We start from the raw sequence: 57,671 nt of genomic DNA, 5'->3' as shown, positions 1-57,671 counted from the left end.
ACTACAAGGGCACCCGCGACTTCCGCGGTCTGGAGGTCTACTACTTCGAGCAGACCATCCCCTGGACCAAGGTGCCGCTGCCCAAGACCATGCCGGTCAGCGGCGTCACCCCCGAGACCGTCCGCAAGGCCGGCACCTCCCGCTGGTACAGCACCAAGCGGATGTTCTGGGTCGAGCCCACCACGGGCGCCCCGGTCAACGGGCAGGAGATCCACAAGGAGGAGCTGCGCGGCGGCACCCTGCTGGGCGACCGCGACCGGGTGACCGTCTTCTCCGGCCATGTGAAGATGCGCGAGGACTACATCCGGCACACGGTGGACATGGTCAAGTCCCAGCGCCAGCTGGTCCTGCTGCTCACGGCCTATCTGCCGTGGGGCTTCCTGATCCTGGGGCTCGCCCTGCTCGCGCTCGCGCTGCTGCTGGAGGCGCGCGCCCGCGGGGCGCGCCCGCCGGCGGCCCCGGCGGCGCCGACCGCGTTGTCAGTGGCGGGCCGTAGCGTATGACCATGCCAGTGAACAGCTGCGTCCCCGGTCCCGAGCTCATCGGCCACATCGCCGACTTGGCGCGCCTGGAGTGGACCCCGGGCGCCACGGCGGCCGCCGCGAAGCGCTTCGGCTGGGTGCCCGACGGCTCCCGCACGTCCTCGTACGCCACCAACACCGGGCACTATGTCCTCCCGGAGTGGTTCGGCGGGCCCGACGACGCGGACACCGAATGCATGATCCCGTTCTGTTACTACTACGAACCGGACGACTTCGACGCGGAGTTGCAGGCCGACGGGCTCAGCGGCAATGTCGACTGGCTCGCCGGATACCACTCCGGCGACCCCGGCTGGGTCTTCGACCGCGAGGCCGACCGCTCCGGCTTCGACGACCGGTGGCGCGCCGCGGTGGACGGCTTCAGCGAGCGCCTGGGCGAGCCGGAGACCGTGGTGCGGGACGAGAAGGGCGACCACCCGTGGAACTACGCGGCATGGCGCTGCGGCGGCAATGCGGTGGTGGTCGGCCAGTGCGTCGACAACGGCTCGTACATGACCTTTGAGCAGGCGCTCATATGGGTCGGGCCGCACCCCGTGGACGAGCCGTTTCCGACGGGGGAGCAGTTCGCCTTGAGGCTGGAGTGCTGACTGGGTGCTGGGCCCGTGCGGCCGTCGCGTCAACTTCCGTCCTCGCGGTTCGCTCGTGGTGGCCAAGCCGGTAGTGATCAGGGTGAGGGCGTGGCTAGCATGCCGCCCATGCCTGGCATCACGATTGAGTTCACCGAGCAGGAGCTGGCCGAGCTGCGTGCCGAGGCGAGGGAGAAGGGCGTCGAGATCAAGCGGCTGGCGCACGACATACTGACCGAGGACGTGGTGCGGCGGCGTCAGAAGCAGCGCTTCGTCGAGGGCGCCGTGAAGTTCGCCCTGGCCTACAAGGCCGAGTTCGAGCGGGAGTTCCCGCACGGCATGCGGTGATCCTGTACGTCGACGCCGGTTGGGTGCTGAACGTCCAGGTCGAGGTCTCCCCGGTGAACACCCCGGTCCGGGACTGGGGTGCGCTGCACTGCATGACCGAGCGCCACCGCTACGAGCGGTTCGCGGGCGAGCCCTACTACGAGGAGGCCGCCGCCCGCGCCGCGACCTTTCTGCACACCTCACTGATTCTCGAACCGTTCTCCGACTACAACGCCACGATCGGCGCGGCCTGCGCGCAGATGTACATGGAGGAGTCCGGAGAGCCGATCGCGCCCCCGCCGGGCGCCATGGTCCAACTGGTCCGCGACATACGGGAGATCAGCGGCTTCCGCCTCGGCGAAACCGCCCGCCGCCTGCGTGCGTGGGCCGACTGATCCCCGCGCCCCTCCGGGGCGCACCCGACGACGCAGCCGCGGATGAACGACCGCACCTCGCGGCACTTCCCGCGGAGCGCTGAGCGGTCGTGCGGCCTCTTGGCCGCATCGCTCAGCGGCGGGTGTTGGTGCGGCGGTTTGGTTGGGCCGTGGTCGGGTCCTCGGGCCAGGGATGCTTGGGGTATCGGCCGCGGAGTTCGGCGCGGACCGAGCGGTAGCCGTCCTTCCAGAAGGACGCCAGATCGGCGGTGACCGCGGCCGGGCGTCCCGCCGGGGACAGCAGGTGGATCAGCAGCGGCACCCGGCCGCCCGCGATCCGGGGGGCCTCCTGCCAGCCGAACAGCTCCTGGAGCTTCACCGCCAGCACGGGCCGCTCCGCGCCGTAGTCCACCCGCACCCGCGAGCCGCTCGGCACCTCGATCCGCTCCGGCGCCAGCTCCTCGAACCGCGCCGCCTCGCCCGTGGCCCACGGCATCAGCCGGGCCAGCGCCTGTCCGGCGTCCACCCGCCCCAGATCGGCGCGCCCGCGGGCCCGGGCCAACTCCGTCCCGAGCCAGTCGTCCGCGCGGTCCAGCAGCGCCTCGTCGGAGACATCCGGCCAGGCCCCGCCCAGCTCCCGGTGGAGGAACGCCATCCGCTGCCGGACCGTCGTGGCCTGGGCCGACCAGCGCAGCAGCCCCGTGCCCTCGCGGCGCAGTCCCTCCAGCAGAGCCCGCCGCACCAGCTCCGGATCGGGGTCGGCCAGCGGCCGGGACACCAGCTCGATGGCGCCGAGCCGGGCCACCCGCCGGGCCAGGACGTTCCCGTCTGCCCAGCGCACCTCCTCGCCCTCCGAGGCCAGCGCCGCGGCCGCCGCCCGGGCGCTGTCCTCGTCGGTCACCGCCGCGAGCCGTACCCGCGCCGACGCGGAGGCCACCGGCCGGTCCGCGACGGCCACCGCGAGCCACGGCGCCCCGCCCAGCCGTGAGCCGTCGCCCAGCTCCGCGCCCGTCCCGGCGGCCATGAGGTACGCCCGCTCGCCGCGCCGCCGGGCCACCCGCTCCGGGAACGCCAGCGCGGCCATCAGCCCCGCCACGGCGTCATCGCCGCGCGGACCGGCTCCGCCACGGGCCGGGCCGCCGTCGTCGCCGCGCGGGCCACCGCCACGTGCCGGACCGCCACTGCGGTGCGCCGGGCCGCCATCGCCGCCGCGCGTCCTGTCGCCATCGCGCACGCGACCGCCATCGCCGTGCGCCGGACCGTCCCCGCCCGGCGCCGGACCGGCACCGCCCCGCCCGCCGTCCGGACCGAAGGTCCCCGCGGCGGTCAGGGCCCGTTCGAGCCGCCGGGCCTCCTGGCGCCAGCGGGCGGCGTAGGGGTCGCCGCCGTGGCGGGCGGTGCGCCAGGCGGCCGCGAGGTCGTCGCCGTACTCCCTCGGGGGCTCCTCGCTCAGCAGGGCCACCACCTCGGCCGCCCGGCGCGCGCCGACCTCCTTCGCGCCGTCGATGAGCGCCCGCGCGAGGCGGGGGTGGAGGCCGAGACGGGCCATCCGGGTGCCGCGTTCGGTGGCCCGTCCGGTGGCGTCCACGGCACCGATCGCGGTCAGCGTCTCGCGCGCGGCCGCCATCGCCCCGGTGGGCGGCGGATCCAGCAGGGCCAGCCCGGATGCGTCCGGATCGCCCCAGCACGCCGTCTGGAGCGCGAAGGCCGTAAGGTCCGCACCGGCGATCTCGGGGGACGGGAAACGCGGCAGCCGGGCGTCCTCCGCCTCCGGCCAGCAGCGGTAGACCACCCCGGGCGCCTCGCGCCCCGCACGGCCCGCGCGCTGCCGGGCGGCGGCCCGTGACGCCCTTACGGTCGTCAGCGCGCTCAGCCCGCGTGCGTGGTCCATCCGGGGTTCACGCGCCAGCCCGCAGTCCACGACGATCCGCACGCCCGGCACGGTCAGGCTCGACTCGGCGACCGAGGTGGCCAGCACCACCCGCCGCCGTCCGCCGTCCGCCCCCGCGAGCACCGCCTCCTGTACGGCGGCCGGCGCCCGCCCGTGCACCTGGAGGACCTCCGCGCCGGCGAGCCCGCCCAGCTTCCCGGCCACCCGGGCGATCTCCCCGACGCCCGGCAGGAAGCAGAGCACATCGCCCTCCCGTTCGCGCAGCGCCCGCCGCACCACGGCCGCGACATGGTCCAGCAGGGCGGGGTCCACCCGCATCCCGTGCGGCGGCCTTACGGGGCGCTCGGGCGGCGCCCACACCACCTCCACCGGATGGGAGACCCCCGGTGCCGAGATGACCGGCGCGGGCTCCCCAGGGCCCTCACCGCCGTCCGCCCCGCCGTCGCAGCCACTCCCGCCGTCGCCTCCACCGCCGCCGTCGCCAGACCCGCCGTCGCCGAGCAGCCGTGCCCAGCCCTCCGCGTCCGTGGTCGCCGAGGCGGCGATCAGCCGGAGGTCGGGGCGCAGGGCGGCCCGGACGTCCAGCAGGAAGGCGGCGGCCGTGTCCGCGTCCAGATGGCGCTCATGGCATTCGTCGAGCACGACCGCGTCGACGCCGGCCAGCTCCTGATCGCGTTGCAGTCTTTGCAACAGCACCCCGGTCGTGACCACCTCGACCACGGTCCCGGGCCCGGCCTGCCGCTCCCCGCGCACGGTGAAGCCGACCCGGCCGCCCGGCCGCTCGCCCAACAGCCACGCCATCCGACGCGCGGCGGCCCGCGCCGCGATCCGCCGCGGCTCGGCCACCAGCACCCGCCGCACCGGTCCGCCGCCCACCAGCCCGGCGAGCACCAGCGGCACCAGCGTCGTCTTACCGGTCCCCGGGGGCGCGCACAGCACGGCGACCCCTCGGTCGTCGAGCGCGCGCAGCAGCTCGGGTACGGCTTCGCGTACGGGAAGGCGGTCCAGGGCTTCGGCGCGCGCGTCCACGGGGTCGGTCAACGCGGGCCTCAGTCCCGCTCGCACACGAAGATCGCCGTGCCCGGGATGAGGTTCCCCCGCAGGGGGGACCAGCCGCCCCACTCCTGGTGGTTCCACGCGGGCCACTCCGGCTCGATCAGGTCGACCAGCCGGAAGCCCCCGGCCACCACGTCCCGCACCCGGTCGCCCAGCGTCCGGTGGTGCTCCACATAGACGGCCCGGCCCGACTCGTCCTGCTCCACATAGGGCGTGCGGTCGAAGTAGGAGGAGGCGATGGACAGCCCCTCGGGCCCCGGCTCGTCCGGGAAGGCCCAGCGCACCGGATGCGTCACCGAGAAGACCCACCGCCCGCCCGGCCGCAGCACCCGGCGCACCTCGCGCATCACCCGGACCGGCTCGGCCACGAACGGCACCGCCCCGTACGCCGAGCACGCCAGGTCGAACGAGCCGTCCCGGAAGGGCAGGGCCGTGGCGTCGGCCTGCACCAGCGCGACCCTGGCCGCGTCGCCGCCCCGGGCCCCGGATTCCCCAGCGGCCCCTGACCCCCCGGAGACCGCCGCCTCGGCGTCGATCCGCCGCGCGTGCCGCAGTTGCCGGTGGGAGAGGTCCAGCGCCACCGGCCGCGCCCCCTGGGCGGCCAGCCAGCGGGCGCACTGCGCGGCGCCCGCGCCCACCTCCAGCACATCGCGCCCCTTGAGTGCCTCAACGGGACCCAGCAGCCCGGCCTCCGCCTCGTCCAGCCCCTCGGGGCCCCAGACGAACCGGTCGTCGCCCAGGAAGGCGCCGTGCTCCTCCTGGTACTCGTCCGCGTTGCGGTCCCACCACCCCCGGTTGGCCCGGCTGCTCTCCGCCGTGTCGGCGATCCGGCGGGTGGCCGTCGGCTCGGCGGCCTCCTCAGGGGTGCTGGGCTCGTGTTCTTGGACCATCGCGCGCGTCGTCGTACTCTCTGTATCGACCTGTGGCTGCGGGGCACGGTGAGAACCGCGTCGCAGTACGGACCATGCAATTTGCCGGGTTTGGGGCGTTATTCCCCGCGTGTGCTCTTCGTGCATTGACCATGCCCGGCTGCCCCCGTATGCTACAAGTTGCGCTGCGGGCCTGTGCGCCTCGGACGGAGCAGGCCGCGCTCGCATCTGTTGTATGTCCCCTCGGTTGTCGAGGCGCTCGGGCTTTTCGGTCCCTGAAATCGGAAAGATTCGGCGTCTCCAAGGCTGTCCGGCTTCGGCAGTGCGATAAGGGTCCCGGCGTAGCAGTACCTACGACTTCATGTCCGTACCGGAGCCCTTTTCCACATGACGAGCAGCACCGAGGCAACCCGCACCACCCCGCAGGTGGCGGTAAACGACATCGGTTCCGAGGAAGCCTTCCTCGCCGCGATCGACGAGACGATCAAGTACTTCAACGACGGCGACATCGTCGACGGCGTCATCGTGAAGGTCGACCGGGACGAGGTCCTGCTCGACATTGGTTACAAGACCGAAGGCGTCATCCCTTCTCGCGAACTGTCGATCAAGCACGACGTCGACCCCAATGAGGTCGTCGCCGTCGGCGACGAGATCGAGGCCCTCGTCCTCCAGAAGGAGGACAAAGAAGGCCGGCTGATCCTCTCGAAGAAGCGCGCCCAGTACGAGCGCGCCTGGGGCACCATCGAGAAGATCAAGGAAGAGGACGGGATCGTCACCGGTACCGTCATCGAGGTCGTCAAGGGTGGTCTCATCCTCGACATCGGCCTCCGTGGCTTCCTTCCCGCCTCCCTGGTGGAGATGCGCCGCGTCCGCGACCTGCAACCCTACGTGGGCAAGGAGCTCGAGGCGAAGATCATCGAGCTCGACAAGAACCGCAACAACGTGGTCCTGTCCCGCCGCGCCTGGCTGGAGCAGACCCAGAGCGAGGTCCGCCAGACCTTCCTCACCACCCTCCAGAAGGGCCAGGTGCGCTCCGGCGTCGTCTCCTCCATCGTCAACTTCGGTGCGTTCGTGGACCTGGGCGGCGTCGACGGTCTCGTCCACGTCTCGGAGCTGTCCTGGAAGCACATCGACCACCCCTCCGAGGTCGTCGAGGTCGGCCAGGAGGTCACGGTCGAGGTCCTGGACGTCGACATGGACCGCGAGCGCGTCTCCCTGTCGCTCAAGGCGACGCAGGAGGACCCGTGGCAGCAGTTCGCCCGGACCCACCAGATCGGTCAGGTCGTCCCGGGTAAGGTCACCAAGCTCGTGCCGTTCGGTGCGTTCGTCCGCGTGGACGAGGGCATCGAGGGTCTGGTCCACATCTCCGAGCTGGCCGAGCGCCACGTGGAGATCCCGGAGCAGGTCGTCCAGGTCAACGACGAGATCTTCGTCAAGGTCATCGACATTGACCTCGAGCGCCGCCGCATCAGCCTCTCGCTGAAGCAGGCCAACGAGTCCTTCGGTGCCGACCCGTCCGCGGTCGAGTTCGACCCGACCCTGTACGGCATGGCCGCGTCCTACGACGACCAGGGCAACTACATCTACCCCGAGGGCTTCGACCCCGAGGCCAACGACTGGCTCGAGGGCTACGAGAAGCAGCGCGAGGAGTGGGAGCGCCAGTACGCCGAGGCGCAGCAGCGCTTCGAGCAGCACCAGGCGCAGGTCATCAAGTCCCGCGAGGCCGACGAGCAGGCCGCTGCCGAAGCGGGCAGCGCCGCCCCGGCGCCGGGCGGGCAGGCGGCCGGTGGCGGCGGTTCGTACTCCTCGGAGTCGGCCGACAACTCCGGTGCCCTGGCCTCGGACGAGGCGCTGGCCGCGCTTCGCGAGAAGCTGGCCGGCGGCCAGAGCTGACCAGCCGCCGCTAGTCGGCACCAGCTGAGCAGGTAAGGCCCGCTCCCCCTGGGGAGCGGGCCTTACGCATGCCCATGGCGCCGCACACTGACCGAAACGGAGTCCACGGTCACGCCCTGGGCGCCGTCGATCCTGATGCCCTCCTCGCCGCCCCGGACCGTGATCCCCCTGACGGTCCAGTACGAGGCGCCGTTCAGCCGCAGCCCATAGCCGCCGCTCGCGGTGAGGACCGCCTTCGAGGAGCCGGTGAGGGTGATCCGTGAGCCGGAGGTGCCGGAGGCGGTGATCTCGAAGCCGCCGTGATACCTGCCGTCGGCGAGCCGGATCGTATCGCCGGGCCGGGCCCCGGCGAGGGCCTCTCTGAGGCCGTCCGTGTCATCGACGGAGATCGGGACGGCGGTGGCGGCGGGAGCGTCCCGCCCGGTCATGCCGGCCGCCATCAGACCGCCGGTGGCGATCAGTCCGGTGGCGATGGCGGTGAGAAGGGTGCGTAATCGGGTGGGAGTGCGGCCGGGAGAGTGCATAGGAGGCTGCCTTCCTGTGCCGTGGCCAGAGGTGAACACGCTGGGTTCTGGTCAGTGAACGCCCGATGACATGATGAACCGCTGACGGCTGGCGAAGATAGGCGTGCCGCATATGCGCGTCAACACCGCGACGTGCGCGGACGTCGAGATCGGGCCGCTTCCGCCACCTCCGGTGGCCGTTGCGGAACGTCGCCCAAGTGGGCCGCTCGGAGACCGGGTTCGGGGCCGCTCGGCCATCGAGGACCCCGCCCGTCAGCCACGAGGATCCGGCCCGTCGGCCATCGGGGATCCCGCCCGGGGAATGCCCCCGCCCCCGTTCGGTGTTCTTCGATGCGAACACGAGGAGGAGCGGTCACAGTGCATGATCCGCAGGAGTTGTACGCATGGGAACCGAGCGGGCTGGCGGAGGTGGACGCGATAGCCTCGCGGGACTCGGCCGGGCTGGTGCTGCTGTACCACTTCGACGGCTATATCGACGCCGGCGAGACCGGGGACCAGATCGTGGAGCGGCTGCTCGACGGTCTGCCGCGCAAGGTGGTCGCGCGTTTCGACCATGACCGGCTGGTCGACTACCGGGCCCGTCGGCCGCTGCTGACCTTCCAGCGCGACCGGTGGACGGCGTACGAGACCCCGAAGATCGAGCTGCATCTGGTGCGCGACGCGACCGCGGCCCCGTTCCTGCTGCTCACCGGGCCGGAGCCGGATGTGGAGTGGGAGCGGTTCGCGGCGGCGGTGGGCCAGCTGGTCGAGCGGCTGGGCGTGCGGCTCGCGGTGAACTTCCACGGCATCCCGATGGGCGTGCCGCACACCCGGCCGGTCGGCATCACCCCGCATGGCAATCGCACCGATCTGATGCCCGGTCACCGGGGCTACTTCGACGAGGCCCAAGTGCCCGGCAGCGCCGAATCCCTGATCGAGTACCGGCTCGCCGAGGCGGGCCGCGATGTGCTCGGCGTCGCCGCGCATGTGCCGCACTATCTGGCCCGGTCGGCCTACCCGGACGCGGCGCTCACCGCGCTGGAGGCCATCACCGCGGCCACCGGTCTGGTGCTGCCGGGGCCGACGCACGCCCTGCGCAACGAGGCCCTCAGGACGCAGGAGGAGATCGAGCGGCAGATCTCCGAGGGCGACGAGGAACTGGTCGCGCTGGTACGGGGCCTCGAGCACCAGTACGACGCGGTGGCCGGGGCCGAGAGCCGCGGCAATCTGGTCGCGGAGCCCGCCGAGCTGCCCTCGGCGGATGAACTGGGCGCGGAGTTCGAACGGTTCCTCGCCGAGCGCGAGGGCGACGGCGGAGCTTGACCGATGACCCCACCGGCGCGCCGTATAGCGTGGGCCCCATGCTGAACCTGGGGCTCACGGGCGGAATCGGCGCGGGCAAGAGCGAGGTCTCACGGCTCCTGACCTCATGGGGAGCGGTGCTGATCGACTCGGATCGGATCGCTCGCGAGGTGGTCGAACCGGGCACGCCGGGACTGGCCGCCGTGGTGGCCGAGTTCGGCCCCGAGGTGCTGACCGCCGAGGGCAGTCTGGACCGGCCCAGGCTCGGCGGGATCGTCTTCACCGACCCGGAGCGGCTGAGCGCGCTGAACGCGATCATTCACCCGCTGGTCCGGGACCGCTCCGCCGAACTCCAGGCGGCGGCCGCGCCCGACGCCGTGGTCGTCCATGACGTCCCCCTCCTGGCCGAGAACAAGCTGGCGCCGCTCTACGACCTGGTCATGGTCGTGGATGTCACGCCCGAGACCCAGCTGGACCGGCTGGTGCGACTGCGCGGCATGGCCGAGGACGAGGCGCGGGCCCGGATGGCGGCACAGGCCACCCGCGCGGAGCGGCTGGCCATCGCCGATGTCGTGATCGACAATAATGGCCCGATCGAGGCGCTTGAGCCGCAGGTCAGGAAGGTCTGGGCGGATCTGGTGCAGCGGGCGGCCGGCACGGAGGGCTGACCGGGGGCGCGGTGCGCGCGCAGCGTTACGGGGCTGAGCCGGGGCGCGGCGGGCCGAGCCGGGGTACGGCGGGCCGAGCCGGGGCGCGGTGCGGAGCGTGCGGCGGCCCGTGGCGGGGAATGCGGCGTGCGGGGTGATTGTTGTGCACCCCGTACCGAACGATCACCCGTGACGGTTCATCCCATCCCCTCACCCAATCCACCGCCTCACCACCGAGTACGTACCCGGGGAAGGAAACGGCTGTGCCCGAGCCCACGCCCGAGACCCACGTCATCGACTTTCGCGCCGCGGAGCACCTGCTCGCCGCCCGAGATCCACGGGGCGCCGTGAAGCTGCTCGACTCGGTCATCAGCGCCCACCCCGAGAACACGGCGGCCCGGCTGCTCCGGGCGCGCGCGTTCTTCGGCGCGGCCCAGCTGCGCTCGGCGGAGCTGGAGTTCCAGCTCGTCCTGGAGCGCGAGCCGGACAACGCCTTCGCCCACTTCGCCCTGGCCCGCACCCTGGAGCGGGCCAACCGCCCGGCCGAGGCCACCCGCCACTTCCGGCTGGCCGCGGCGCTCGATCCGCGCCCGGACTTCGTGGAGGCGGCCCGGTTCGGCGAGAAGGGCGGCCGGGACGGCTGAGCGCTCCGCGGGAAGTGCCCTGACCTGTCGTCGATCGTCCGCGGCGCCGTCGTGGCTGGTCGCGCAGTTCCCCGCGCCCCTTCGGGGCGCACCCGAACCGCACCGGACTTCAACGATGCCGCTTAGGCGGGGCGCGGGCTGAGCCGCGGTGCTCGTCGGCGCCCGCGCCCCCGGTCAGCGCCAGAGGGCGAAGCCGCCGAGGACCACCGCGCCCAGCAGCACAACCCCGCCCAGCCCGAGCGCCACTCCGCGCTGACGGGCCATGTCGTACGGGTCGGCCTCCGGTCCCCGCCGCGTCTCCCGCCGCCCGTACGGCTCTCCGGTCCCGGAGAGCATCAGCCCGAGCGCACAGAGCGCGATGCCGATCGCCAGCACCCCCATGACGGCCCCCTGTCGCGGCAGGTACCCAGCACGTACTGGGCAGTATCCCCCGGAACGTGGTGCTCCCCGCCGTCGATATCCCGTCACCGCCGGAGCGGCGTGTCCGCCTTACGGTGTCCACGCTTCAGCGGCGACGCCCTTACGGAGGCCACCGCCGCCCTGACGGGGCCCGCCGTCGTCCACGGCTCCGCCTGCCCTCGGCGACCGGTGCGTACGGCGGCACATCCCGGCCCGGCTGATAGTGCGGCCCCTGCCGGATGTGCCGGATCACCAGGACCAGATCGATCAGCGTGACGACGGCGAGCGCCGCGCACGCCGCCGCCCACCCCGGCCGGCCCGCGACCGCGAAGGCCACCGCGCCGCCGAGCGTCCAGAGCAGCCCCCACGTGGCCAGCCCCAGCCGCATCCGCAGCGGACTGCGCGCGTGGATCGGCTCATCGCCCGTTCGGATCAGCCGCATCGGCATGGCACCGCATCTCCCGTTATCGGGTATTTCCTCCCGCTTTCCGCTCCCTCGAATCTACCGCCGAGGGACGCCCACCGACACCTGAGATCATGTTGTGCGCGTCCACACGGGACGGCATGGGACAGGGACGATGAGGAGCTGCCAGTGATCCGCCAGTCATGGGACGAAACGGCCGCCAAGCGGGCCCGTATCCGCGGCTGCCTGCTCGGCGGTGCGATCGGCGACGCCCTCGGCAATCCCATCGAGTTCCTGTCCCTGCGGTCGATCCGCGAGACCTACGGCGCCGCGGGCGTCACCGCCCTCGTCCCCGACGGCAGCGGAGTCGTGGGCCGGGTCACCGATGACACCCAGATGACACTCTTCACGGCCGAGGGCCTGATACGGGCCCACGCCAGAGCCTCGTCCAAGGGCCTCGAAGGGTCCGAGACCGCCGTCGTCCGCCATGCCTATCTGCGCTGGCTGGACACCCAGAACCACCCCGGGCCGCCGCCCGCCGAGGGCACCGGGGACCTGGTCCGCTCCGGCTGGCTGCGCACCCAGCCCTGGCTGTACGCCCGCCGCGCCCCCGGCAACGCCTGCCTCTCCGGCCTCACCGCGAAGCACGTCCCCGCCCCGCGCGCCCCTCTCGACGGCACCCCCGGCCCGGTGAACACCGGCTCCAAGGGCTGCGGCACCGTGATGCGCTCGGCGCCGTTCGGCCTCACCGGGCTCGACCCCCGCGACTGCTTCGAACTCGCCGCGCGCTGCGCCCAGATCACCCATGGCCATCCGACGGGCTACTACGCGGCCGGAGCCCTGGCCGCCATGATCGCCTGCCTGCTCGACGGCGAGTCCTTGGAAGGCGCGACCCTGCGCACCCTGGAACTCCTCGCCCGCTACCCCGGCCACGAGGAGACCACCGCCGTCCTCCGCAAGGCCGTCGACCTGGCGGCCGAGGGCGATCCGACGCCTGAGAAGACCGAGTCGCTCGGCGGCGGCTGGGTCGCCGAGGAGGCGCTGGCCATCGCGGTCTACAGCGCCCTGGCCCGCACCCCCGCCCAGCAGATCCTGTACGGCCCCGGCGGCAAGATCAGCTACGACCCGGCGCCCCCGCGCACCCCCGTCCAGGCGGCCCTGCTGCTCTCCGTCAACCACTCGGGCGACAGCGACTCGACGGGCTCGATCTGCGGCAACATCCTCGGCGCCCACCACGGCGACCTCCGCCTCCCGCCGTCCTGGCTGTCCCTGACCGAGGGCCGCGGCACGATCGCCGAACTCGCCGACGACTTCGCCTCCGAGTTCCACCGCTCGGTGGAGCTGTACGAGCCCTACGACGACGTGGTCTTCCCCCGCGACCGCTACCCGCTCAGCTGACCGCCCCAGGATTCGGCCCGCCTCAGGGGCACAGCCCGCCCCGGGGACTTACCCCGCCCCGGAGCCGTCCTTACGGCCGCGCCGGAGCCGGCGCCGCAGCTTCTGGAGGAAGAGGAAGCGCTCGCGCTTCTCGCGGGTGCTGCGGTCGAGCTCTTCCATGAGCCGCTTGGAGCGCTGCTCCATGTCGAGTTCGTCGAGGACGCGGTCGATCTCCGCGAGCAGGGCACCGTGCAGCTGCCACTGGCGGGGGTGCTCCTGGACGCGGCGCAGCAGGAGGTCGGCGCCGCGGTCGCGGCTGGCGTGGGCCTTGACGAGTTCGCTCGAGAGCCGGGATTCGGCCTCCTCGGCGTTGGCGCTGACCTGGGTGGTGACCAGGACGGCGAAGCTCTCGACGGCGGCGGCGAGATGGACGAAGAGGTCCTTCAGGGCATCGGCCACGTCCGGGGGGAAGAGGGGTTCGTCCGTCCGTGCCCTGGCGAGGTCGGTCAGGGTACGGGACATGACGCGCAGGATGACGGTGCAGATCTCCAGCGTGTCCAGGCCGGTGCGGAGCACCACGCGGTAGAGGAGCCCCTCCTTGACGCGGGGGTTGAGCCGCACACTGTCCTCCGCCTGCCGGAGGGCGGCGTCGACCTGGGAGATGTCGTGGTCCAGGCGGCGGGCCTCGTAGAGCCGGGCGGCGGCGCGGTCGACGGCGATCTGACTGCCCAGCTCCTCGCCGATGTGCAGCAGCAGCTGACGCATCCGGCGGGCCAGGTCCTCGATGGACTTGCCGGCTGTCTCGACCCACACCGGAGGCGCGAGGAGGAAGTTGAAGCCCATCCCGACACCGGCCCCGATGAGGGTCTCCAGCACTCGGTCCCAGGCGTAGGTGGTCACCTGCGCCACGCCCAGGACCAGCATGGCGCTGATCGCCACCTCCTGGACCCAGTCGCCCACGCGGGTGAGATAGCCGGCGGTCTGGGCGGCGAGGATGATCAGGCACAGACTCCACCAGGTCAGCCCCACCAGCACGCTGAAGGCGACGGCGATCAGGACGCCCACGACCACGGCCTCGACCCTGCGGAGGCTTCTGGTGAGGGTCGCGTAGAGAGTGACCTGGACGACGAGGAGGGCGGTGAGCGGGGCGGTGAGCGGGGCGGGTTCCTTGCTGAGTTCGAGGGCGACGACGTAGGCGATGGTCGCGGCCGCCGTGGAGCGCACGGTCTGAACGACGACCGGGTCATGGCGTCGTTTGACGAGCTCCGCCAGTGGGTCGAGAACATCGGGCACATACATGCCCCTTCCACGCCGAGGGGGCCGCCATGTCAGCGGGTTTCGCGGACGGGTTAACGTATCGGGCGTGATCAGCCCATTGAACGGAACGCAGGGGACGGAGGACGGCGCGGCGCTTCCCGGAAGCACCGGCCCGGCCGCCACCGTCGAGGCTCATCCGCGCCAGGTCGGGCGGGTACGGACGGAGTACGCACCCGATCCGGACGGGGACCCGGACCCCGGCGAGATCGTCTGGACATGGGTGCCGTACGAGGAGAACGACGGCCGCGGCAAGGACCGGCCGGTGCTGGTGGTCGCGCGGGAGCGGGCCGGGACGCTGCTCGCCGTGCAGCTGTCGAGCAAGCGGCACGACGCCGACCGCGAGTGGGTGCCGATCGGCTCCGGGCCGTGGGACCGGGCCGGGCGGGAGTCATGGGTCGATGTGGACCGGGTGCTGCGGGTGCACCCGGACGGGATGCGACGCGAGGCGTGCGCACTCGACCGGCCGCGCTTCGACCTGGTCGTGATGCGGCTGCGGCAGCGGTACGGCTGGAGCTGAGCGCGGCCCGGCGGGGCGCCGGCCGACGCTGAGGAAACGTGTCTCCGGCCGCTGCCGGGGAAACGTCTCAGCCGTCGGCCAGCGCCAGCAGCTTGGTGACCGTGTTCCAGTTGCGGGCGGTGGCCGGCACGCCGAGCCGGGCGTTGGTGACCTTCGCCGCCAGCTTGGAGCGGCCGACCCCGTCCGGGCAGTGCAGGAAGATCTCGCGGCCGATGCGGCGGAAGGCGTCCGGGGCGTAGGCGGCCGGATCCAGCGCGTCCAACGCGGCCGTGTCCGCGGGCACGGCCGCCAGGAACACCACATGGAGGCTCTTGGGCTCGGCGACGGCCTCCGGATAGGGGTTGGCCTCGACCGCCGCGGCCAGCTCGTCGCGCGTACGGACCACGACGTCCACGGGAAAACCGAGAGCGGCGGCGAAGTGGTCCTCGAGCGTGCGGGCCGTCCGCTCGGGCGGGGTGCCGGGGTCGGCGAAGACGATATTGCCGGTCTGGAGGTGGACGGTGACGTCCTCGAAGCCCAGCTCGGCCATCAGCTCACGCTGCCGGGCCATGGGGAACTTCCTGTTCCCGCCCACATTGATGCCGCGGAGCAGCGCTATCTGAGATGCCATGGCCGGAGGGTACCTCTCCGGGAGTCCCCGGGCCCTGGAGCCCAGAGCCCCCGGACCCCAGAGCCCTCCAGGTCCACGGCATGATGGGAGCGTGCGGCTCGAAGCGATCACCTGGGAACGGCTGACCGACGCGACCGCCGACCGCATCGCCGGACTGACGGCGGCGGACGGCAGCCCCTGGCTGAGAGTGGCCGTCGACGGGGCCCCGGCGGCGCCCACCGGCGAGCTGGCGCGGGATCTGGCGGAGGCGCTGCGCCTCCTCGGCCGACCGGCGCTGGTGGTCGCGGCGGCCGGCTTCTGGCGGCCCGCCTCGCTGCGCTACGAGTACGGGAAGCGGGACCCCGACGCGTACTACGACCGCTGGCTGGACACCGGCGCCCTGTGGCGCGAGGTCTTCGATCCGCTGGAACCGGGGCCGGGCGGCACCGGGCGGGTGCTGCCCGACCTGTGGGACCCGGAGACCGATCGGGCCACGCGCAGCCCGTACGCCGAACTTCCGCCGGGCGGCGTGCTGTTGCTGCACGGCGCGCTGCTGCTGGGGCACTGGTTCCCGTTCGACCTCTCGGTACATCTGCGGCTGTCCCCGGCCGCCCTCGCCCGCCGCACCGACGAGGGCGACCGCTGGACCCTGCCCGCCTTCGCGCGCTACGAGGACGAGGTGGGGCCCGGTGAGGCGGCGGATGTGGTGGTGCGGATGGACGATCCCCGGCATCCGGCCTGGCACCGCCCGGAGCCGTAGCCGGGTACGTTTCGAGGCGGTGCGCAGGGGGTCGGGTACGGGGTGGCGCGCTGGGGTCACTTCTTGGTCGGCGGGCATTCCTTCCAGGCGAAGTGATAGGTGGTGCTCACATCGCCGTCCGTCGAGTCCATGGCGATGAAGCTGGTCGTTTCCTGGGTGTTGGACGTTCCGGCGTTGACCCGCAACTCGGTGTTGATGTTGAAGTTGCGGAGTTCACCGCAGGGCGACCACACCACGGTGGCGATATCGGATACGTCGGTGGCCTGCCAGTTGTCGTCGTAGGCGCCGGTGTAGTTATGCGTGTTCGACGAGGTCTGCGACTGGCCCTGGAAGTAGTACGAGGCTTTCTGGGTGGCCGACGCGCCCTTTTCCAGATGGGCGAAACCACGGTAGTCGACACTGGCGATGGCGTAGGAGAAGCCCTGTGGCACATGCGTGACCAGACTCAGCTGACAGTTCTTTCTGGCGTCCGTCGGCTTGGATCCCTTGCCCACCTGCGCGAGATAGTCGCTGTAGGTCACGGTGAAGGCCGTGTTGTCCGGGGAGACGGCGATCGCCGCGGTGCCCGCCGGGCAGCCCGACCCATTGACGGTCGCGACCGTGATCACGATCTTGTCGGGCGGCACGGTGTCGAACGGGGGTTGCGCATATGCCTGGGAAGTGAGCGTCGAGGCGAATAACGCCGCGACCACGCCGCCTGCGTACAGAACACCGGGCATGATTCTCCATTCGGTGGTGGATTTACCGGGCTACCGGACTGCGGAAGGACATTCCTTCCAGGCGAGGTGGTAAACCGTGTTGACCCCGCCGTCCGTCGAGTCCATGGCCATGAAGCTGGTAGTGCCCGCAGGAGAGGTGCCGGCGTTGACCCGCAGCTCGGTGTTGACGTTGAAGTTGCGGTCCTGGCCGCAGGGGGCCCACACCAGGGCGCTGTAGTCGGTGCTGTCGGTGGTCTGCCAGTTGTCGTTGTACGGACCGCTGAAGTCATGGGTCCGCGACGCGGTGTCCGACGAGCCCTGGAAGTAGTAGCTCGCCTTCTCGGTGCCCTTGGCGCCCTTTTCGAGGTAGCCATAGCCCCGGTAGTCGACCTGGGCGATGGCGTAGGTGAACCCCTGTGGCACATGCACGCCCAGGCTGAGCTGGCAGTTCTTGCGGATGTCGGTCGGATCCGCACCGGGGCCCACCTGAGCGAGATAGTCGCTGTAGGTCACGGTGAACGCCGAGTTGTCGGCGGCGACGGCCACGGCGGTGGTGCCCTTGGGGCAGCCCGAGCCGTTCACCGTCTTGACGCTTATCTGGATCTTTTCCGGCGGCCCGTCAGAGGCCGGGGAAACACCCTGGGTGGAAAGGGCCGAGGCGAATAGCGCCGCGGCCGCGCCGCCCGCGAGCAGAACACCGGACATGGCTCTCCAATTCGATCACTTGTGGGGACGTAGTTGAGCGATGAATTTCCGATGAGCGGGAAGAGCGAGGAAGGGCGAGGAAGAGCAAGGAAGAGCGGGGGTGCGGGACGTGCGGGAGGTACCGGAAGAGCGGGTGGCACGCACGATCGGTGGTGCGGGAAGAGCTGAAGAGCGGAAGAGCGTTATCGCGCGGTACGGTTCGTACGGCCGAACGCAATGCGAGCACCATGCCCGGCTGGTGACGGAAAGCCAGGGCGATGGGCGCTCTTAAGATAAGGGTGATAGGCAGGCACCACAAGACGGCCGCGGAATTCCGGAACAAGATATTTACGTCCGGCCGGGAAGAACGATTCAGAAGAGCGGTTGCGGAAGAACGCCTTCCAGTGCCAGCAGGGTGCGCTTGGTCTCCAGCCCGCCGCCGAAACCGCCGATGCCCCCACCGCTCTCCACCACTCGGTGGCACGGCACCACGACCGGCAGCGGATTGCTCCCCATGGCCATGCCGACGGCGCGGGCCGCGCCAGGCTCACCCACCCGGTCGGCGAGGTTCTGATAGCCGACGACCGTGCCATAGGGCACATGCGCGGCCAGCTCGCGCAGCACCCGGCGGTTGAAGCCGGTGATCAGGGACCAGTCCAGGGAGAGCGTGAACGCCTTGGCCTCCCCGGCGAAATAGCTCTCCAGCTGCCGTATCGCCTCGGCGAGATGTCCGGCGGGGCGAGGTGTGGACGGGGCGGCCGCGGTGCCGGGGGCCTCGGGCGGCACGGCGGTGGGCTCGGTGCCGAGGCGGCGCGTCAGCCTGGCGACGGCCTCGGCCGCGGTCTTCTCCTCCGCGTGGAAGACCACCTGGGCCAGCCCCTCGTCGGTGGCCGCGAGCAGCAGCGGGCCGATGGGCGTGGCCAGGACCGCCCAGGCCCAGGCGCGCGCGTCCGGCCCCTCCGGGCGCTCCCGCCGCTCTCGCGGGTCCGGCTGGTCCTGCGGATCCGGCTGGTCCGGCTGTGTCTGCCGCTCTGCGATCGTCACGCCTTCAGCGTAGAACCTGCCACTGACAGCGCCGCCGACAGCGCCCCGCCGGTCGGCCGACGGGGCGCCTCGTCAGGGCCGGCCGCGGATCACGAGGCGTCGTCGAGGGCGTCCCGGATCACATCGGGCTTGTTGGTGATGATGCCGTTCACACCCATGCCCGCGACCGAGACCGCCGTCGGGCCGTCGTTGACGGTCCAGGTGTAGACCTCCAGCGGCTTGCCGTGCGCCCCGTCCACCGACCGCACCGCGGACACATAGCCGGCGTCGATGGTGGTGTAGCTGGGGTTGATCTGATCGGAGAACTCGGCGTACTCCGGCAGATCGGCGACGGCCGGGGTGCCCAGGAAGCCGGTCTTGACGTCGGGGCGCAGCTGGTGGACCGTCCGCACGGCGTCGGCGCTGAAGCTCTGGACGATCAGCCGGCGCTTGTGCCGGTGGTCGAGCCAGCCCTCTCTTCGCAGCTCCCGCAGCGTCTGGCGCTCGATCCCCGGATAGAGCTCGGGAGCCTTGAGCTCCAGCAGGAGCTTTTGGTGGTTGTCCGAAACCCGGTCCATGTACTCCTCCAGGGTGGGCACCGCCTCGCCCTGGAAGTCGGGGCCGAACCAGCTTCCGGCGTCCAGCTTCTCGATCTCGTCGAGGGTGAAGTCGGAGATCTTCCAGGGCGCGCGGTCCGGGAAGACCTGCTCGACATCGGTGGTCCGGTTCAGCGTGGTGTCGTGCATGACGATCAGCTCGCCGTCCCTGGTGCGCTGGACGTCGTTCTCCACCCAGTCGATGCCCAGGTCGTCGGCGGCGTCGACGGCGGCCAGGGTGTTCTCGGGGGCGTACGCGGAGGCACCGCGATGGGCCACGGTGACGGTGTGGTGGTGCGTCGTCCGGCCGGTGGCCTGGGCCATGGCCGTGGGGAGGAAGAGCGCGGACATCCCGATGAGCGCGCCGGTTAACGCGGCGGCCGGGCGGATCTGCATACGGACTCCTCGCGTTGTCTGGTTCTCGTCCGACTCATGGACGGGCAGAGGGTCCCAGATGGGCGGCAGTGGAGGATAGATGCCGGATGGGCGGAAAATTCGCGCCACGAGCGACATCGTGTGCATGATCATCCGAATCCGGCCGGCGGGCCGGGGAGAGGGTGGCGCGGACGAGCGCTCCGCCGTTGTCAGTGGCGAGTCGTACGGTTGGTCTCATGCGGCCCGTAACTCAGCTCGAACGCAAGGTGGCGCCCTTCGAGGTCGTCAGCCCCTATCAGCCCAGCGGTGACCAGCCCACCGCCATCGCCGACCTCGACCGGCGCATCCGCGCGGGGGAGAGGGATGTCGTCCTGCTCGGCGCGACCGGCACCGGCAAGTCCGCGACCACCGCGTGGATGATCGAGAAGCTTCAGCGGCCCACGCTGGTCATGGCTCCGAACAAGACGCTCGCCGCCCAGCTGGCCAATGAGTTCCGCGAGCTGCTGCCGAACAACGCGGTGGAGTACTTCGTCTCGTACTACGACTACTACCAGCCGGAGGCGTACGTCCCGCAGTCGGACACCTACATCGAGAAGGACTCCTCGATCAACGAGGAGGTGGAGCGGCTGCGCCACTCGGCGACGAACTCGCTGCTCACCCGGCGTGACGTGGTCGTGGTGGCCTCCGTCTCCTGCATCTACGGCCTCGGCACGCCGCAGGAGTACGTGGACCGCATGGTGCCGCTCAAGGTCGGCGAGGAGATCGACCGCGATCAGCTGCTGCGTCGCTTTGTCGATATTCAGTACAACCGCAATGACATGGCGTTCACCCGGGGCACCTTCCGGGTCCGCGGCGACACCATCGAGATCTTCCCGGTCTACGAGGAGCTCGCGGTCCGCATCGAGATGTTCGGCGACGAGATCGAGGCGCTGTCCACGCTCCACCCGCTCACCGGCGAAGTGATCAGCGACGACCAGGAGCTGTATGTGTTCCCGGCCACCCACTACGTGGCGGGGCCCGAGCGCATGGAGAAGGCCATCGCCGGGATCGAGGCCGAGCTGGAGCAGACCCTGGCCCGGATGGAGAAGCAGGGCAAGCTGCTGGAGGCCCAGCGGCTGCGGATGCGCACCACCTACGACATCGAGATGATGCGGCAGATCGGCACCTGCTCCGGCATCGAGAACTACTCGCTGCACATCGACGGCCGTGAGACCGGATCCCCGCCGCACACCCTGCTGGACTACTTCCCGGAGGACTTCCTCCTGGTCATCGACGAGTCGCATGTCACGGTGCCGCAGATCGGCGCGATGTACGAGGGCGACGCCTCCCGCAAGCGGACCCTGATCGAGCACGGCTTCCGGCTGCCCTCCGCGCTGGACAACCGCCCGCTGAAGTGGGAGGAGTTCCTGGAGCGGGTCGGCCAGACGGTCTATCTCTCCGCCACCCCGGGGACGTACGAGATGTCCCGCGGCGACGGCTTCGTGGAGCAGATCATCCGCCCGACCGGCCTGGTCGACCCGGAGGTCGTCGTCAAGCCGACCGAGGGCCAGATCGACGATCTCATCCATGAGATCCGCACCCGCACCGAGAAGGACGAGCGGGTCCTGGTCACCACCCTCACCAAGAAGATGGCCGAGGACCTCACCGACTACATGCTCGAGCTGGGCATCCAGGTGCGCTATCTGCACAGCGATGTGGACACCCTGCGCCGGGTCGAGCTGCTGCGCGAGCTGCGCGCCGGTGAGTTCGACGTGCTGGTGGGCATCAACCTGCTGCGGGAGGGCCTCGACCTGCCGGAGGTCTCGCTGGTCGCCATCCTCGACGCCGACAAGGAGGGCTTCCTGCGCTCGGGCACCTCCCTGATCCAGACCATCGGCCGCGCCGCCCGTAACGTCTCGGGCCAGGTGCATATGTACGCCGACAAGGTCACCCCGGCGATGGCGAAGGCCATCGACGAGACCAACCGCCGCCGCGAGAAGCAGATCGCGTACAACAAGGCCAACAAGATCGATCCGCAGCCGCTGCGCAAGAAGATCAACGACATCGTGGCCCAGATCGCCCGCGAGGACGTGGACACGGAGGAGCTGCTCGGCACCGGCTACCGCAAGGCGAAGGACGGCAAGGGCGCGAAGGCGGCCGAGCCGGCGGCCAAGGGCGGCAAGGCCAAGGCCGCCAAGGGCAAGGCCAAGGAGGCGGTGCTGACCGACCGGCCCGCGGCCGAGCTCGCCGAGCAGATCGAGGAGATGACCGACCGCATGCGGGCCGCGGCGGCGGAGCTCCAGTTCGAGGTGGCGGCCCGACTGCGCGACGAGGTGTCGGAGTTGAAGAAGGAGCTGCGGCAGATGCGGGAGGCCGGAGTTTCCTGATCACCGGGCGCCCCGGGGTCTCACCGGGGCGCCCGTGGGTTCCCTGTGTTGCAAGACCGACACAAAAATCCGCCCGTCCGGCCGGAGCCCTGGCGGCAGTGCATAGGGTTTTCGGAAGGGCCGTGCGTACGGCGCGGCCACGGCCGCGCCGGTGGGCGGCCACGGGGAATCGAGAGACGAGAGTAGGGACAGCGCGTGACGGTCAACATGTCCAAGGGACAGGCCATCAGCCTACAGAAGGCCGACGGGGGCACCCTGACCGCGGTGCGGATGGGGCTGGGCTGGCAGGCGGCGCCCCGCCGCGGGCTGTTCGGCTCCCGTACACGGGAGATCGACCTCGACGCGTCGGCCGTCCTCTTCGCCGACAAGCAGCCCACCGATGTCGTCTTCTTCCGCCACCTGGTCAGCGACGACGGCTCGGTCCGCCACACCGGTGACAACCTCGTGGGCGGCGCCGGTCAGGGCGGCGACGACGAGTCGATCCTGGTCGACCTCCAGCGGGTGCCCGTCCACATCGACCAGATCGTCTTCACGGTGAACTCCTTCACCGGCCAGACCTTCGCCGAGGTGCAGAACGCGTTCTGCCGGCTGGTGGACGAGACCAACGGCCAGGAGCTCGCCCGCTACACCCTCACCGGCGGCGGGCAGTACACCGCCCAGATCATGGCCACGGTCCAGCGCGCGGGCAGCGCCTGGCAGATGAAGGCGGTCGGCGAGCCGGCCAACGGCCGCACCTTCCAGGACCTGATGCCGCACATCCTGCCGCATCTGTAAAGGCGTACCGCACTGGTAAAGGCGTATCGCCCAGGTGAGCGCGTCGGCCCGGTTGAGCAGAGCTCGCCGGGCCGACGCGCTCACCGCACCACCGCATCACCACTCACACGTACGGCACACAGCGGAACACAACGAGGGGACGCAGCCATGACGGCCGAGCTGGTCCGAGGGCAGAACCACCCGCTGCCCCAGACCCGTTTGGAGATCCGGATCTCTGCGGGCAATCCGATCGTGGCCGGGGCGACACTCGGCGATGAGCGGGGCACGGTGCACGGCGCCGAATGGGTCGCGCACCCCGCCTCGCCCCAGCTGGCCGGGATAGAGGTGCCCAAACAGGCGGCGGCCGCCCACCGGCTCGCCGTGGACCTCGACGCGATGCCCGAGCACATCCACCGGGTCACCGTGCTGCTCGCGCTGCCGACCGGCGTCGGCGGCCCGGCCCGGTTCGGCGCCATGGCCGCGCCGTTCGTCGCCGTCACCGGCCTGGACGGCACCGAGATCGCCAGCTACACCATCACCGACCTGGACTCGGAGTCCGCGGTGGCCGCCCTGGAGCTCTACCGCAGGCAGGGCGCCTGGAAGGTGCGCGCCATCGGTCAGGGGTACGCGGGCGGGCTGGCCGCCATGCTGCACGACCAGGGGCTGGAGCAGGGCGCCGACCTCGCGGCGCGGATCAACGAGGCGGTGGCCCGCGGGATGGCCCGTTCGGTCGCCCAGCCCCCGCCCCGCCCCGAGGGCGACGGCCGGGTGCGCACGGCCGCCGCGGGCGGCGGCACTGACCCGGCCCCGGCCCAGCCCCAGACCGCGCCGCAGCAGCCGCAGACCCCGCCGCAGCAGCCGCAGGGCGCGCCCGCCGCCGGAGGGTCCGTCGACTACCAGCACCCCGGCCGCCGTACGGCCGCGCCGCCCACGCCCCCGCCCACGGCGCCGCCCGCCGCCCCCGGGCAGCCCGCCCGGCCGGTCGCGGGCGACGCCTCCGGCTGGTCCATGGACGAGCGGCTCTACAACCAGGTCTGGGGGATGTTCGAGGACCTGGCCCGGACCACCGCGGCCTACCGCAGCGCCGTGGACTTCGCCGAGTCCCGCATGGAGCAGGAGCTGGACCGGGTGCTCTCCGACCCGCGCACCCGGGTGGGCCCGGCCGCCGACTCCGCCCGCGCCGAGGCGCGCGCCAAGCAGACCGGCCTCGTGGAGCAGGCCCGGACCGCCCTCGACCGCGATCTGGCGCAGCTCATCGCCGAGGCCGAGGTGGTGGAGCCCGCGCTGCCGTACGCCTACGCCCGCTGGGACAGCCCGGTGTGGCAGGCGTACCAGGTGCCGATGGAGGTCCCGATGGCCCTGCGCCTGGGCGATCTGCACCTTCCGGAGCGCACCGATCTGCGCATCCCCATGCTGGTACGGCTGCCGCTGGAGCGCGGGCTGTGGATCGACGCCGGGCGCTCGGGCTCGTTCGACGGACCGGCCGACTCCGGTGAGCTGCGCAGGCTGGCGGCGGACGCGGCGGTGGCGATCGCGGCGCGGATGCTGGCCGTCTATCCGGTCGGGGAGTTCGCGGTGCGTGTGATCGACCCGGCGGGTTCGGCCGCGGGCTCTCTCGCGCCGCTGGTGGGGTCCGGTGTGCTGGCCGAGCCGCCGGCGGCCGGGGCCCAGGGGGTCTCGGCGGTGCTCGCCGCGCTGATCCAGCGGGTCGACCTGGTCCAGATGGCGATCCGCAGCCGGGCCACGGACGCGCTGCCGCCGGATCTGGACACCGCCGAGCAGCTGCTGATCGTCCATGACTTCCCGCACGGCTTCGACGACCGGGCCGTCACCCAGCTGCGCTATCTGGCGGACGAGGGGCCCTCGGTGGGCGTGCATCTGATGATGGTCGCCGACCGCGAGGACGCGCGGGCCTACGGTCCGGTGCTGGACCCGCTGTGGCGGTCGCTGCTGCGGCTCACGCCGGTGGCCGACGACCACCTCGCCGACCCCTGGGTGGGCCATGCGTGGACCTACGAGCCGCCGATGGTGCCGCCGGGCAGCCGGGTGCTGGGCGAGGTGCTGGGCGAGGTGGGGAGGGCCGCGCAGGAGCTGAGGGCGGCCCGGGCCCGCCAGTCCTACGGTGGCTGACCAGGGCCGACCACGGCAGGCCCGGCTCTGACCAGGTCTTTTGCCTTTTTCTTTACTCTCTCATGGGGATTCCTGTACTCTCTTTTACGCGGAGGGGAGTACTCCTTAGCGGTGTTCCCGTCACCACGGATTCCGTCCGGCACCAGGAGGCCGGACGGAATCCCGGGACACCGGTCCATGGCGCGGTCCACGGGCGGAAGAGACCTCCGGCAGCGACGACGCTGAGACTGCCGTACGAATGCCGGAGGAACCGTGGACGTTTCCGTGACCATGTGGGGGCTGACGATTCTCGGCCTCTGCGCCCTGATCGCCGTCGACTTCTTCATAGGCGGCCGCAAACCGCATGAGGTCTCCCTCAAGGAGGCCGGGATCTGGACCGCCGTCTGGGTCGCACTCGCCGGGCTCTTCGGGCTCGGGCTGCTGGTCTTCGCGGGCGGCCAGCCCTCCGGCGAGTTCTTCGCGGGCTTCATCACCGAGAAGTCGCTGAGCGTCGACAACCTCTTCGTCTTCGTCCTGATCATGGCGAAGTTCGCCGTGCCGACGATCTACCAGCAGCGCGTGCTGATGGTGGGTGTGCTCATCGCCCTGGTGCTGCGCGCGGTCTTCATCGCCGCCGGCGCCGCGATCGTCTCGACCTTCGCCTGGGTCTTCTACATCTTCGGCGCCTTCCTCATCTGGACGGCCTGGAAGCTCATCCAGGAGGCGCGGGCCGATGAGGAGGAAGAGGAGTTCGAGGAGAACCGGCTGCTCAAGGCGGTCGAGAAGCGGTTCCCGTCCACCGACCGGTACCACGGCACCAAGCTGTTCATCGTGGAGAACGGCAAGCGGCTGATGACCCCGATGCTGATCGTCATGCTGGCGATCGGCACCACCGACGTCCTCTTCGCGCTGGACTCCATACCCGCGATCTTCGGCCTCACCCAGGACCCGTACATCGTCTTCACCGCCAACGCCTTCGCGCTGATGGGCCTGCGCCAGCTGTACTTCCTCATCGGCGGCCTGCTCAAGAAGCTGGTCCACCTCTCGTACGGGCTGTCGATCATCCTCGGCTTCATCGGCGTCAAGCTGGTGCTGCACGCGCTGCACGAGTCCGGGGTGCATGTCCCGGAGATCAGCATCCCGGTCTCGCTCGGCGTCATCTGTGCGGTGCTCGCCGTCACCACGGCCACCAGTCTGTACGCGTCGAAGAAACAGGCCCTGGCGGAGGCGGGGAGCGGGGAGGACCGGACCCGGGACAAGGACAGCGTCGACGTCTGACGGCGCCCGCGGCGTCACCGCCCTGACGGCGTCTCAGAGCGCCCGACGGCGTCCGACAGCTAGTCGACAGCTAGCCCCCCCGGAGCCGGGAGACGGGCTCACACAGCCGCCTCCCCGGCCTCCAGAGGCCGTACGGTCGGCCGTCCACCATCCGGACGGTCGGCCGTCGGCCGTGTCTCCGGCAGCAGGGCGAAACAGCCCAGGCTCAGCAGCGCCACGGCGATCAGATACGCGGCGACGCCCCAGGGCGGACCGTCGCCATGGGACACCGCCGTCGCCACGATCGGGGTGAGCGCCCCGCCCAGGACGCCCGCGAGGTTGTAGCCGAGCGCCGCCCCCGTACAGCGCACCCGCGCCTCGAACAGCTCGGGCAGATAGGCCGAGGTCACGGCGAACATGGTGATGAAGGCGAGCAGCGCGCCCAGGAAGCCGAGGAACATCAGCGGCGGCTCCCCGGTGCGCAACAGCGCCACCAGCGGAAACATCCACACCATGGTGGCCACGCAGCCCACCAGGCACATCGGCCGCCGCCCGAAGCGGTCGCCGAGATGGGCCGCCAGGGGCGTGAGGGCGCCCAGGACCGCCACGGCCGCCATGATGCAGCCCAGCAGGGTGGTACGGGCCACTCCGAGCCGCTCCGTGCCGTACGCCAGCGACCAGGTCGTGACCGCGTAGAAGACGGCGTAGCCCACCGAGAGACCGCCCGCGGTCAGCAGGACCAGCCGCCAGTGGCCGCGCACCACCTCGGCCAGCGGCGCGGCGGCCTGCTCACCGCGCTCGGCCAGCTCCCGGAACCGCGGGGACTCGGTCACCTGGGCCCGCAGCAGCAGCCCGGCGCCCGCCAGCAGCCCCGCGCCCCAGAACGGCACCCGCCACCCCCAGGACCGGAACTCGCCGTCGCTCAGCGTGGCCGACAGGGTCAGCATCGTGCCGTTGGCCAGCAGAAAGCCGATGGACGGGCCGACTTGCGGAAAGCCCGACCACAGCCCGCGCCGCGCGGCGGGCGCGTGCTCGGCGGTCAGCAGCACCGCGCCGCCCCATTCACCGCCCAGCCCGAGCCCCTGGAGGAAGCGCAGCACGAGCAGCAGGACGGGGGCGGCGATGCCGATCGAGTCGTAGGTCGGGACGAAACCCACGGCGACGGTCGCGAGACCGGTGAGCATCAGTGAGGCGATGAGCACCGGACGGCGCCCATGGCGGTCCCCGAGGGGCCCGAAGAGCATCGAGCCCAGCGGCCGGGAGACGAAGCCGACGCCGAAGGTGCCGAAGGCGGCGAGGGTGCCGGCCAGCGGCGAGAAGGTGGGGAAGAACAGCGGGCCGAGGACGAGCGCCGCGGCCGTGCCGTAGACGAAGAAGTCGTAGAACTCGATCGCGGTGCCGGCCAGGGACGCGGCGGCGAGGCGGGCCATGGACGGAGGGCGGTCATGCTGCGGAGAGCGGTCGTGCTGCATGACGCGACAACCGCCCCGGCCCGCCGGGGGTCACGGGGCGTACGGAGGCGTGCGGCGCTCCGGGGCCGCGCGAGCGCCGCTACCAGCCGCGCTCGCGCCACTCCGCGAGGTGCGGGCGCTCGGCGCCGAGGGTGGTGTCGTCGCCATGGCCGGGGTAGACCCAGGTCTCGTCGGAGAGCTGGTCGAAGAGCTTGGTCTCGACGTCGTTGATCAGGCTCTCGAACGCCTCGGGATCCTTCCATGTATTGCCGACGCCGCCCGGGAACAGGCAGTCGCCGGTGAACACGTGCGGATGGCCGTGCGGGTCGTCGTAGATCAGGGCGATGCTGCCCGGGGTGTGGCCGACCAGATGGCGGGCGGTCAGCTCGACCCGGCCGACCCGCAGCGTGTCGCCGTCCGCGACCGGCACATCGGTCGGCACCGGGATGCCCTCGGCGTCGTACTGGCCCGCGTAGGTGCGGGCGCCGGTGGCGTCCACCACCTCACGCAGCGCGTTCCAGTGGTCCTGGTGCCGGTGGGTGGTGACGACGGAGGCGATACCGCTCTCGCCGATCAGGGACAGCAAGGTGTGCGGCTCGGCGGCGGCGTCGATCAGGAGCTGCTCGTCGGTGGCTCGGCAGCGCAGCAGGTACGCGTTGTTGTTCATGGGACCGACCGCGACCTTCGAGATCATCAGATCGGGCAGTTCATGCACATCGGCCGGTCCGCCGACCGTCACCACTCCGCTGTAGGTCATGGCCTCAGCCTAGTGCGGGCAGGGCGGGCAAGGGACCGTCGGGGCAGGAGAGACCGGCGCCGTCCGTACGGCCGGTGAGCCGGCCCAGCAGGGCGGCGGGGGAGCCGGTGACGGTGACCGGGGACTCCCCGGGGGCGGCGGGGCGGCCGGTGCGCCGGGCCCGGTGACCAGCCGCAGCGGGGGAATATCCGGGTGCCCGGCGAACCTTGTACCAGTGAGTACGGTGAGCCGGCTCTCGACGAACGCGGTGGGCAGATCCGCCACAGCGCGGCGACCGTCGCGTCGAAGCGGGCGGCACTGGTGCGCAGGTCGTCCAGTGGACGGCGAGCGGCCGGGCGGCATGCCGCCGGATGTCGGCGTCGCGCGTCTCCACCACACGATCGGGTGAAGTCGGCTCCCGTGGCCCGCAAATCGAATGTGCGTGCTATAGGCTCGGTGTGCTGCATCCTTAAGACATCGTCGTCGTGCCCCCATACCCTGGGTTGGGGGCTTCGCTCCGCTCCGCCTCTGCTCCGACCGGCAGGGCCGCCCCGCGAGCGGGCTCGGCGCACCCCGACTCTCTCAAGAAAGGTGCCGACCGGCGTGGCCGACCGTCTCATCGTTCGTGGCGCTCGCGAGCACAATCTCAAGAACGTCTCACTCGACCTTCCTCGCGACTCGCTCATCGTCTTCACCGGGCTGTCCGGGTCGGGCAAGTCGTCCCTCGCGTTCGACACGATCTTCGCCGAGGGGCAGCGCCGGTACGTCGAGTCGCTCTCCTCCTACGCCCGCCAGTTCCTGGGGCAGATGGACAAGCCCGATGTGGACTTCATCGAGGGCCTGTCCCCCGCGGTGTCGATCGACCAGAAGTCGACCTCGCGGAATCCGCGCTCGACGGTCGGCACCATCACCGAGGTCTATGACTACCTCCGGCTGCTGTTCGCCCGTATCGGCAAGCCGCACTGCCCCGAGTGCGGCCGTCCGATCGCCCGCCAGTCGCCGCAGGCGATCGTGGACCGGGTGCTCGAGCTTCCCGAGGGCAGCCGCTTCCAGGTGCTCTCGCCGCTGGTGCGCGAGCGCAAGGGGGAGTTCGTCGACCTCTTCTCCGATCTCCAGACCAAGGGCTACAGCCGCGCCCGGGTGGACGGCGCCACCATCCAGCTGTCCGACCCGCCGAAGCTGAAGAAGCAGGAGAAGCACACCATCGAGGTGGTCGTGGACCGCCTCACCGTCAAGGACAGCGCCAAGCGCCGGCTGACGGACTCGGTGGAGACCGCGCTCGGCCTCTCCGGCGGCATGGTGATCCTCGACTTCGTGGACCTGGCGGAGGACGACCCGCAGCGGGAGCGGATGTTCTCCGAGCATCTCTACTGCCCGTACGACGACCTGTCCTTCGAGGAGCTGGAGCCGCGCACCTTCTCCTTCAACTCGCCCTTCGGCGCCTGCCCGGAGTGCACCGGCATCGGCACCCGGATGGAGGTCGACCCGGAGCTGATCGTCCCGGACGAGGAGAAGTCGCTGGACGAGGGCGCCATCCACCCCTGGTCCCACGGCCACACCAAGGACTACTTCGGCCGTCTGGTCGGCGCGCTCGCCGACGCGCTCGGCTTCCGTACCGACGTCCCCTGGGCCGGGCTTCCGCAGCGCGCCAAGAAGGCGCTGCTCAACGGGCACCGGACCCAGATCGAGGTCCGCTACCGCAATCGCTACGGCCGCCAGCGGGCGTACACCACGGCCTTCGAGGGCGCGCTGCCCTATGTGAAGCGGCGCCATTCGGAGGCGGAGAGCGACGCCAGCCGGGAGCGGTTCGAGGGCTATATGCGCGAGGTGCCCTGCCCCACCTGTGAGGGCACCCGCCTGAAGCCGATCGTCCTGGCCGTCACCGTGCAGGACAAGTCCATCGCGGATGTCTCGGCGATGTCGATCAGCGAATGCGCCGAGTTCCTGCGCGGCATGGAGCTGAGCGCGCGCGAGAAGACCATCGCCGAGCGGGTCCTCAAGGAGGTCAACGAGCGGCTGCGGTTCCTGGTCGACGTCGGCTTGGACTATCTCTCGCTCAACCGCGCCGCGGGCACCCTCTCCGGCGGCGAGGCCCAGCGCATCCGGCTGGCCACCCAGATCGGCTCCGGTCTGGTCGGTGTGCTCTATGTGCTGGACGAGCCCTCCATCGGCCTGCACCAGCGCGACAACCACCGGCTGATCGAGACGCTGGTGCGGCTGCGCGACCTCGGCAACACCCTGATCGTCGTGGAGCACGACGAGGACACCATCAAGACCTCGGACTGGGTGGTGGACATCGGCCCGGGCGCGGGCGAGCACGGCGGCAAGGTGGTGCACAGCGGGCCGCTGAGCGAGTTGCTGGTCAACCAGGAGTCGGTGACCGGGCACTATCTGTCCGGCAAGAAGGCCATCCCGCTGCCGGCGGTGCGCCGGCCCATGGACCCCAAGCGGCGCCTCACGGTCCACGGCGCCCGGGAGAACAACCTCCAGGACATCGATGTGTCCTTCCCGCTCGGGGTGCTCACCGCCGTCACCGGTGTCTCGGGATCGGGTAAGTCCACGCTGGTCAACGACATCCTCTACACCCATCTGGCCCGTGAGCTGAATGGTGCGCGAGCGGTTCCCGGGCGGCACACCCGGGTCGCGGGCGACGATCTCGTCGACAAGGTGGTGCATGTCGACCAGTCGCCCATCGGCCGCACCCCGCGCTCGAACCCGGCCACGTACACCGGCGTCTTCGACCATGTGCGCAAGCTGTTCGCGGAGACGATGGAGGCCAAGGTCCGCGGGTACCAGCCCGGGCGGTTCTCCTTCAACGTCAAGGGCGGCCGCTGCGAGAACTGCTCCGGTGACGGCACCATCAAGATCGAGATGAACTTCCTGCCGGATGTGTATGTGCCGTGCGAGGTCTGCCACGGCGCGCGCTACAACCGGGAGACCCTGGAGGTGCACTACAAGGGCAAGTCCATCGCCGAGGTGCTGGACATGCCCATCGAGGAGGCGCTGGACTTCTTCGAGGCGGTGCCCACCATCGCCCGCCATCTGCGCACCCTCAACGAGGTCGGGCTGGGCTATGTCCGGCTCGGACAGCCCGCGCCGACCCTCTCCGGCGGTGAGGCCCAGCGCGTCAAGCTGGCGAGCGAGCTCCAGAAGCGGTCGACCGGCCGCACAGTGTATGTGCTGGACGAGCCGACCACCGGTCTGCACTTCGAGGACATCAGCAAGCTGATCAGCGTGCTCTCCGGCCTGGTCGACAAGGGCAACACGGTGATCGTCATCGAGCACAACCTCGATGTGATCAAGACGGCCGACTGGGTCGTGGACATGGGCCCCGAGGGTGGCAGCGGCGGCGGTCTGGTGATCGCCGAGGGCACCCCGGAGGACGTGGCCTCGATCCCGGTCAGCCACACCGGGAAGTTCCTGCGGGACATGCTGGGCGACCGGGTGAGCGACGCCACGGTGCCCGCCGCGCGCAAGGGCGGTGTGACCGCCAAGAAGGCGCCCGCCAAGAAGGCCGCCGCGAAGTCCACGGCGGCCAAGAAGACCGCGGCGAAGAAGACCGTGGCCAAGAAGGCGGCGGCCAAGACCACGGCCGCCTCCAAGCGGGCGGCCGCGAAGTAGCCCGAGCCGCTGTGCCCGCGCCGCGCCCGGACCGACCCGGGCGCGGCGCGAGCACGGGCGAAGCGGTGGGCTCAGGCCAGCTCGGACGCGTAGGGCGGCTCCGCGCCCGCCCGGGAGCAGGTGATCGCTGCGGCGCGGGCGGCGAAGCCCAGCACATCCCGCCAGGCCGCCTCGTCCAGCTTGGCCAGCGCGGGCGCCGACAGCGCCTGGTGCCCCGCCAGCCGGTGCAGCAGCGCGGCGTTCACGGTGTCGCCCGCCCCGATGGTGTCCACGATGTCCACCCGCTCGCCGGGCACCGAGATCACCGAGCCGTCCTGGCGCCGTACGCTCAGCCCCTCCCCGCCGTGGGTGAGCACCACGGCCGCCGGACCCGCCGCCAGCCACGCGCCCACGGCCCTCTCGACATCCCCCGCGTCCTCCGAGTCGGCCAGCCACCTCGCGTCCTCTATGGACAGCTTCAGCAGGCCGATATGGGGTAGCCAGCCGTGGAAGCGGGCCCGGTAGGCGTCGGCGTCGGGGATCAGACCGGTGCGGATATTGGGGTCCAGCGTGGTGAAGACCCCGCGCGCGGCCTCGCGCCGCAGCAACTCCTCGTACGCGCTCGCGCCCGGCTCCAGCACCAGGGAGCAGGTGCCCAGCGACAGCGCGCTCACCCCCTCGGGAAGGGACGGCGGCAGGGTGAAGAGCCGGTCCGCGGTGCCCTGCACATAGAAGCCGTACCCGGCCGAGCCATCGGCCCCGATGGAGGCGACGGCCAGCGTCGTGGGCTCCTCGCCGCGCTGCACCAGCGCGGTGTCCACGCCGTCCTTCCGCAGCCCCTCCAGCAGCGCCTCCCCGAAGCCGTCCGTGGAGACCCGCGAGCAGAACGCGGTGGGCGAGCCGAGCCGCCCCAGGGCCAGCGCGGTGTTGTACGGGCCGCCGCCGCGCGCGGGCCGCAGCGCGGGCAGCCGGTCACCCGCCGCGGGGCTCGGCGTGCGCTCGGGCACGAGGTCGATCAGGGCTTCTCCGGCGACGACGATCACGAGACGGGGTCCTTTCCGGCGAGTCCGGGGGTTCCGGGGAGCGGTGGTCGGTCGAGGGCTTCGGCCACACAGCCGCACGAGGTGCGGTGGACGAAGGCGCAGGGCAGCCGTACGGTGCGCGGCGGCCGCCCCGGATGCTCCAGCCGCTCGAGCAGCAGCCGGACGGCGGTGGCGCCGACCTCCCGGCTGGGCTGGGAGATCGCGGTGAGCCCGGGGGAGAAGACATCCGCCCAGGAGAAGTCGTCGAAGCAGACCAGCGCGAGATCGTCCGGCACCCTCAGCCCCGCCGTCCGCAGGGCGCGCAGCGCGCCGATGGTCATCGCGTTGTTCGCGGTGATGATCGCGGTGGGCGGCTCGGGGGAGGCCAGCAGCCGGTGGACGGCGTCCTCCGCGCCCCGCGCCTCGGAGTGGCCCTCGGCCAGCAGCCCGGGGCGGAACGGCAGCCCATGGCGCTCCAGCCCGGCCCGGTAGCCCGCGATCCGCTCGCTGGTGGTGCTCAGCCCCGGAAGCCCCGCGACCAGTCCGATGCGGAGGTGGCCGAGATCGGCGAGATGGCCGACCAGCTGTTCGACGGGGCGGGCGTTCTCGGCGCACACCTGGTCATGGGCGTCGCCGACCAGCCGGTCGAGGAAGACGGCGGGGATCTTACGGCGGGCCAGATACTCCAGCAGCCCGGCGGGCTCGGCCGACGGGGCGACGATCACGCCGTCCACCCGCCGCTCATGCAGCAGCCGGACGACGGTGAGCTCATGCGCGGGGTCGTCATGCGGATCGGCGATCAGCAGCCCGTAGCCCCGCTCCAGGGCGCTGGACTCGACGCCCTGGAGGATCTCGGTGAAGTACGGATTGCTGATCGCCGAGACGGCCAGGCCGATCGAGCGGGTGCGCGCGGTCACCAGGGAGCGCGCCAGCGTATTGGGGATGTACCCGAGGTCGTCGATGGCGTCCAGCACGGCCTTACGGGTGCCGGGGCGCACCGGCCGGGTCTCGTTGAGCACATGCGAGACGGTGGCCACGGACACCCCGGCGCGCCGGGCGACATCGACCATGGTTGCCATCCGCTGCGGTCCTTAACGTCGTCGAGATCTCTGCCGAGCCCTGCTGGGGGCACGTAACGTATCGCATCGACCGTCGGACGTAAACGTTTGCGCAAACGCTTACGTCCCCCCCCCCCCCCCCCCCCCCCGGGGGTGGCGGCGAACGGAAGGGTCTGTGCCGGTATGGTCGGAGGGCCCTCACACCCCCAGGAGCCGCAGATGTCCAGCCAGCCCGCCTCCCGTCGAACCGTGCTGTGCCGCGCCGCGCTGGCCGGAGCCGCCGGGCTCGGGGTGGCGGCCTGCTCCCCGGACGGATCGGGCAAGAAGGCGCCCCCGACGCCCACCGCCCCGGTCGAGCTCGGCTCGGCCGGTGTCGTGCCGGTCGGCGGCGCCAAGATCTACCGCGAGCAGCGGGTGGTGGTCGCCCAGCCCGCCAAGGGCGAGTTCACGGCGTTCAGCGCGGTGTGCACCCACGCCGGATGCGTCGTCGACACGGTCGAGGACGGCAAGATCAACTGCCCCTGCCACGGCAGCCAGTTCGACGCCCGCACCGGCAAGGTCGTCCAGGGGCCCGCGGAGAAGCCGCTGCCGTCGGTCCCGGTCACCGCGAAGGGCGGACGGCTCGTCGCGGGCCCCGACGCCTGAGCGGACCCACGCCGGTGACGCCCGGGCGGGTCGCGGAATTCCCAAATCCCCTGGACCTCACCGCACCGCGTCCCGAGGGCACCGGATGTGTCACTCCCCGCAAGTAGGGTGGTGACCATGGCCGACCCGAGCAGCTACCGCCCCAAGCCGGGACAGATCCCCGACTCGCCGGGGGTCTACAAGTTCCGTGACGAGCACCGCCGGGTGATCTACGTCGGAAAGGCGAAGAGCCTGCGCCAGCGGCTCTCGTCGTACTTCCAGGACCTGGCGAACCTCCACCCGCGGACCCGCACCATGGTCACCACGGCCGCCGCCGTGGAGTGGACCGTGGTCTCCACCGAGGTCGAGGCCCTACAGCTCGAGTACTCCTGGATCAAGGAGTTCGACCCCCGGTTCAACGTCAAGTACCGGGACGACAAGAGCTACCCCTCCCTCGCCGTGACCCTCAACGAGGAGTTCCCCCGGGTCCAGGTGATGCGCGGCGCCAAGAAGAAGGGCGTGCGCTACTTCGGCCCGTACGCCCACGCCTGGGCCATCCGCGAGACCGTCGACCTGATGCTCCGCGTGTTCCCCGTCCGGACCTGCTCCGCCGGGGTGTTCAAGCGCTCCGCCCAGATCGGCCGCCCCTGTCTGCTCGGCTACATCGGCAAGTGCTCGGCCCCCTGCGTCGGCCGCGTCACCGCCGAGGAGCACCGTGAACTGGCCGAGGAGTTCTGCGACTTCATGGCCGGGCGCACCGGCGCCTATCTGCGCCGCCTGGAGCAGCGGATGCACGAGGCCGCCGAGGAGATGGAGTACGAGAAGGCGGCCCGGCTCCGCGACGACATAGGGGCGCTCAAGCGCGCCATGGAGAAGAACGCGGTGGTGCTCGCCGACGCCACCGACGCCGACCTGATAGCGGTCGCCGAGGACGAGCTGGAGGCGGCCGTCCAGATCTTCCATGTGCGCGGCGGCCGGGTGCGCGGTCAGCGCGGCTGGGTCACCGACAAGGTCGAGGCCGTCGACACCGCCGGGCTGGTCGAGCACGCCCTCCAGCAGCTGTACGGGGAGGAGCGCGGCGACGCGGTCCCCAAGGAGGTCCTGGTGCCCGCCGTGCCGGAACCGGCCGAGCCGGTCACCCAGTGGCTCGCCGAGCGCCGGGGCTCCCGGGTCGATCTGCGCATCCCGCAGCGCGGCGACAAGAAGGACCTCATGGAGACCGTCCAGCGCAACGCCCAGCAGGCGCTCGCGCTGCACAAGACCAAGCGCGCCTCCGACCTCACCACCCGCTCCCGGGCGCTGGAGGAGATCGCCGAGGCCCTGGGTCTCGACTCCGCCCCGCTGCGCGTGGAGTGCTTCGACATCTCCCACCTCCAGGGCGATGACGTGGTGGCCTCCATGGTGGTCTTCGAGGACGGACTCCCCCGGAAGAGTGAGTACCGCCGCTTCCAGATCAAGAGCTTCGCCGGGCAGGACGATGTCCGCTCCATGCACGAGGTCGTGAGCCGCCGCTTCCGCCGCTATCTCCAGGAGAAGCAGAAGACGGGGGAGTGGCAGGAGGAAGCCACCGAGACTCCCGGGGACACCGGGGACACCGGGGACACCGGGCAGCCCCTCGACGGACCCGAAGGAACCGACGGGCCCGACCAGGGGCCCTCCGGCCCGATCGACGAGGAGGGCAGGCCGAAGCGGTTCGCCTACCCGCCCCAGCTCGTCGTGGTCGACGGCGGCAAGCCGCAGGTGGCCGCCGCCAAGCGGGCCCTGGACGAGCTCGGCGTCGACGACGTCGCCGTCTGCGGCCTCGCCAAGCGGCTCGAGGAGGTGTGGCTGCCGGACGAGGAGGACCCGGTGGTGCTGCCCCGCAGCAGCGAGGGGCTCTACCTCCTCCAGCGGGTCCGCGACGAGGCCCACCGCTTCGCCATCACCTACCAGCGCAGCAAGCGCGCCAAGTCGCTGAAGGCCGGGCCGCTGGACACCGTTCCGGGTCTCGGCGACAGCCGTAAGCAGGCCCTGCTGAAGCACTTCGGCTCGGTCAAGCGGCTGCGCGCCGCCACCGTCGAGCAGATCTGCGAGGTGCCCGGCGTCGGCCGTAAGACGGCCGAGACGGTCGCCGCGGCGCTCGCCGGGGCCGCCCCGGCCGCGCCCGCCGTGAACACCGCCACAGGAGAGATCATTGAGGACGAGGCCGCCGGCGCGGCGTCGTCGAACGGGGGGACCAGACCATGACCGAGCACAAGAACCATGGAGACGGAGCGCAGGTGAATACGGGCACGTCGGGCGAGCCCGCCGAGGCGGCGGCCATCCCCGAGCTGGTGATCATCTCTGGAATGTCGGGCGCGGGCCGCAGCACCGCCGCCAAGTGTCTGGAGGACCTCGGCTGGTTCGTCGTGGACAACCTGCCCCCCGCGCTGATCCCCACCATGGTCGACCTGGGCGCCCGCTCCCAGGGCAATGTGGCCCGGATCGCCGTGGTGGTGGACGTCCGCGGCCGCCGCTTCTTCGACAACCTCCGCGAGTCCCTCGCCGACCTCGCCGCCAAGAACGTCAAGCGGCGGGTGCTGTTCCTGGAGGCGTCCGACGAGGCCCTGGTGCGCCGCTTCGAGTCGGTGCGCCGCCCGCACCCCCTCCAGGGCGACGGCCGGATCGTGGACGGCATCGCCGCCGAGCGGGATCTGCTGCGCGAGCTGCGCGGGGACGCCGATCTGGTGATCGACACCTCCAGTCTCAACGTCCATGAGCTGCGGGCCAAGATGGACGCCCAGTTCGCGGGCGAGGAGGAGCCCGAGCTGCGGGCCACGGTGATGTCGTTCGGCTACAAGTACGGGCTGCCGGTCGACGCCGATCTGGTGGTGGACTGCCGCTTCCTGCCCAATCCGCACTGGGTCCCCGAGCTGCGCCCCTTCACCGGGCTCAACGAGGAGGTCTCCAGCTATGTCTTCAACCAGCCCGGCGCCAAGGAGTTCCTGGACCGGTACGCGGAGCTGCTCCAGCTCATCGCCGCGGGCTACCGCCGCGAGGGCAAGCGCTATGTGACCATCGCCGTCGGCTGCACCGGCGGCAAGCACCGCAGCGTCGCGATGTCCGAGCGGCTCGCCCCGCGGCTGGCCGCCGAGGGAGTGGAGACCGTCATCGTCCACCGGGACATGGGGCGCGAGTGACCATTCGTACCAATCGGCTGCGACGGCTGGTCGGGGCGCGGGCGAACCGGAGCGCACAGCCCAAGGTCGTCGCCCTGGGCGGCGGCATGGGCCTGTCTGCGTCGCTCGCCGCGCTGCGCCGGATCACCGGCGATCTGACCGCCGTCGTCACCGTGGCCGATGACGGGGGCTCCAGTGGACGCCTCCGCGACGAGCTGGGCGTGCTGCCGCCCGGCGATCTGCGCAAGGCCCTGGCCGCGCTGTGCGGCGATGACGACTGGGGCCAGACCTGGGCGCGGGTCATCCAGCACCGCTTCGCCAGCGAGGGCGAGCTGCACGGCCACGCGGTCGGCAATGTGCTGATCGTCGCCCTGTGGGAGCAGCTGGGCGACCATGTGGAGGCGCTCGACCTGGTCGGCAAGCTGCTGGGCGCCCACGGCCGGGTGCTGCCCATGTCGGCCGTCCCCCTGGAGCTCCAGGCGTACGTCCGGGGCCATGACCCGGCGCGCCCGGACGAGGTCTCCACCGTCGCCGGCCAGGCCACCGTGGCGCTCACCCCCGGCGAGGTGCAGTCGGTCCATCTGGTGCCGCACGATCCGCCGGCCGTCCCCGAGGCCGTCGAGGCGGTCATGGACGCCGACTGGGTGGTACTGGGGCCCGGCTCCTGGTTCTCCTCCGTGATCCCGCATCTGCTGGTCCCCGATCTGCTCAAGGCGCTCACCGAGACCAAGGCCCGGCGCGTGCTCTCGCTGAACCTCGCCCCTCAGCCGGGAGAAACCGACGGCTTCTCCCCGCAGCGTCATTTGGAGGTTTTGGCCCGACACGCCCCTAAACTCGCCTTCGACGTGGTGCTGGCCGACGAGGCCGCCGTCCCCGACCAGAGCAGTCTGTGCGACGCCGCCAAGCGGCTGGGCGGCACAGTCGAGCTGGCTCCGGTGGCCGCGACCGACGGTGCCCCGAGGCATGACCCGGAGCTTCTGGCGGCCGCGTACGACCGTATTTTTCGGATGCATGGAAGGATCGGCCCATGGCGATGACGGCAGCGGTGAAGGACGAAATCTCCCGGCTCCCCGTCACCCGGACCTGCTGCCGGAAAGCGGAGGTCTCGGCGATCCTGCGGTTCGCGGGCGGGCTGCACCTGGTCAGCGGGCGCATCGTGATCGAGGCGGAGCTGGATACCGGGATCGCGGCCCGAAGAGTCCGCAAGGACATCCTGGAGATCTTCGGCCACTCCTCGGATCTGGTGGTGATGGCCCCCGGCGGGCTGCGCCGCGGCAGCCGGTACGTGGTGCGGGTGGTGGCGGGCGGTGACCAGCTGGCGCGGCAGACCGGCCTGGTCGACGGCCGCGGCCGGCCGATCCGCGGGCTGCCGCCGCAGGTCGTCTCGGGGGCCACCTGCGACGCCGAGGCCGCCTGGCGCGGGGCCTTCCTCGCCCATGGCTCGCTCACCGAGCCCGGCCGCTCGTCCTCCCTGGAGGTGACCTGCCCAGGACCGGAGGCCGCGCTCGCCCTGGTCGGCGCCGCCCGCCGGCTCCAGATCGCCGCCAAGGCGCGCGAGGTGCGCGGGGTGGACCGGGTGGTCGTCCGGGACGGTGATGCCATCGGCGCGCTGTTGACGCGGCTGGGGGCGCATGAGTCGGTCCTCGCGTGGGAGGAGCGGCGGATGCGCCGCGAGGTGCGGGCCACCGCCAACCGCCTCGCCAACTTCGACGACGCCAATCTGCGCCGCTCGGCCCGCGCCGCCGTCGCCGCCGGGGCCCGGGTGCAGCGCGCCCTGGAGATCCTGGGCGAGGAGGTGCCCGAGCACCTCGCCGCGGCCGGACGGCTGCGCATGGAGCACAAGCAGGCGTCCCTGGAGGAGCTGGGCGCCCTCGCCGACCCGCCGCTGACCAAGGACGCCGTCGCGGGCCGTATCCGCCGGCTGCTGGCCATGGCCGACAAGCGCGCCCAGGACCTGGGCATCCCCGGCACCGAGTCCAGCCTGACCGAGGAGATGGCCGACGGCATGGTCGGCTGACACCGCTCCTACGAGCTGACGCCCCCCACCGGCTGACGGCCCGACAAGCCGTACGAGAGCCGCACCCCACGCCCCCGGGTCACACGAGTGATCCGGGGGCGTGGTGTGTCCCGGGGCATGTGACGGCGGTTCCGCGCGCCGCTGTTGACATGACCATGTGTCGTGACAAGTCTGGAGCGCTGCGCACCCGCGTGTCTTCACACGACAGCCAGGGGGGCTCATGAAGCTCGGACGCACGGTGAGATTCAGACGCACGGTGAGATCGGGCGGCGCGGTGGTGGCACTTGCCGCGCTGCTCCTGGGGGGACTGGCCGCGGCACCCGCGGCCACCGCACAACCGCCGGCGGACTCCGCCGGCGACGGGCTGTCCGTATGGACCGCCCAGGTCACGAAGGATCAGATTCCGCTGCTGCTCCGCGCCGGAGCGGACGGTACCGAGCTGGGGCGGCAGGTGCCCGAGAGGGGCACCGGTCCGGTCGAGCTCTACCTCACCGCCCAGCAGGCCGCCGAACTGCGCGGCAAGGGCGTGCGGCTCGCCGAGAAGAAGGTCTCCGCGCAGAGCCGCGACCGGCTGAAGGCCGCGGGCGACGGCGTCTTCCGCCCCTACAGCGGCGAGGGCGGGCTGAAGCAGGAGATCGTCGAGACCGGCCGGGCGCACCCCGGCCTCACCAAGGTCGTCAGCATCGGCAAGACCGGCCAGGGCAAGGACATCCTCGCCCTCAAGCTGAGCAAGGGCGCCGCGAAGACCCGCGACGGCGGCAAGCCGTCGGTGCTCTACATGTCCAACCAGCACGCCCGGGAGTGGATCACGCCCGAGATGACCCGTCGGCTGATGCACTACTACCTCGACAACTACGGCAAGGACGACCGCGTCACCAGGATCGTGGACCGTACGGAGCTGTGGTTCGTGCTGTCGGCCAACCCGGACGGCTACGACTACACGCATCAGAGCCCGGCCAACCGCCAGTGGCGCAAGAACCTGCGCGACAACAACGGCGACGGCAAGATCACCTCGGGTGACGGCGTCGACCTCAACCGCAACTTCGGCTACAAGTGGGGCTACGACAACGAGGGTTCGTCCGCCGACCCGGCCGATGAGACCTACCGAGGACCCGCCCCCGCCTCCGAGCCGGAGACCAGGGCGCTGGACGCCTTCGAGAAGCGCATCGGCTTCACCTACGGCATCAACTACCACTCGGCCGCCGAACTGCTGCTCTACGGCGTCGGCTGGCAGGTCGCCACCCCGACCCCCGACGACGTCCTCTACACGTCCCTCGCCGGCACCCCCGAGCACTCCGCCATCCCCGGCTACCACCCGCAGGTCTCCTCCGAGCTGTACACCACCAACGGCGAGGCCGACGGCCACGCGGCGAACGTCAACGGGATGATGATGTTCACCCCGGAGATGTCGACGTGCCAGACCGCCTCCAACGTGGACCCGGACGACGCCTGGCAGCCGCGCGACTGCGCGTCCGTCTTCACCTTCCCGGACGACGAGAAGCTGATCGCCCAGGAGTTCACCAAGAACATCCCCTTCGCGCTCTCGGTCGCCGAGACCGCAGAACACCCCGACCGGCCCTCGTCGTCGGTCGGTATGACCGCGCGGGACTTCACCCCGGACGCCTTCACCACGTCGTACGCGCGCGGCGGCGACCAGGACGTCTCGGTGACCGTCCGCAAGCGCGTCCGCGACAAGAAGCTCAACTACCGCGTGGACGGCGGCCGTACCCACACCGCCCCGCTGAAGGCATGGCGGGGCGGTGAGACCTACGGCGGCGAGGACAACGTCCGCTTCGACCAGTACCGGGCCGCCGTCAAGGGCGCGGACCCCGGGCAGAAGGTCGAGGTCTGGTTCACCGGCCGTACGGAGAGCGGCAAGCGGACCGCCAGTGAGCCGTTCACCTACACCGTGGCGAAGCGGCCCCGCGCCGACACGCTGGTGATCGCCGAGGAGGGCGGCACCTCCCCGGCCCGGCACACCGCCGCGTACACCCGGGCGCTGGCCGACAACGACCGTAAGGCGGCCGTCTGGGACGTGGCCACCCAAGGGGCGCCGTCCGCGCTCGGCGTGCTGAGCCACTTCAGGACGGTGCTCTGGTACACCGGCGCCGAGCGGCCGGGCGGCCCGACCCTGCTCGCGGTGCGCGACTTCCTCAACGAGGGCGGCAAGCTGATCACCACCGGTGAACGGGCGGGCGGCAGCTCCGAGGTGGGACCGGCCGACACCGACGACTTCAGTCAGTACTACCTGGGCGCCGACAGCCGGCTCACCCTGAAGTCGCCCACCGCCTTCCAGGGCGCCGGCGCGCTCGCGGGCACCGGCGCGAACCTCGGCGACGCCCCCGGCAACCCCCTGGACGCGGCGGGCGCCTACACCGTCACCTCCGATGTGCTGCCGCCCGAGGACTTCCCCCAGTTCCGCAGCGCGGGCGCGGGGGAGTACCCGAACACGCGCACCCCGTACCAGCCTTACGAGGGCGACTGGATGGCGGCCGCGGGGCACCGTGACAACTCCTGGATGCGGCTGTCCCGCACGGTGGACCTCACCGGTGTGTCCGCAGCCGACAAACCGGCCCTGGACTTCCGGCTCAGCTACGACACCGAGCCCGGCTACGACCATGTGATCATCGAAGCGCGCACCGCGGGCAAGGACGACTGGACCACCCTCCCCGACGCGGGCGGCGGCTCCTCCACCAAGGTGCCCACCGAGTGCGAGGCGGGCTTCCTGCTCAATCTGCACCCGTTCCTCAAGCACTACCTGACCCCCGGCGACAACGGCTGCGCCGCGAAGGGCAGCACGGGCTCCTGGAACAGCCTGACGGGCTCCTCCGAGGGGTGGCGGCCGGTCTCGCTGGACCTGAGCGGCTACGCGGGCAAGAAGGTCGAGCTGGCGCTCTCGTACGTCACCGATCCGGGCACCGGCGGCCGGGGCGCCTTCGTGGACGGCACCGAGCTGACCGTCGGCGGCACCGCCGAGGACTCCGAGGGCTTCGAGACCGCGCTCGGCCCGTGGACGGTGCCGGGGGCGCCGGAGGGCAGCCCGGCCAACGCCGGGGACTGGTCCCGCTCCCGGGAGCTCTTCCACACCGTCGCGGGCGTCACCACACGGGACACCGTGCTGCTGGGATTCGGACTGGAGCACGTACCCGACGCCGCCCAGAGAGCCCGGCTGGTGGGCGACGCGCTACGTGCGCTGCGTCGTTGACAGCGCGTGACACATCGTGACTGAATCGGCGGTCCGTACCACTTTCCGGTGGTCATGGGCCGCCGATGCCAATGTCACGTACGTCCCGTGATAGCGGTAGGGTCGGAGGCGGTCGGGGACATCCCATTACACGTTCGCCGGCGTCCAGACCGGCACACCAACGAGGAGATCGGTTCGTGACGATCCGCGTAGGCATCAATGGCTTCGGCCGCATCGGTCGCAACTACTTCCGCGCGCTCCTTGAGCAGGGCGCGGACATCGAGATCGTCGGTGTCAACGACCTGACCGACAACGCTACCCTGGTGCACCTGCTCAAGTACGACTCCATCCTCGGCCGGCTGAAGCACGAGGTCAGCCACACCGAGGACACCATCACGGTGGGCAACCAGACGTTCAAGACGATGGCCGAGCGCGACCCGGCCGCCCTTCCGTGGGGCGAGCTCGGCGCCGACATCGTGGTGGAGTCCACCGGTATCTTCACCAAGCGTGAGGACGCCGCCAAGCACCTTGCCGCCGGTGCGAAGAAGGTCCTGATCTCCGCGCCCGCCAAGAACGAGGACATCACCATCGTGATGGGCGTCAACCAGGACAAGTACGACCCGGCGAACCATCACGTCATCTCCAACGCCTCCTGCACCACCAACTGTGTGGCGCCGATGGCCAAGGTCCTCGACGAGAGCTTCGGCATCGTCAAGGGCATGATGACGACGGTCCACGCGTACACCAACGACCAGCGCATCCTGGACTTCCCGCACAAGGACCTGCGTCGCGCCCGCGCGGCGGCCGAGAACATCATCCCGACCTCCACCGGTGCCGCCAAGGCCACCGCGCTGGTCCTCCCGCAGCTCAAGGGCAAGCTGGACGGCATCGCGATGCGCGTCCCGGTCCCGACCGGCTCGGTCACCGACCTGGTCCTGGAGCTCGACCGCGAGGTCACCAAGGACGAGATCAACACCGCCTTCCAGAAGGCCGCCGAGGGTCAGCTCAAGGGCATCCTCGAGTACACCGAGGACCCGATCGTCTCCTCGGACATCGTCAACTGGCCCGCGTCCTGCACCTTCGACTCCTCCCTGACCATGGTCCAGGGCAAGCAGGTCAAGGTCGTCGGCTGGTACGACAACGAGTGGGGCTACTCCAACCGCCTCGTCGACCTGACCGTCTTCGTCGGCGGCCGGCTCTGACCGCTGTCCCGATGAGCTAGGAAACGGGGCCCGCTACGACGCCGTCGTAACGGGCCCCGATCCATGATCAAGGAGTCACCCTGTGAAGACGATTGACGATCTTCAGGTCGCCGGGCAGCGGGTCTTCGTCCGCGCCGATCTGAACGTCCCGCTCGACGGCGAGACGATCACCGACGACGGCCGGATCCGCGCCGCCGTCCCGACGATCACCAAGCTCCTGGACCGGGGCGCCAAGGTGATCGTCGCCTCGCATCTGGGCCGTCCCAAGGGCGCCCCGGACCCCCAGTACTCGCTCGCCCCGGTCGCCCGGCGGCTCGGCGAACTCCTCGGCAGGCAGGTCGCCTTCGCGACCGACACCGTGGACGACAGCGCGCAGGCCACCGTGGCGGGGCTCGGCGACGGCGAGGTCGCGCTGCTGGAGAACCTGCGCTTCAACGCCGGTGAGACCAGTAAGGACGACACCGAGCGCGGCGCCTTCGCCGACCGGCTCGCCGCCCTCGCCGACCTCTACGTGGGCGACGGCTTCGGCGCGGTCCACCGCAAGCACGCCTCGGTGTACGACCTCCCGGCGCGGCTGCCGCACGCGGCGGGCGACCTGATCGCCGCCGAGCTCACCGTCCTGAAGAAGCTCACCGAGGACGTCAAGCGGCCCTACGCGGTGGTCCTCGGCGGCGCCAAGGTCTCCGACAAGCTCGGCGTGATCGACCACCTCCTGGAGAAGGCCGACCGCATCCTGATCGGCGGCGGCATGGCCTACACCTTCCTCAAGGCCCAGGGCCACGAGGTCGGCGGCTCGCTGCTCCAGGAGGACCAGGTCCCGGCGGTCCGGGACTATCTGCGCCGGGCCGAGGAGCGCGGTGTGGAGTTCGTGCTCCCGGTCGATGTCACGGCCGCGGCCGAATTCCCGGACCTGAAGACCAAGGCCCCCGCGAACCCGCGGCTCGTCGCCGCGGACGCGATCCCGGCCGACCTCCAGGGCCTGGACATCGGCCCGGAGACCCGCAAGCTCTACGCCTCGAAGCTGGCCGACGCGGCCACCGTCTTCTGGAACGGCCCCATGGGCGTCTTCGAGCACCCCGACTACGCCGAGGGCACCCGGGCCGTGGCCCAGGCGCTCGTGGACAGCCCGGCCTTCACCGTGGTCGGCGGCGGCGACTCCGCCGCGGCCGTGCGCATCCTGGGCTTCGACGAGAACGCTTTCGGCCACATCTCGACCGGCGGTGGAGCGAGCCTCGAATACCTCGAGGGCAAGACGCTCCCCGGCCTCGCCGCACTGGAGGACTGAACACCGTGAGTGACCGTATTCCGCTGATGGCGGGCAACTGGAAGATGAACCTCAACCACCTCGAGGCCATCGCCCACGTCCAGAAGCTCGCCTTCGGCCTCGCCGACAAGGACTACGAGGCCGTGGAGGTCGCGGTGCTGCCGCCCTTCGTCGACCTGCGGTCCGTGCAGACCCTGGTCGACGGCGACAAGCTGAAGATCAAGTACGGTGCCCAGGACATCTCGGCGCATGACTCCGGCGCCTACACCGGCGAGATCTCCGGTCCGATGCTGGCCAAGCTCCGGTGCGCCTACGTCGTCGTCGGGCACTCGGAGCGGCGCCAGTACCACGACGAGACCGACGAGCTGTGCAACGCCAAGGTCAAGGCGGCCTTCCGCAACGACCTCACCCCGATCCTGTGCGTCGGCGAGGGCCTCGACGTCCGTAAGGCGGGCAACCAGGTCGCGCACACCCTCGCCCAGGTGGACGGGGGCCTGAAGGACGTCCCGGCCGAGCAGGCCGAGACCATCGTGATCGCCTATGAGCCGGTCTGGGCGATCGGCACCGGCGAGGTCGCGACCCCCGAGGACGCCCAGGAGGTCTGTGGGGCCATCCGCGGCCGGCTCGCCGAGCTCTACGGCCAGGAGGTCGCCGACAAGGTCAGGATCCAGTACGGCGGCTCGGTGAAGTCCGGGAACGTCGCCGCGATCATGGCCAAGCCGGATGTGGACGGCGCCCTGATCGGCGGCGCGTCGCTGGACGCGGACGAATTCGTCAAGATCGTTCGTTTCCGCGACCAGTGAGTAGGCCCTAGCGCGCGCGTCGTCGTACCCTGTCGGGGGTCGAGGCGGTGGACATCGCACCGTCCGGCCCCCGACGTCCGTACAAGCCCGAGAAGGTTGGTCCAGCTGTGATCATGGGGTTCTCGATCGCCCTCATCATCTTCAGCCTGCTGCTGATGATGTTGGTGCTCATGCACAAGGGGAAGGGCGGCGGCCTGTCCGACATGTTCGGTGGCGGCATGCAGTCCTCGGTGGGCGGCTCCTCGGTCGCCGAGCGCAACCTGGACCGCATCACCGTGGTGGTCGGGCTGCTGTGGTTCGTCTGCATCGTCGTGCTCGGGCTGCTGATGAAGCTCGACTGAGGGGCCGCCGGCGGGGCCGTTCCGGGGCCCGGCTGACGCCCGATAACTGACGTACCGTCGTCAGCGGGGCCCATATGCGGCCTATGATGGCATGGCGTCCTACGTGACGGGTGTAACTCCTCTCACTGGACGCGCGTTGGGCCTTACGTAGACTGGGGCGCCGGGCGGCGAAGCTGCCAATCGAGGCTTCGCGGCACCATCACGCAGGGAGTTACGACCGTGGCAAGTGGCAACGCGATCCGTGGAAGTCGGGTCGGGGCGGGGCCGATGGGAGAAGCCGAGCGAGGCGAATCGGCGCCGCGCCTGCGCATCTCCTTCTGGTGCTCGAACGGGCATGAGACCGTGCCGAGCTTCGCCAGCGACGCGCAGATCCCTGACACGTGGGACTGCCCCCGCTGCGGCTTCCCGGCGGGCAAGGACCGGGACAACCCGCCGGACCCGCCGCGCACCGAGCCGTACAAGACGCATCTGGCGTATGTACGGGAGCGGCGCAGCGACGCCGACGGCGAGGCGATCCTCGCCGAGGCACTCGCCAAGCTCCGGGGCGAGATCTAGACACACAACGCGGTACGACGGCCCGGCCGGGCACCTCCTGCGAGGGGTGCGCGGCCGGGCCGTTGTCAGTGGTGCGGGCTACGGTCGTGGGGTGCTGGATCACCGGGGGAGCCGTCCCACCGGGTGGGACGTATGCATGGGGGGATCGTCATGGCCGCGGTGGACGCCGGTGAGCTGGGCGCCGGGAGACCGGCGGGGCCCGCGTGGCGCGGGGGGTTCGGGCGGCTGTGGGCGGCCGCGGTCGTCTCCCGGTTCGGGGACGCGCTGCGGGGCGCGGCGCTGCCGCTGCTGGCCGTCTCGCTGACCGATTCGCCGGTGCTGGTCTCGCTCGTGACCGCCTGCGGCTTCCTGCCCTGGCTGCTGTTCGGGCTGATCGGCGGGGCGATCGCGGACCGGGTGGACCAGCGGCGGGCGATGTGGGCGGTGGACGGCGTGCGGGCCGTCCTGATGGCGGGGTTCGCCGTCGCGGTGTGGCTGGACCGGGCCACCATCGGGCTGCTGCTCGCCCTCGCCTTCGCCCTCACCACGCTCCAGACCCTGTTCGACAACGCGGCCACGGCGCTGCTGCCGTCCGTGGTGGGGCAGCGGGCGCTGGGCCGGGCCAACGCCCGGCTGATGACCGGGCAGGAGGTCATGGGCCGGTTCGTGGGCGCCCCGCTGGTGCCGGTGCTGCTCGGCCTCGGCGCCGCGATGCCGTACGCGGCGGACGCGGCCACCTATCTCGCCGCCGCCGCGCTGGTCGCCTCGCTGGGGGCGGCACCCCCCGAGCGGGCCCCGCGCCCGCCGGGCGGCTCGCTGCGGCGCGATATCGCCGAGGGCCTGGCCGTGCTGTGGCGGGACCGCACCCTGCGGGCGCTGTGCGCCTCCACCACGCTGTGCAACATCGGCATCGGTGCGCTCATCGCCACCCTGGTGCTGCACATCACCGGCTGGCTGGACGCCGGGAACACCGGGTACGCGGCCGTCATCACCGTCTACGGGATCGGCAGCGTGGCCGGGGGCCTGGTGGCCGCCCGGCTCACCGAGAAGCTGGGGCGCGCCCGTGCCCTCGTGGTGTGCGGCACCGCGCAGATCGGCGCCCTGGCCGCCCTGGGGGCGATACGGAGCCTGCCGGTCGCGGTCGCCGCCATGGGCCTCTTCGGCTTCGCGGGGATCGTCTGGAACGTCACCGAGGTGACGATGATGCAGCAGCGCAGCCCGGACGGGGCACTCGGGAGGGTGAGCTCCGCGTTCCGCACCCTGTCGACCGCGGGCGTCCCGCTCGGCGCGCTGCTGGGCGGGGTGATGGCCCAGGCATGGGGGTTCAACACCCCGGCGCTGGGGGCCGCGGCGCTCTTCGTCTGCGGGGTGGCGGCCCTCATCCCGGGAATGCGGTCCGTCATCAATTAGGTTGGTGGCCACGGGGGCCAGGTACCGACGAGAAGTGGGCTGATGTCCGAGATGAACATGGAAGGCCGCACCAGGCTGGACCAGCTGCCGGAATGGCACGCGCTGGCCGCACACCGCAAGGAGCTGGGCGACGCTCATCTGCGCGACCTGTTCGCGGGCGACCCGGAGCGCGGGAGCCGTCTCACCCTTCAGGTCGGCGATCTCCACGTCGACTACTCCAAGCACCTGGTGACCGACGAGACCCTGCGGCTGCTGCGCGAACTGGCGAGCGCCACCAAGGTGGCCGAGCTGCGCGACGCCATGTTCCGCGGCGAGCGGATCAACACCACCGAGGACCGCTCGGTGCTGCACATCGCGCTGCGCGCACCGCACTCCGCGGAGATCAAGGCGGACGGCCAGGACGTCGTCGGCGAAGTGCACGCCGTGCTCGCCAAGATGGCCGTCTTCGCCGACCGCGTCAGGTCCGGCGACTGGACCGGCCACACCGGCAAGCGGATCAAGAACGTTGTCAACATCGGCATCGGCGGCTCCGATCTGGGCCCGAAGATGGCGTACGAGGCGCTGCGCTCCTACAGCGACCGCTCGATGACGTTCCGGTTCGTCTCCAATGTGGACGGCGCGGATCTGCACGAGGCAGTGCGCGACCTGGACCCGGCCGAGACGCTGTTCATCGTCGCCTCCAAGACGTTCACCACCATCGAGACCATCACCAACGCCGTCTCCGCCCGCGACTGGCTGCTGACCGGGCTCCGGGCCGGTCAGGAGGCCGTCGCCAAGCACTTCGTGGCGGTGTCGACCAACGCCGAGAAGGTCGCCGAGTTCGGCATCGACACGGACAATATGTTCGGGTTCTGGGACTGGGTCGGCGGGCGCTACTCCTACGACTCGGCCATCGGCCTCTCCCTGATGGTCGCCATCGGCCCGGACTGCTTCCGCGAGATGCTGGCCGGTTTCCATCTGGTCGACGAGCACTTCTCCACCGCCCCGCCGGAGCGGAACGTCCCGCTGCTGATGGGCCTGCTGGGCATCTGGTACGACAACTTCCACGGCGCCCAGGCGCATGCCGTCCTGCCCTACAGCCACTATCTGTCGCGGTTCACCGACTACCTCCAGCAGCTGGACATGGAGTCCAACGGCAAGCATGTGGACCGGGACGGCAACCGCGTCGGCTGGCAGACCGGCCCCATCGTCTGGGGCACCCCCGGCACCAACGGCCAGCACGCCTACTACCAGCTGCTCCACCAGGGCACCAAGCTGGTCCCGGCCGATCTGATCGGCTTCGCGCGGCCGGTGAAGGACCTGCCGCCCGGGCTGGAGTCCCACCACGACCTGCTGATGGCCAACCTCTTCGCCCAGGGCCAGGCGCTGGCCTTCGGCAAGACCGCCGAGGAGGTCGCCGCCGAGGGGGTGCCCGAGGAGCTGGTGCCGCACAAGACCTTCGACGGCAACCGCCCGACCACCACGATCCTCGCCCATGAGCTGACCCCGTCGGTGCTGGGCCAGCTGGTCGCCCTCTATGAGCACAAGGTCTTCGTCCAGGGCGCGGTGTGGAACATCGACTCCTTCGACCAGTGGGGAGTGGAGCTGGGCAAGGTGCTCGCCAAGCGCGTCGAGCCCGCCCTGACCGAAGGTGCCGAGGTGCCCGGGCTGGACGCCTCCACCGAGCACCTGGTCGCCACCTACCGCTCGCTGCGCGGCCGCTGAGGTCCTCACTGAGGTCCGCACCGCGCAGATGAACGATCCCCCGGGCGCCCGAAGCGCCCGGGGGATCGTCTCTGTGCGATACGAGGGTTACGGCGAGGCCGGGGGGTACAGTTCGCGCGGCAGCCCCGCCGCCGCGGCCCGGTCCAGCAGCCACAGCGTCCGGCTGCGGCCGCGCGCCCCCGCCGCCGGAGCCTGAAGCTCCCCGGCGCCCGACAGCGCTATCGTGACCGCCTTCGCCTTGTCCTCACCGGCCGCCAGCAGCCACACCTCCCGTGCCGCGCGGATCGCGGGCAGGGTCAGCGAGATCCGTACCGGCGGCGGCTTGGGCGCGCCGCGCACCCCGACCACCATCCGCTCGGTCTCCCGGACGGCGGGCAGCTCGGGGAAGAGCGAGGCCACATGGGTGTCCGGGCCGACGCCCAGCAACAGCACGTCGAACGACGGCACCGCGTCGTGGTTCTCCGGCCGCGCGGCCCGGGCCAGCTCGGCCGCGTACGCTTCGGCGGCCGCGTCCACATCGCCGCCCTGGGGCCCGTCGGACGCGGGCATCGCGTGCACCCGCGCCGGGTCCAGCTCCACCGCGTCCAGCAGCGCCTCGCGGGCCTGTGTGACATTGCGGTCCGCATGGCCCTCGGGCAGGAATCGCTCATCGCCCCACCACAGGTCCAGCCGCGACCAGTCGACCGCGTCGCGCGCCGGGGAGGCGCCGAGCGCGGCCAGCAGGCCGTTGCCGTTGCGCCCGCCGGTCAGGACGACCGAGGCCGAGCCACGGGCGGCCTGGGCGTCCACGATCTTCGTGATCAGCCGGGCCGCCGCGGCCTGGGCCATCAGCTCCTTGTCGCGGTGGACGACCACCTGTGGTGCGGTCATGTGTCCGCCTTCCCGTCCGCCTTCTGCCCCTGGGACTTCGGCTGCTCCTGGGACTTCGGAGGGTGGGGCTTGGGAACCGGCGGCTGCGCCGGTGCCTGCGGCGGGTTCTTCGGCGAGCCCGGAGCGTGCTCCGACGGCGCCTCCGGGTCCCGGGTCGGCAGGGGCGGCAGCGGGTCCGCCCCGGGCGGCACCACCTGGGTCGCCGGGGCGGCCTTGGCGTCCCGCTCCAGCGTCCCCACGCCGCCCTTGCCCAGCTTGCTCACGCCGAACTTCACCGACGACTCATAGCTCTCGTCGGGGTCCAGCCGGCGCAGCTCCTCGGCGATCAGCTCCGACATCTCACGCCGCTGAAGCGCCACATGCCGGTCGGGCTGGCCCGGCATGGCCAGCTCGGCCAGCGAGCCGTTCGCCCGGTCCAGGCAGATCACGCCGTCGGCCGTCTCCAGCCGCACCGCAGTCAGCCCGGGGCCCTCCGAGACCTGCCGGTCCACCGGGACCCCCAGCCGCTGGGCGAGCCACAGCGCGAGCAGCTCGCTGCTCGGGTTGTACGCCTCGCCCTCGACGACCGCGGAGGTGATCGGGGAGTGCCGCTGGTCCAGGGCCGCGGCCAGGACGCTGCGCCACGGGGTGATCCGGGTCCACGCCAGGTCGGTGTCGCCCGGGGTGTAGGTGGCGGCCCGCAGCCCGAGGGCCGCGACCGGGTCCTCGGTGGCCTGGGCGTCGGTGATCCGGCGCTGGGCCAGCTGCCCGAGCAGGTCCTCGGCGGGGTGCTCCGGGGCGTCCTCCGGCCACCACACCACCACCGGGGCGTCCGGCAGCAGCAGCGGCAGGACCACCGAGTAGGCGTGGTTGGCGAGTTCGCCGTGCAGCCGCAGCAGCACCGTCTCGCCGGTGCCGGTCTCGCCGCCGACCCGTACCTCGGCGTCCATCCGGGCCATCTTGCGGTCGCGCGGCGACCGGCCCGGCCGCTTGATGACGACCAGGGTGCGCGAGGGGTGCTCCTTGGACGCCTCGCTCGCCGCCCGCAGCGCGTCGTAGTGGTTGCCCTCGTCGGTGACGATGACGAGGGTGAGCACCATGCCCACGGCCGGGGTACCGGTGGCCCGGCGTGCCTGGACCAGAGCGGAGTTGATCCGGCTGGACGTGGTGTCCGTGAGATCGATGTTCATGGCCGCCGCCAGCTCCGTCCGTCTCGTGCGAGCATCTCGTCCGCGGCTTTCGGCCCCCAGGTCCCGGAGGTGTACTGCTCGGGCCTGCCGTGCTGGTCCCAGTACTCCTCGATCGGGTCCAGGATCCGCCAGGACTGCTCGACCTCCTCATGGCGGGGGAAGAGGTTCGCCTCGCCGAGCAGGACGTCGAGCAGCAGCCGCTCGTACGCCTCGGGACTGGACTCGGTGAAGGACTCGCCGTACTGGAAGTCCATCGTCACGTCCCGGATCTCCATGGAGGTGCCGGGCACCTTGGAGCCGAACCGGATGGTGACGCCCTCGTCCGGCTGCACCCGGATGACCAGGGCGTTCTGCCCGAGCTCCTGGGTGTCGGTGGCGTCGAAGGGGGAGTGCGGGGCGCGCTGGAAGACCACCGCGATCTCGGTGACCCGCCGTCCCAGCCGCTTGCCGGTGCGCAGGTAGAAGGGGACACCCGCCCAGCGGCGGTTGTCGATCTCCAGCTTGATCGCGGCGTAGGTGTCGGTCTTCGAGTGGGGGTCGATGCCCTCCTCCTCGAGGTAGCCGTGCACCTCCTCGCCGCCCTGCCAGCCGGAGGCGTACTGGGCGCGCACCGTGTGCTTGCCCAGGTCCTTGGGCAGCTTGACCGCCCTGAGCGCCTTCAGCTTCTCGGTGACCAGGGAGGACGCGTCGAAGGAGGCGGGCTCCTCCATGGCGGTCAGCGCGAGCAGCTGGAGCAGGTGGTTCTGGATGACGTCGCGGGCCGCGCCGATGCCGTCGTAGTAGCCCGCGCGCCCGCCGATGCCGATGTCCTCGGCCATGGTGATCTGTACGTGGTCGACATACGACCGGTTCCAGATCGGCTCGAACATCGTGTTGGCGAAGCGCAGCGCCAGGATGTTCTGGACCGTCTCCTTGCCCAGGTAGTGGTCGATCCGGAAGACGTCACCGGGCCGGAAGACCTCATGGACGACCTGGTTGAGGTCCTGGGCGCTCTTCAGGTCGTGGCCGAAGGGCTTCTCGATGACCGCGCGCCGCCAGGAGTCGCCCTGCCCGTGCGACAGCCCGTGCTTCTTGAGCTGCTGGACGACGGTGGGGAAGAACTTCGGCGGGACCGACAGATAGAAGGCGAAGTTGCCGCCGGTGCCGCGCGCCTTGTCGAGCTCCTCTATGGTCGCCCGCAGCTGGACGAACGCCTCGTCGTCGTCGAACACGCCGGGGACGAAGCGGAACCCCTCGGCCAGCTGCTGCCAGACCTCCTCGCGGAACGGGGTCCGCGCGTGTTCCTTGACCGCGTCGTGCACGACCTGGGCGAAGTCCTCGTTCTCCCAGTCGCGGCGGGCGAAGCCGACGAGCGAGAAGCCCGGGGGCAGCAGCCCGCGGTTGGCCAGGTCGTAGATGGCCGGCATCAGCTTCTTACGGGACAGGTCGCCCGTGACGCCGAAGATCACGAGGCCGGACGGCCCCGCGATGCGCGGGAGCCGCCGGTCTCGTGGGTCACGCAGCGGATTGCTGCTGCTCACGTTCTCACGCCTCCGAGGGTGCGAGGCGCTTGAGCTCCGCCTCGGTGGACTTCAGCAGGTCGTTCCAGGAGGACGCGAACTTCTCGACGCCCTCGTCCTCCAGCACCTGGACGACGTCGTCGTAGGAGATCCCGATCCCGGCCAGCGCGTCGAGGTCGGCCTTGGCCTGCTCGTACGTGCCGCGCACGGCGTCGCCGCGGATCTCGCCGTGGTCGGCGACCGCCTCCAGGGTGGCCTCCGGCATGGTGTTGACGGTGCCGGGGGCGACCAGGTCCACGACGTACATGGTGTCCTTGTACGCCGGGTCCTTGACACCGGTGGAGGCCCACAGCGGACGCTGCTTGTTGGCGTTCGCCCGGTCCAGGACGGCCCAGCGGTCGGAGCTGAAGACCTCCTCGTACGCCTGGTACGCGAGGCGGGCGTTGGCCACGGCGGCCTTGCCGCGCAGCGCCTTGGCCTCATCGGTGCCGATCTTGTCGATGCGCTTGTCGATCTCGGTGTCCACGCGGGAGACGAAGAAGGACGCCACCGAGTGGATCTTCTGGAGGTCGAGGCCCGCGGCCTTGGCCTTCTCCAGACCGGCCAGGAAGGCGTCCATGACCGCGCGGTACCGCTCCAGGGAGAAGATCAGCGTGACATTGACGCTGATGCCCAGGCCGATCACCTCGGTGATCGCGGGCAGCCCCGCCTCGGTCGCCGGGATCTTGATGAAGGTGTTGGGCCGGTCCACCAGCCAGGCCAGCTGCTTGGCCTCGGCGATGGTGGCGGCCGTGTTGTGGGCCAGGCGCGGGTCGACCTCGATGGAGACCCGGCCGTCCTGGCCGCCCGTCGCGTCGTACACCGGCCGGAGGATGTCGGCCGCGTCGCGGACGTCCGCCGTGGTGATCATGCGGACGGCTTCCTCGACCGTGACCCGGCGGACCGCGAGGTCGGCCACCTGCTGCTGGTAGCCGTCACCGCCGGAGATCGCCTTCTGGAAGATCGACGGGTTGGTGGTGACGCCTACGACATGCTGCTGGTCGATCAGCTCGGCCAGATTGCCGGAGGTGATCCTCTTGCGGGAGAGGTCGTCGAGCCAGATCGCGACGCCTTCGTCGGCCAGCCGCTTGAGTGCGTCTGTCATGGGGTGTGTTCTCCTACTCGTCGCACTTACGTCGTCTGTGGGGTCAGCGCCCGGCGGCGTCGAGGGACTCGCGAGCGGCGGTGACCACGGCCTCGGCGGTGAGGCCGAACTCCCGGAAGAGCACCTTGTAGTCGGCCGAGGCGCCGAAGTGCTCCAGCGAGACGATGCGGCCGGCCTCGCCGACGAAGCGGTACCAGGTCAGGCCGATACCCGCCTCGACGGCCACCCGAGCCTTGACGGACGGCGGCAGCACTGTCTCCCGGTACCCCTTGTCCTGCTCCTCGAACCACTCGACCGAGGGCATCGACACAACCCGGGTGGGAATCCCGGCGGCCTGGAGCTGCTCGCGTGCCTCCACGGCGAGCTGCACCTCGGAACCGGTGCCGATGAGGATGACCCGCGGCTCGCCGCCCTCGGCCTCGAAGAGGACGTAGCCGCCCTTGGCGGCGTTGTCGTCGGCCTCGTAGGTCGGCACGTTCTGCCGGGTCAGGGCCAGGCCGTGCGGAGCCGGGTTCGCGGTGTGGCGGCGGGTGATCTCCCGCCAGGCAATGGCCGTCTCGTTGGCGTCGGCCGGGCGGACCACGTTCAGGCCCGGGATGGCGCGCAGCGCGGACAGGTGCTCCACCGGCTGGTGGGTCGGGCCGTCCTCGCCGAGGCCGATGGAGTCGTGCGTCCACACGTAGGTGACCGGCAGCTTCATCAGCGCGGCGAGCCGGACGGCCGGGCGCATGTAGTCGGAGAAGACCAGGAAGGTACCGCCGTAGACCCGGGTGTTGCCGTGCAGCGCGATGCCGTTCATGGTCGAGCCCATGGCGTGCTCGCGGATGCCGAAGTGGATCGTGCGGCCGTACGGGTCGGCCTCCGGCAGCGGGTTGCCCTTCGGGAGGAAGGACGAGGACGCGTCGATCGTGGTGTTGTTGGAGCCCGCGAGGTCGGCGGAGCCGCCCCACAGCTCGGGGAGCACCCCGCCGAGCGCCTTGAGCACCTGGCCGGACGCCTTACGGGTGGCGACGTCCTTGCCCGGCTCGAAGACCGGCAGCGCGCTCTCCCAGCCCTCGGGCAGCTCGCCCGCGGTGATCCGGTCGAACAGGGCGGCCCGCTCGGAGTTGCTGTTCCGCCACTCCTGGAGCTTCTTGTCCCAGGCGGCGTGCGCCTCGCGGCCGCGCTCGACCAGGGCGCGGGTGTGGTTGATGACGTCCGTGTCGACCGCGAAGTGCTGCTCGGGGTCGAAGCCGAGGACGCGCTTGGTGGCGGCGACCTCGTCGGCGCCCAGCGCCGAGCCGTGGGACGCCTCGGTGTTCTGCGCGTTCGGGGCGGGCCAGGCGATGATCGTACGGGCCGCGATGATCGAGGGGCGCTCGGTCTCGGCCTGCGCCGCCTTGAGCGCCGCGTGCAGCGCGTGGATGTCGAAGTCGCCGCTCTCGGCCTGCTCGATGCGCTGGACGTGCCAGCCGTACGCCTCGTAGCGCTTCAGCACGTCCTCGGAGAGCGCGGTCGCGGTGTCGCCCTCGATCGAGATGTGGTTGTCGTCGTACAGGGCGACGATGTTGCCCAGCTTCTGGTGGCCGGCCAGCGAGGACGCCTCGGCCGAGATGCCCTCCTCCAGGTCGCCGTCGGAGACGATCGCCCAGATGGTGTGGTCGAACGGAGAGGCGCCCTCGGGCGCCTCCGGGTCGAACAGGCCACGCTCGTAGCGGGCGGCCATCGCCATGCCCACCGCGTTGGCGATGCCCTGGCCCAGCGGGCCGGTGGTGGTCTCGACACCGGTGGTGTGGCCGAACTCGGGGTGGCCCGGGGTCTTGCTGCCCCAGGTGCGGAACGACCGCAGATCGTCGAGCTCGAGACCGAAGCCCGCCAGGTACAGCTGGACGTAGAGGGTCAGGCTGGTGTGCCCGGGGGAGAGGACGAAGCGGTCCCGGCCCGCCCAGCCCGCGTCGGAGGGGTCGTGCCGCATCAGCTTCTGGAAGAGCAGGTACGCGGCGGGCGCGAGACTCATGGCCGTGCCAGGGTGGCCGTTACCGACCTTCTGTACGGAGTCCATGGCCAGGACCCGGGCCGTGTCGACGGCTCGCTGGTCCAGATCGGTCCACTCGAGGTCTGTGGTAGTCGGCTTCGTGCTCACCCTGAGTCAGGGCTCCTCTCCACAATGTCGAAATCCGGTGACCGTATGTACACCGGCGATGTCGAGCCTACCCCTGGAACAACGGTCATCTTTTCGAGTTCGACTCAACGGGATAAGGAACGAATTCCGAGGTTGCCGCATTCCCTCCGGGGCCCGTCCGCAGGGCGTCCCGAGCCCTACGGAAGGCGCCGTTCCGGGGCGCTGCCGGGCCCTCCGTCCCCCGGGCGCGGCCGCCTTACGGGCGCCTCGCCGTGCCCCTCCAACACGAGGGACCCCGGCGGCGGGCGGCGCATCCGCTACGTCTAGAGTGGCGTGGTACGCGCAAGTCTTTACCGGCTCTTCATGTCCGGTGCTTGCTTGTTCTTGCTTCCACCAGGGGTGTGCGTGACGGCCGTCGAATCCCGTCCTGCGGGGGTGCTCGAGACGAGCGAAACGAGCTCCGGTCACCGGCCGTTCGGGGCCCGTGTCGGGGCGTTCGTGGCGCTGACGAAGCCGCGCGTCATCGAACTGCTGCTGATGACGACGGTGCCGGTCATGTTCCTGGCCGCCCAGGGCGTCCCGGATCTGTGGCTGGTGGTCGCCACCTGCGTCGGCGGTTATCTGTCGGCCGGCGGCGCCGCCGCGTTCAACATGTATTACGACCGGGACATCGACGCGCTGATGGAGCGCACCGCGCAGCGCCCGCTCGTGACCGGCATGGTCTCGCCGCGGGAGTGCCTCGTCTTCGCCTTCGCGCTGGCGGCGGGGTCGACGGCCTGGTTCTGGGTGCTGGTCAACCCGCTGTCCGCGATGCTGTCGCTCGGTGCGCTGGCCTTCTACGTCGTCGTCTACACGATGTGGCTCAAGCGCCGCACCTCGCAGAACATCGTCTGGGGCGGCATCGCCGGCTGCATGCCCGTGCTCATCGGCTGGTCCTCGGTGACCAACGAGGTCTCCTGGGCCGCCG

At 71.2% G+C, this 57,671-nt stretch carries 50 protein-coding genes (1 of these 50 running past the window's edge); 30 read left to right on the top strand and 20 right to left on the bottom strand.

Features of this window, described 5'->3' with window-relative positions:
* The 4 genes from ACT2CW_RS15940 to ACT2CW_RS15925 form a co-directional block, all read left to right on the top strand.
* Nucleotides 1–503 carry the 3' portion of a DUF3068 domain-containing protein gene (locus tag ACT2CW_RS15940; protein WP_445517047.1) on the top strand. It extends 499 nt beyond the left edge of the window, so the window shows 503 of its 1,002 coding nt (coding positions 500–1,002); the start codon falls outside the window, past its left edge; it ends in the stop codon at nt 501–503.
* A 2-nt stretch (nt 504–505) separates the two neighbouring features.
* On the top strand, nt 506–1,126 hold the full coding sequence (locus tag ACT2CW_RS15935) for a hypothetical protein (RefSeq protein ID WP_250853438.1): 621 nt from the start codon (nt 506–508) through the stop codon (nt 1,124–1,126).
* A gap of 108 nt (nt 1,127–1,234) precedes the next feature.
* On the top strand, nt 1,235–1,453 hold the full coding sequence (locus ACT2CW_RS15930; protein WP_037949729.1) for a hypothetical protein: 219 nt from the start codon (nt 1,235–1,237) through the stop codon (nt 1,451–1,453).
* Entirely contained in the window at nt 1,450–1,827 is a 378-nt protein-coding gene (locus tag ACT2CW_RS15925) for a hypothetical protein (protein WP_164434171.1), read from the top strand. The genes ACT2CW_RS15930 and ACT2CW_RS15925 overlap by 4 nt, the downstream gene beginning before the upstream one ends.
* Before the next feature lie 112 nt (nt 1,828–1,939).
* On the opposite strand, the gene ACT2CW_RS15920 is transcribed toward ACT2CW_RS15925, so the two are convergent.
* Together ACT2CW_RS15920 and ACT2CW_RS15915 are read right to left on the bottom strand one after the other, a co-directional pair.
* The gene (locus tag ACT2CW_RS15920) at nt 1,940–4,738 is read right to left on the bottom strand and encodes an ATP-dependent RNA helicase (protein WP_445517046.1); all 2,799 of its coding nucleotides are present in this window, start codon (nt 4,736–4,738) and stop codon (nt 1,940–1,942) included.
* 8 nt (nt 4,739–4,746) lie between these two features.
* A complete protein-coding gene (locus ACT2CW_RS15915) occupies nt 4,747–5,643 on the bottom strand; it encodes a class I SAM-dependent methyltransferase (RefSeq protein ID WP_445517045.1) in 897 nt (298 codons plus the stop codon).
* A 366-nt stretch (nt 5,644–6,009) separates the two neighbouring features.
* Here ACT2CW_RS15915 and rpsA point away from each other — a divergent pair, with 366 nt between their 5' ends.
* Nucleotides 6,010–7,515, top strand: coding sequence for a 30S ribosomal protein S1 (gene rpsA, locus ACT2CW_RS15910; RefSeq protein WP_037949719.1), 1,506 nt, complete (start codon nt 6,010–6,012; stop codon nt 7,513–7,515).
* A gap of 62 nt (nt 7,516–7,577) precedes the next feature.
* Here the strand turns inward: rpsA and ACT2CW_RS15905 are convergent, their stop codons facing one another.
* A complete protein-coding gene (locus ACT2CW_RS15905; RefSeq protein ID WP_445517044.1) occupies nt 7,578–8,039 on the bottom strand; it encodes a hypothetical protein in 462 nt (153 codons plus the stop codon).
* Between the two features lie 357 nt (nt 8,040–8,396).
* Between ACT2CW_RS15905 and ACT2CW_RS15900 the strand changes: the two genes are divergently transcribed.
* From ACT2CW_RS15900 to ACT2CW_RS15890, 3 genes are all read left to right on the top strand, one after another.
* Complete coding sequence (locus tag ACT2CW_RS15900) at nt 8,397–9,341, top strand: PAC2 family protein (protein ID WP_037949715.1); 945 nt, start codon at nt 8,397–8,399, stop codon at nt 9,339–9,341.
* 38 nt (nt 9,342–9,379) lie between these two features.
* Nucleotides 9,380–9,988 (top strand): dephospho-CoA kinase, encoded by a 609-nt coding sequence (gene coaE / locus ACT2CW_RS15895; protein WP_182468993.1) that lies wholly within the window; start codon nt 9,380–9,382, stop codon nt 9,986–9,988.
* A 242-nt stretch (nt 9,989–10,230) separates the two neighbouring features.
* Complete coding sequence (locus tag ACT2CW_RS15890) at nt 10,231–10,611, top strand: tetratricopeptide repeat protein (protein ID WP_044577125.1); 381 nt, start codon at nt 10,231–10,233, stop codon at nt 10,609–10,611.
* Nucleotides 10,612–10,785: 174 nt separating this feature from the next.
* On the opposite strand, the gene ACT2CW_RS15885 is transcribed toward ACT2CW_RS15890, so the two are convergent.
* Both ACT2CW_RS15885 and ACT2CW_RS15880 read right to left on the bottom strand, forming a co-directional pair.
* Nucleotides 10,786–10,992, bottom strand: coding sequence for a hypothetical protein (locus ACT2CW_RS15885; protein WP_445517043.1), 207 nt, complete (start codon nt 10,990–10,992; stop codon nt 10,786–10,788).
* A gap of 139 nt (nt 10,993–11,131) precedes the next feature.
* Nucleotides 11,132–11,458, bottom strand: coding sequence for a DUF6343 family protein (locus tag ACT2CW_RS15880; protein WP_445517042.1), 327 nt, complete (start codon nt 11,456–11,458; stop codon nt 11,132–11,134).
* 144 nt (nt 11,459–11,602) lie between these two features.
* Here ACT2CW_RS15880 and ACT2CW_RS15875 point away from each other — a divergent pair, with 144 nt between their 5' ends.
* Entirely contained in the window at nt 11,603–12,811 is a 1,209-nt protein-coding gene (locus ACT2CW_RS15875; protein ID WP_182468996.1) for an ADP-ribosylglycohydrolase family protein, read from the top strand.
* A 48-nt stretch (nt 12,812–12,859) separates the two neighbouring features.
* Here the strand turns inward: ACT2CW_RS15875 and ACT2CW_RS15870 are convergent, their stop codons facing one another.
* Nucleotides 12,860–14,089 carry an FUSC family protein gene (locus tag ACT2CW_RS15870; protein ID WP_445517041.1) on the bottom strand — a complete coding sequence of 410 codons (1,230 nt, stop codon included), beginning with the start codon at nt 14,087–14,089 and terminating at the stop codon, nt 12,860–12,862.
* Here ACT2CW_RS15870 and ACT2CW_RS15865 point away from each other — a divergent pair.
* Nucleotides 14,088–14,624, top strand: a complete 537-nt coding sequence (locus tag ACT2CW_RS15865; RefSeq protein ID WP_233361431.1) for a type II toxin-antitoxin system PemK/MazF family toxin — start codon at nt 14,088–14,090, stop codon at nt 14,622–14,624. The genes ACT2CW_RS15870 and ACT2CW_RS15865 overlap by 2 nt on opposite strands.
* A gap of 67 nt (nt 14,625–14,691) precedes the next feature.
* Here the strand turns inward: ACT2CW_RS15865 and ACT2CW_RS15860 are convergent, their stop codons facing one another.
* Nucleotides 14,692–15,234 carry a DUF1697 domain-containing protein gene (locus ACT2CW_RS15860; RefSeq protein WP_445517040.1) on the bottom strand — a complete coding sequence of 181 codons (543 nt, stop codon included), beginning with the start codon at nt 15,232–15,234 and terminating at the stop codon, nt 14,692–14,694.
* A 91-nt stretch (nt 15,235–15,325) separates the two neighbouring features.
* Here ACT2CW_RS15860 and ACT2CW_RS15855 point away from each other — a divergent pair, with 91 nt between their 5' ends.
* Nucleotides 15,326–15,973, top strand: a complete 648-nt coding sequence (locus ACT2CW_RS15855) for a uridine kinase (RefSeq protein ID WP_445517039.1) — start codon at nt 15,326–15,328, stop codon at nt 15,971–15,973.
* A gap of 56 nt (nt 15,974–16,029) precedes the next feature.
* Here ACT2CW_RS15855 and ACT2CW_RS15850 read toward each other — a convergent pair whose 3' ends face one another.
* The 4 genes from ACT2CW_RS15850 to ACT2CW_RS15835 all read right to left on the bottom strand — a co-directional run bounded on the left by ACT2CW_RS15850 (nt 16,030) and on the right by ACT2CW_RS15835 (nt 19,370).
* Nucleotides 16,030–16,692: a DUF4360 domain-containing protein gene (locus ACT2CW_RS15850; protein WP_182469000.1), complete on the bottom strand. Its 663-nt coding sequence runs from the start codon at nt 16,690–16,692 to the stop codon at nt 16,030–16,032.
* A 30-nt stretch (nt 16,693–16,722) separates the two neighbouring features.
* On the bottom strand, nt 16,723–17,376 hold the full coding sequence (locus tag ACT2CW_RS15845) for a DUF4360 domain-containing protein (protein ID WP_138911179.1): 654 nt from the start codon (nt 17,374–17,376) through the stop codon (nt 16,723–16,725).
* Between the two features lie 351 nt (nt 17,377–17,727).
* On the bottom strand, nt 17,728–18,399 hold the full coding sequence (locus ACT2CW_RS15840) for a methylated-DNA--[protein]-cysteine S-methyltransferase (protein ID WP_414085268.1): 672 nt from the start codon (nt 18,397–18,399) through the stop codon (nt 17,728–17,730).
* A gap of 89 nt (nt 18,400–18,488) precedes the next feature.
* Entirely contained in the window at nt 18,489–19,370 is an 882-nt protein-coding gene (locus tag ACT2CW_RS15835; protein ID WP_182469001.1) for a glycerophosphodiester phosphodiesterase, read from the bottom strand.
* Nucleotides 19,371–19,585: 215 nt separating this feature from the next.
* On the opposite strand from ACT2CW_RS15835, the gene uvrB reads away from it, so the two are divergent.
* The 4 genes from uvrB to ACT2CW_RS15815 all read left to right on the top strand — a co-directional run bounded on the left by uvrB (nt 19,586) and on the right by ACT2CW_RS15815 (nt 25,855).
* A complete protein-coding gene (gene uvrB / locus ACT2CW_RS15830) occupies nt 19,586–21,715 on the top strand; it encodes an excinuclease ABC subunit UvrB (protein WP_445517038.1) in 2,130 nt (709 codons plus the stop codon).
* 195 nt (nt 21,716–21,910) lie between these two features.
* Entirely contained in the window at nt 21,911–22,489 is a 579-nt protein-coding gene (locus ACT2CW_RS15825) for a TerD family protein (protein WP_138911182.1), read from the top strand.
* A 147-nt stretch (nt 22,490–22,636) separates the two neighbouring features.
* Complete coding sequence (locus tag ACT2CW_RS15820; RefSeq protein WP_445517037.1) at nt 22,637–24,598, top strand: TerD family protein; 1,962 nt, start codon at nt 22,637–22,639, stop codon at nt 24,596–24,598.
* Nucleotides 24,599–24,850: 252 nt separating this feature from the next.
* Nucleotides 24,851–25,855, top strand: a complete 1,005-nt coding sequence (locus ACT2CW_RS15815; RefSeq protein ID WP_164430193.1) for a TerC family protein — start codon at nt 24,851–24,853, stop codon at nt 25,853–25,855.
* Nucleotides 25,856–25,953: 98 nt separating this feature from the next.
* On the opposite strand, the gene ACT2CW_RS15810 is transcribed toward ACT2CW_RS15815, so the two are convergent.
* Together ACT2CW_RS15810 and ACT2CW_RS15805 are read right to left on the bottom strand one after the other, a co-directional pair.
* Nucleotides 25,954–27,264, bottom strand: a complete 1,311-nt coding sequence (locus ACT2CW_RS15810) for an MFS transporter (protein ID WP_445517036.1) — start codon at nt 27,262–27,264, stop codon at nt 25,954–25,956.
* 121 nt (nt 27,265–27,385) lie between these two features.
* Entirely contained in the window at nt 27,386–28,042 is a 657-nt protein-coding gene (locus ACT2CW_RS15805; protein ID WP_445517035.1) for an MBL fold metallo-hydrolase, read from the bottom strand.
* 582 nt (nt 28,043–28,624) lie between these two features.
* On the opposite strand from ACT2CW_RS15805, the gene uvrA reads away from it, so the two are divergent.
* Nucleotides 28,625–31,642 carry an excinuclease ABC subunit UvrA gene (gene uvrA / locus ACT2CW_RS15800; RefSeq protein WP_445517034.1) on the top strand — a complete coding sequence of 1,006 codons (3,018 nt, stop codon included), beginning with the start codon at nt 28,625–28,627 and terminating at the stop codon, nt 31,640–31,642.
* Between the two features lie 71 nt (nt 31,643–31,713).
* Here the strand turns inward: uvrA and ACT2CW_RS15795 are convergent, their stop codons facing one another.
* Nucleotides 31,714–32,664, bottom strand: a complete 951-nt coding sequence (locus tag ACT2CW_RS15795; RefSeq protein ID WP_138911189.1) for a carbohydrate kinase family protein — start codon at nt 32,662–32,664, stop codon at nt 31,714–31,716.
* Nucleotides 32,661–33,722 (bottom strand): LacI family DNA-binding transcriptional regulator, encoded by a 1,062-nt coding sequence (locus ACT2CW_RS15790; protein WP_445517033.1) that lies wholly within the window; start codon nt 33,720–33,722, stop codon nt 32,661–32,663. The genes ACT2CW_RS15795 and ACT2CW_RS15790 overlap by 4 nt, the downstream gene beginning before the upstream one ends.
* A gap of 198 nt (nt 33,723–33,920) precedes the next feature.
* Between ACT2CW_RS15790 and ACT2CW_RS15785 the strand changes: the two genes are divergently transcribed.
* The 13 genes from ACT2CW_RS15785 (at nt 33,921) to pgi (ending at nt 49,921) form a co-directional block, all read left to right on the top strand.
* Nucleotides 33,921–34,346, top strand: coding sequence for a QcrA and Rieske domain-containing protein (locus tag ACT2CW_RS15785; protein ID WP_445517032.1), 426 nt, complete (start codon nt 33,921–33,923; stop codon nt 34,344–34,346).
* 117 nt (nt 34,347–34,463) lie between these two features.
* A complete protein-coding gene (uvrC, locus tag ACT2CW_RS15780) occupies nt 34,464–36,551 on the top strand; it encodes an excinuclease ABC subunit UvrC (protein WP_445517031.1) in 2,088 nt (695 codons plus the stop codon).
* Entirely contained in the window at nt 36,548–37,483 is a 936-nt protein-coding gene (rapZ, locus tag ACT2CW_RS15775; RefSeq protein ID WP_164430177.1) for an RNase adapter RapZ, read from the top strand. Before uvrC ends, rapZ begins: the two co-directional genes overlap by 4 nt.
* Entirely contained in the window at nt 37,480–38,499 is a 1,020-nt protein-coding gene (locus ACT2CW_RS15770; protein WP_164430175.1) for a gluconeogenesis factor YvcK family protein, read from the top strand. Before rapZ ends, ACT2CW_RS15770 begins: the two co-directional genes overlap by 4 nt.
* Nucleotides 38,490–39,479, top strand: a complete 990-nt coding sequence (gene whiA / locus ACT2CW_RS15765; protein WP_030840944.1) for a DNA-binding protein WhiA — start codon at nt 38,490–38,492, stop codon at nt 39,477–39,479. The genes ACT2CW_RS15770 and whiA overlap by 10 nt, the downstream gene beginning before the upstream one ends.
* A 220-nt stretch (nt 39,480–39,699) precedes the next feature.
* Complete coding sequence (locus tag ACT2CW_RS15760) at nt 39,700–42,684, top strand: M14 family zinc carboxypeptidase (protein WP_445517030.1); 2,985 nt, start codon at nt 39,700–39,702, stop codon at nt 42,682–42,684.
* A 176-nt stretch (nt 42,685–42,860) separates the two neighbouring features.
* Nucleotides 42,861–43,865 (top strand): type I glyceraldehyde-3-phosphate dehydrogenase, encoded by a 1,005-nt coding sequence (gene gap / locus ACT2CW_RS15755; protein ID WP_037949670.1) that lies wholly within the window; start codon nt 42,861–42,863, stop codon nt 43,863–43,865.
* Between the two features lie 82 nt (nt 43,866–43,947).
* Nucleotides 43,948–45,150 carry a phosphoglycerate kinase gene (locus ACT2CW_RS15750; RefSeq protein ID WP_445517029.1) on the top strand — a complete coding sequence of 401 codons (1,203 nt, stop codon included), beginning with the start codon at nt 43,948–43,950 and terminating at the stop codon, nt 45,148–45,150.
* Nucleotides 45,151–45,155: 5 nt separating this feature from the next.
* Nucleotides 45,156–45,932 carry a triose-phosphate isomerase gene (tpiA, locus tag ACT2CW_RS15745; RefSeq protein ID WP_164430169.1) on the top strand — a complete coding sequence of 259 codons (777 nt, stop codon included), beginning with the start codon at nt 45,156–45,158 and terminating at the stop codon, nt 45,930–45,932.
* A 113-nt stretch (nt 45,933–46,045) separates the two neighbouring features.
* Nucleotides 46,046–46,273, top strand: a complete 228-nt coding sequence (secG, locus tag ACT2CW_RS15740; protein WP_014059875.1) for a preprotein translocase subunit SecG — start codon at nt 46,046–46,048, stop codon at nt 46,271–46,273.
* A 219-nt stretch (nt 46,274–46,492) separates the two neighbouring features.
* Nucleotides 46,493–46,828 (top strand): RNA polymerase-binding protein RbpA, encoded by a 336-nt coding sequence (locus ACT2CW_RS15735; RefSeq protein ID WP_009718803.1) that lies wholly within the window; start codon nt 46,493–46,495, stop codon nt 46,826–46,828.
* Nucleotides 46,829–46,978: 150 nt separating this feature from the next.
* Complete coding sequence (locus ACT2CW_RS15730; protein ID WP_445517028.1) at nt 46,979–48,217, top strand: MFS transporter; 1,239 nt, start codon at nt 46,979–46,981, stop codon at nt 48,215–48,217.
* 51 nt (nt 48,218–48,268) lie between these two features.
* Nucleotides 48,269–49,921, top strand: a complete 1,653-nt coding sequence (gene pgi, locus ACT2CW_RS15725; RefSeq protein ID WP_445517362.1) for a glucose-6-phosphate isomerase — start codon at nt 48,269–48,271, stop codon at nt 49,919–49,921.
* An 87-nt stretch (nt 49,922–50,008) separates the two neighbouring features.
* Here pgi and pgl read toward each other — a convergent pair whose 3' ends face one another.
* The 5 genes from pgl to tkt are packed head-to-tail and all read right to left on the bottom strand — an operon-like array spanning nt 50,009 to nt 56,725.
* Nucleotides 50,009–50,791 carry a 6-phosphogluconolactonase gene (pgl, locus tag ACT2CW_RS15720; protein WP_445517027.1) on the bottom strand — a complete coding sequence of 261 codons (783 nt, stop codon included), beginning with the start codon at nt 50,789–50,791 and terminating at the stop codon, nt 50,009–50,011.
* Nucleotides 50,788–51,960 carry a glucose-6-phosphate dehydrogenase assembly protein OpcA gene (gene opcA, locus ACT2CW_RS15715; protein WP_164430162.1) on the bottom strand — a complete coding sequence of 391 codons (1,173 nt, stop codon included), beginning with the start codon at nt 51,958–51,960 and terminating at the stop codon, nt 50,788–50,790. Before opcA ends, pgl begins: the two co-directional genes overlap by 4 nt.
* Nucleotides 51,957–53,480 (bottom strand): glucose-6-phosphate dehydrogenase, encoded by a 1,524-nt coding sequence (zwf, locus tag ACT2CW_RS15710; RefSeq protein WP_182469017.1) that lies wholly within the window; start codon nt 53,478–53,480, stop codon nt 51,957–51,959. Before zwf ends, opcA begins: the two co-directional genes overlap by 4 nt.
* 4 nt (nt 53,481–53,484) lie before the next feature.
* On the bottom strand, nt 53,485–54,603 hold the full coding sequence (tal, locus tag ACT2CW_RS15705; protein WP_182469018.1) for a transaldolase: 1,119 nt from the start codon (nt 54,601–54,603) through the stop codon (nt 53,485–53,487).
* 43 nt (nt 54,604–54,646) lie between these two features.
* The gene (tkt, locus tag ACT2CW_RS15700) at nt 54,647–56,725 is read right to left on the bottom strand and encodes a transketolase (RefSeq protein WP_164430156.1); all 2,079 of its coding nucleotides are present in this window, start codon (nt 56,723–56,725) and stop codon (nt 54,647–54,649) included.
* A gap of 384 nt (nt 56,726–57,109) precedes the next feature.
* Between tkt and ACT2CW_RS15695 the strand changes: the two genes are divergently transcribed.
* Nucleotides 57,110–57,671, top strand: a 562-nt coding sequence (locus tag ACT2CW_RS15695; RefSeq protein ID WP_445517026.1) for a heme o synthase, incomplete at its 3' end; no start/stop codon positions are given.

This window comes from Streptomyces sp. NEAU-174, from assembly GCF_052665095.1.
This window is presented reverse-complemented; position numbering and strand designations above follow the sequence as displayed.

Excerpts from the sequence above, each read along its gene's own strand:
- ACT2CW_RS15935 (WP_250853438.1), top strand. The coding sequence starts at position 506 with ATGCCAGTGAACAGCTGCGTCCCCGGTCCCGAGCTCATCGGCCACATC.
- ACT2CW_RS15930 (WP_037949729.1), top strand. The coding sequence starts at position 1,235 with ATGCCTGGCATCACGATTGAGTTCACCGAGCAGGAGCTGGCCGAGCTG.
- ACT2CW_RS15915 (WP_445517045.1), bottom strand. The coding sequence starts at position 5,643 with ATGGTCCAAGAACACGAGCCCAGCACCCCTGAGGAGGCCGCCGAGCCG.
- rpsA (WP_037949719.1), top strand. The coding sequence starts at position 6,010 with ATGACGAGCAGCACCGAGGCAACCCGCACCACCCCGCAGGTGGCGGTA.
- ACT2CW_RS15905 (WP_445517044.1), bottom strand. The coding sequence starts at position 8,039 with ATGCACTCTCCCGGCCGCACTCCCACCCGATTACGCACCCTTCTCACC.
- coaE (WP_182468993.1), top strand. The coding sequence starts at position 9,380 with ATGCTGAACCTGGGGCTCACGGGCGGAATCGGCGCGGGCAAGAGCGAG.
- ACT2CW_RS15885 (WP_445517043.1), bottom strand. The coding sequence starts at position 10,992 with ATGGGGGTGCTGGCGATCGGCATCGCGCTCTGTGCGCTCGGGCTGATG.
- ACT2CW_RS15880 (WP_445517042.1), bottom strand. The coding sequence starts at position 11,458 with ATGCCGATGCGGCTGATCCGAACGGGCGATGAGCCGATCCACGCGCGC.
- ACT2CW_RS15865 (WP_233361431.1), top strand. The coding sequence starts at position 14,088 with ATGCCCCTTCCACGCCGAGGGGGCCGCCATGTCAGCGGGTTTCGCGGA.
- ACT2CW_RS15870 (WP_445517041.1), bottom strand. The coding sequence starts at position 14,089 with ATGTATGTGCCCGATGTTCTCGACCCACTGGCGGAGCTCGTCAAACGA.
- ACT2CW_RS15860 (WP_445517040.1), bottom strand. The coding sequence starts at position 15,234 with ATGGCATCTCAGATAGCGCTGCTCCGCGGCATCAATGTGGGCGGGAAC.
- ACT2CW_RS15850 (WP_182469000.1), bottom strand. The coding sequence starts at position 16,692 with ATGCCCGGTGTTCTGTACGCAGGCGGCGTGGTCGCGGCGTTATTCGCC.
- ACT2CW_RS15845 (WP_138911179.1), bottom strand. The coding sequence starts at position 17,376 with ATGTCCGGTGTTCTGCTCGCGGGCGGCGCGGCCGCGGCGCTATTCGCC.
- ACT2CW_RS15835 (WP_182469001.1), bottom strand. The coding sequence starts at position 19,370 with ATGCAGATCCGCCCGGCCGCCGCGTTAACCGGCGCGCTCATCGGGATG.
- uvrB (WP_445517038.1), top strand. The coding sequence starts at position 19,586 with ATGCGGCCCGTAACTCAGCTCGAACGCAAGGTGGCGCCCTTCGAGGTC.
- ACT2CW_RS15820 (WP_445517037.1), top strand. The coding sequence starts at position 22,637 with ATGACGGCCGAGCTGGTCCGAGGGCAGAACCACCCGCTGCCCCAGACC.
- ACT2CW_RS15810 (WP_445517036.1), bottom strand. The coding sequence starts at position 27,264 with ATGGCCCGCCTCGCCGCCGCGTCCCTGGCCGGCACCGCGATCGAGTTC.
- ACT2CW_RS15805 (WP_445517035.1), bottom strand. The coding sequence starts at position 28,042 with ATGACCTACAGCGGAGTGGTGACGGTCGGCGGACCGGCCGATGTGCAT.
- ACT2CW_RS15790 (WP_445517033.1), bottom strand. The coding sequence starts at position 33,722 with ATGGCAACCATGGTCGATGTCGCCCGGCGCGCCGGGGTGTCCGTGGCC.
- ACT2CW_RS15785 (WP_445517032.1), top strand. The coding sequence starts at position 33,921 with ATGTCCAGCCAGCCCGCCTCCCGTCGAACCGTGCTGTGCCGCGCCGCG.
- uvrC (WP_445517031.1), top strand. The coding sequence starts at position 34,464 with ATGGCCGACCCGAGCAGCTACCGCCCCAAGCCGGGACAGATCCCCGAC.
- rapZ (WP_164430177.1), top strand. The coding sequence starts at position 36,548 with ATGACCGAGCACAAGAACCATGGAGACGGAGCGCAGGTGAATACGGGC.
- whiA (WP_030840944.1), top strand. The coding sequence starts at position 38,490 with ATGGCGATGACGGCAGCGGTGAAGGACGAAATCTCCCGGCTCCCCGTC.
- ACT2CW_RS15760 (WP_445517030.1), top strand. The coding sequence starts at position 39,700 with ATGAAGCTCGGACGCACGGTGAGATTCAGACGCACGGTGAGATCGGGC.
- secG (WP_014059875.1), top strand. The coding sequence starts at position 46,046 with ATGGGGTTCTCGATCGCCCTCATCATCTTCAGCCTGCTGCTGATGATG.
- ACT2CW_RS15730 (WP_445517028.1), top strand. The coding sequence starts at position 46,979 with ATGGCCGCGGTGGACGCCGGTGAGCTGGGCGCCGGGAGACCGGCGGGG.
- pgi (WP_445517362.1), top strand. The coding sequence starts at position 48,269 with ATGAACATGGAAGGCCGCACCAGGCTGGACCAGCTGCCGGAATGGCAC.
- pgl (WP_445517027.1), bottom strand. The coding sequence starts at position 50,791 with ATGACCGCACCACAGGTGGTCGTCCACCGCGACAAGGAGCTGATGGCC.
- opcA (WP_164430162.1), bottom strand. The coding sequence starts at position 51,960 with ATGAACATCGATCTCACGGACACCACGTCCAGCCGGATCAACTCCGCT.
- tal (WP_182469018.1), bottom strand. The coding sequence starts at position 54,603 with ATGACAGACGCACTCAAGCGGCTGGCCGACGAAGGCGTCGCGATCTGG.